Here is a 57,671-nt window from a genome sequence, read left to right as displayed (position 1 = left end):
GATTTACCTTTCGTTTGGACTACCATTTTTCTTTTTGCTTCATCTATTTTCAAACATCATTCTAAACATTTGAATTTTGATAAAATCCCTTTTAATGAAGATGAGTATCTCAATTTGAAAGACTTTATAAAACAATTCAAAATTAGTTCTAAAATACCATTAGAAAACCTCTTTAAAGAAACACTCTTGAATGATATTTTTAATAGAATAGAAAAAAACAGTCACTCTTATAATTTATTCAATCTATTTGCATTAACCAAGCTAAGTTTTTCTCTTTTAACTGCATCAGATTATTACGCTACTTTTGATTACACAAATGGAAATAGTGATGAAAAATTGACTTTGAAAGCCAATGATTTTGGAACAATAGATAAAATAATAAGAGAAAAAATCATTCAAAATTTCAAAACTACTGAGAAATATAATAAAGCTCTTTTTGAAAAAACAGAAGAATTAAAAAATGTTTCTTTTGAGAGTTTGCGAGAACAAAACAATTCTAATCTAAATAAACTACGTCAAAAATTAGCAGCAGAAGCTCTTACAACCATTCGAAATAATCCAGCTGCTAATCTATTTTATTTAGAAGCTCCTACTGGTGGAGGAAAAACAAATATTTCTCTCGCTCTAGCAACAGAACTACTAGAAAAAAATGAGCAACTCAATAAAATATTCTATGTTTTTCCTTTTACTACACTCATCACACAAACTTTTGATGTTATAAAGAAAACATTAGATATTGAAAATAAAGACATAATTCAATTACATTCTAAATCAGGTTTTCATCAGCCAAACGAAGAAGACAATGATGGAAATTATGGTAAAAATAGAATGAATTTTATATCAAATCATTTCATTAATTATCCAATTACACTTCTCACACATATCAATTTTTTTGATATTTTGACAGGAAATGGCAAAGAAAGTAATTATGTTTTTCATCGTTTAGCGAACTCTATTGTCATTATAGATGAATTACAAACCTATAATCCAAAACACTGGGATAAAGTAGTTTTCTTTTTGAGTAATTATGCTCGTCTTTTCAATATGAAAATTATTTTGATGTCGGCTACACTTCCAAAAATTGATGAGCTTTTAGATGAAAATTCAGAAATGCGTGGAAAAGTAACTCACTTGATTAGCTCTGAAAATAAAACACAGTTTTTTCAAAATCCTAATTTTTCTGGTAGGGTAGAGTTTGATTTTAGTATGCTAGATAATTGGAAAAAACCAAAAAGAGGAGATGAGGAAACGAAAGAAACTTATTTGCAAAATTTAGTAGAAAAAATAATCCAAGAAAGTGAAAAATATGCAGAAGCTAATTCTGATTCTGTCAGAACTTTAGTTGAATTTATTACAAAAAAAACGGCTACTAAATTCTTAAAATCTCTTCAAGAGAATGAAAATTTTGAAGATTATACGCTTTACTTAATTTCTGGAGAAATACTAGACCCAAGAAGAAGAGAAATTATAAAGGCAATAAAAGAAAATAAAGATAAAAAAGTCATTTTAATTACGACACAAGTAGTAGAAGCTGGTGTAGATATAGATATGGATTTGGGTTTTAAAGACCGTTCTCTAATTGATAGCGACGAGCAGTTGGCAGGAAGAGTAAACCGAAATGCAAGTAAAAAGAATTGTAAAGTTTTTATGTTTGATTTTGATTCAGAATCCTTTATTTACAAAGAAGACAAACGCTTAGATGTAGAAGCAATGAATAAAAACAATATAGAAGATTATAAAGCTATCTTACAATCCAAAAATTTTGATACTGATTTCTATGACAAAGTAAAATCTGAAATTATTAAAAATAATACGAATGATTCGATACAAAATTTATCAGATTACTTAGATCATTTTAAGCGTTTCAATTTTCATTCTATTAATCATGATTTTCGTCTTATCGAACAAGAAAATGAAAGCATTTTTGTTCCTCTTCCTATTCCAAAAGAGTATTTTTCAGAAGAAGATTTAAAAGTCATTTCTTATTTTGAAATCAATGAAGAAATTAGAAATGAACAAAATTATATAAATGGAGAGGAAGTTTGGAATAAATATGTAGAAATTTTGAGTAAAACAAATCAAGATAAAAAACAACGACAAAACTATATAGAAAATCAAGTGCTTTTTAAGCAAATCTATGGCATTCTATCAAAATTCATGTTTTCTGCTTTTTCAAATCAAATAGAAAAACTAAAATCTCATTTTGATAATGGAGAAGATTTTAAAGATTACAAAGGCTTTGGAATTTATTATTTTTCTAACTGGGAAGAAGTCTATAGTTATGAAAATGGATTAGATATGCAGAAAGTGAATGATGGAGAAGGATTTTTTCTATAGTATGCTATTCTTTTCTTGTCATTCCGAACTTGTGAGGAATCTAAAACACATACGTATTAGATTCTTCACTTCGTTCAGAATGACAATACAACAAAAAAAAACAAAATGCACCCACTCACACCCACCCAACTCAATTACTACAAAATTTGTCATCGAAAGTTGTGGCTTTTTTCTCGGCAGATTACGATGGAACAAACTTCTGATGCTGTCTTTGAAGGAAAACTGACGCACGAATATAGTTATCCACAACGTGCAGCCAAAAATAATGAACTGGATTTGGGTATTGCTAAAATTGATTTTTACGATTCCAAAAATAAGATAGTTCATGAAACCAAACAGTCCGACAAAATGGAAGAAGCACATCTGTTACAGGTTCGGTATTATCTCTATTTATTGGAACAAAATGGAATAGAAAATCCTACAGGAATTTTGGAATACCCAAAGCTACGTAAACGTGTGAAAATCGAAGCTTTGACCGATGAAAATAGACAGGAATTAGAATCTATTTTTTTGAAAGCTAGAGAAATTATAAATCAAAAAAGCTGCCCAGATACAATAAAAAAGCCTTTTTGTAAAAAATGTGCTTATTACGAACTCTGTTATATTGAAGAAGAAGAATAAACAATTACGAATTACGAATTAAAAATTACGGAATAAAATACAGAAAAACTACTCCTTTTTTAATTCAATAAAAACAACAATTACAAATTAACTACACCACTTATGAGCAAACAAGAAACCTATATTATGACCTCTGGAAGATTGGCACGTCAAGACCAAACTATCGTCTTTACGCCTATTGATGAAGAGGGAAATGAAGGCAAGAAAAAATTTTTGCCTATTACAAATCTATCTTCTATCTATGTTTTTTCTAATAATTTGGAGGCAAACAACAATTTGTATATGTTTTTGAATAGACATGGCATAAGTGTTCACTTCTTCGATTATTATTCTAATTATGCAGGTTCATTTTATCCAAAAGAAAAATATCAATCTGGGTTTGTACACGTTCAACAAGCCAAATTTTATTTAGACAATGAAAAACGAATGACGATTGCAAAACAGTTTGTTTTGGGAGCAATTCATAATATGCGTGTTGTTTTGAAGTATTATGAAAATAGAAAAAACAACTTTGATTCCTCAATTATAGAAAAACTGGAACATTATTTAGAAGAAGTTCCCAAGGCTACGACTATTCAGATGTTGATGGGTTTGGAAGGTAATGCACGAATCAATTATTATTCTGCTTTTGATTATATTATCAATGATTTCAAATTTGAAAAGCGCAGCAAACAACCTCCTCATAATGAAGTAAATGCGCTCATTTCTTATGGAAATATGTTGCTTTATACAACGTGTATGAATGCTATTTATGAAAGCACACTCAACAATACAGTTAGTTATTTGCATTCTCCTAGTGCTAGACGCAATTCTTTGGCGTTAGATTTATCAGAAATTTTCAAACCTTTTTTGGTAGATAGATTAATTTTTGAGCTTTTCAATAAAAAAATGATTCAGTCAAAACATTTCAGAAAAGAAGGAACTATGTGTATGCTCAACGAAAAAGGAAATGAAGTTTTTTTGAGAGCATATAGAGATATGATGAAGGAAACTTTGAAGCATCGTTCACTAAAACAGAAGGTAAGTAAGCGCACTTTACTTGTTTTGGAAGCAAGAAAGTTGATGAAGTATGTTACAGGAATTGACTCGGAATACAAACCATTCAAATCACAGTGGTAGGAACAGTTATCAGTTATCAGTTATCAGTTATCAGTTATCAGTTATCAGGCAAAACTTGTTTTGTAAAAAAATTATTGTGCTTTACTATTTTTAAAGTGACTACTTATGTATGTAATTTTGATTTATGATATGGATTCAAAAAGGGTGGGCAAAATGCTCAAACTTTGTCGGCAGTATTTGAATTGGATTCAGAACTCTGTTTTTGAGGGCGAAATAAGTCCACCTAGACTGAGGGAACTTTCTGCAAAAATGAAAACGATTATGGACGAGGATTACGATAGTGTAATTATCTTCAAACATCGCATGAAAATTGAGATGAATAGGGAGGTAATTGGAGTAGAACGCAATCCTTTAGATGATTTTTTATAGATTTTCGAAAAGTGCCTTCTTGGGTTCTGTGAGCTGGTGAAGTCGTCTAAGTACGAAAAAAATGTTCTTTGAAATAGTAAAAAGCCTTATAAAAATCATAAGTAGTTGATTTTTAGAGCTTTAAGTATGTCGTCGTACTCTAGGGGTTTTCGTACTACTGGAGAGCGACGACAAAATCGTTATTTTTTCAAAATAAAAAGTTTGTTTCTATTGTAGAAACCGATTTTTTTTCTGAAATTGTAACGGAATTAATCGTACCCATTTTGGAATTGAAACAAAAGCAGCAAGTACCGTAATACACGCCAAAAGGGAATTAATCGTACCCATTTTGGAATTGAAACGAAAGAATATAAGTTTCCCCTGCAGCAAACTTATCATAATTAATCGTACCCATTTTGGAATTGAAACGAAACACTAAACCCTCGTTTAGCATGGGCTAGGAAAAATTAATCGTACCCATTTTGGAATTGAAACTTACTTGCAGCAGCTCCTTCACTATTTACAGCGCAATAATTAATCGTACCCATTTTGGAATTGAAACTTGTCCTAAAACAAACTCATTCCCTAAATTGGTAGTAATTAATCGTACCCATTTTGGAATTGAAACTTACTTGCAGCAGCTCCTTCACTATTTACAGCGCAATAATTAATCGTACCCATTTTGGAATTGAAACTTGGCTGAACGTACTAGAGTTGCAAATAATCATCATAATTAATCGTACCCATTTTGGAATTGAAACAAAATTTGAAGAAACAAATGAAGAGGTAAAGAAATTAATTAATCGTACCCATTTTGGAATTGAAACTCTGTTTTTTTTGTCTGCTCTTATGGTGCATTCTTTAATTAATCGTACCCATTTTGGAATTGAAACATTTTAGGTTTTCTCTCAAAAGAGAATTGATTTACCCAATTAATCGTACCCATTTTGGAATTGAAACCAAACGATTAAGCCAACCAGTTAAATTTTTTGCTTTAATTAATCGTACCCATTTTGGAATTGAAACTTCTGATTCAAAGGAAGAACCAAAACAAGAAACAGAAATTAATCGTACCCATTTTGGAATTGAAACTCTGTTTTTTTTGTCTGCTCTTATGGTGCATTCTTTAATTAATCGTACCCATTTTGGAATTGAAACAAATAAAACTAAAGCTATATTTTGATGATTTGATATTAATTAATCGTACCCATTTTGGAATTGAAACATTGACTTGCTTAATAAGTGTAATGAAATATTGTTGTAAATTAATCGTACCCATTTTGGAATTGAAACTTCTGATTCAAAGGAAGAACCAAAACAAGAAACAGAAATTAATCGTACCCATTTTGGAATTGAAACTCTGTTTTTTTTGTCTGCTCTTATGGTGCATTCTTTAATTAATCGTACCCATTTTGGAATTGAAACAAACGTGATTCGTCTTTGGATAGACAAAGAAAAAAGAATTAATCGTACCCATTTTGGAATTGAAACAAGTCTATATCTTCAGAAACAAGAACTTCATCAGAAAATTAATCGTACCCATTTTGGAATTGAAACTTCTAAAATAGAAGTTTCAATTTAAAACAAAAACTTGCCTTATAAACAAATTATAAGACAAGTTTTTGATTTTTTAAACGATAGATTGGAAAATGTCAGTTACATTTTTTTACTCATTCCAACCACCACCAAGTGCACGATATACATTCACAACAGCATTCATTTGTTGCATTTTGGTTTCGATAAGTTCTACTCGTGCTTCCAAAACATCACGCTGTGTAAGAAGAACCTCCATATAATCGGCTCTAGTAGCTTGAAAAAGGTCATTTGAAATAATAGTTGCTTGATTTAATGCTGCCACTTGTTCTACTTCTAAATCATATTTTTGTTGTAAATTATTGATATACGACAACTGATTAGTAACTTCCAAATAACCATTCAGAATTGTTCTTTCATACTCATAAATAGCTTGAATTTGCTTTGAGTTGGCTGTCAAATAATTTGCTTTAATAGCATTTCTATTGATAAGAGGGGCTGCCAAATCTCCAGCCAATGAATATAAAATAGATTCAGGGGCTTTTACCAAAAAAGTAGGATTGAAAGCACGCAATCCCAAACCAGCCGTAAGACGTAAAGAAGGATAAAAATTAGCTTTTGCAACAGCAATATCTAGTTTTGTAGCTGCTAATCTCAATTCTGCTTGTTTTATATCTGGACGGTTTCCTAAAAGTTGTGAAGGAATACCTGCCGAAACTTCTTGTGGAATAAAGGTCATAAAACTATCCGAATTTCTTTGAATAGGTTGAGGATAACGACCTAATAAAAAGTTAATTTTATTTTCTGTAACAGTAATATCTTGAAGAATATCAAACTGCAAACTTTTTGTATTTAATAATTGTGCTTCAAAACGCTTGACTGCTAGTTCGGTAACTCTACCAGATTGTTTTTGAATACGGACAATTCGTAGGGCATTACTTTGAATTTCAATGTTTTGATTGATAATGGCTAATTGATTATCAAAAGCTAAAAGCTCATAATAAGAATTAGCTATTTCAGCAATGATATTTGTTATTAAAAAATTACGTCCTTCGATAGAAGATAAATAGTTGAAATAGGCTGATTTTTTGGCATTTCGTAGCTTTTTCCAAATATCAACTTCCCAACTTGCATACGCTCCTATCATATAATCTTGCAAAGGGTCAGGTGTTTTTCTTCCGTCCTCAATTTCTGTAATGGCATCACTTGCACCTTTACTCGTAAAACGACTAGGTTTTTCGACTCCTGCACCTGCTGCAATATCCATAAAAGGTAAATACTCTCCTTTTCTAATTCGGACTTCATTATTTGCAATCTGAATTTCTTGAAGTGTAATATTTAATTCTTGATTATTTTTGAGTGCTGTATCAATGAGCGCAATCAAATTTTGGTCATTAAAATACTGCTTCCAATTCATTTTGGCAGAATTAGTAGAGTCAATTTGATTTGTATAATTAGTGGGCGTTTTCGAATTTGCGTTTCTATTTACCAAAGTCGGAATAGAACAAGCCGTAAAAAACGAGCAAATACAAAGTAGTGCTAGATAATTATAGAGTTTATATTTTTTTATCTTGAACATGATTTTTGATATTTTTATTTTTTGGATAAAATATGTTATATTTTTTTGGTTCAAGCGTCGACGCTTGAACCAAAAAAAGGGAATAAATTATAAAACGTGAGGATTATCCATTGCATGTTTATCTTCTGTCAAAGGCGTTTCATCTTCATCTTTAATAAGATGTTTTCCTGCCATCGAACCGAAAATATAATACAACCCTGGAACGATAATTACTCCGAAGATAGTACCGAAAAGCATTCCTCCAAGCGCAGAAGCTCCAATGGTTTTGTTACCAATCGCACCTGCACCATGTGCCAAAACAAGAGGAATAAGACCAGCAATAAAGGCAAAAGAAGTCATCAAAATAGGTCTGAAACGAACCTTTGCTCCTTCAATGGCAGCTTCCAAGACTGTAAAACCTTGTTGTTGTTTTTGTACGGCAAATTCTACAATCAAAACAGCATTCTTTCCTAAAAGACCGACGAGCATCACCAGTCCTACTTGTGCATAAATATCATTAGCAAGCCCCATTGATTTGACAAGTAAAAACGAACCAAAAACACCAGCAGGTAACGAGAAAATAACAGCTAATGGGATAATAAAACTCTCATATTGCGCTGCCAAAACAAAATAAACAAAAACCAAAACAACAATAAAAACATAAATAGCTTCATTTCCACGTCGTGCTTCGTCATAAGAAAGAGCAGCCCAATCAATATCAAAACCATTTGGTAATGATTTGGCTTCTTCTCGTATGGCATCAATCGCTTCTCCACTACTGTATCCTTTTGCAGGAACACCACTAAAACCAGCCGAAGTGTACATATTATAACGGTTGATTTCGTTTGCTCCCTGCGTTTTATGAATTTTCATAAAGGCAGACATTGGCACCATTTCTCCGACATCATTTTTGACCCATAGATTCAAAACATCTTCTGGTAATTTTCTAAATTCTGGGGAAGCCTGTACAAATACTTTAAAAAAACGTTGGTATTTGATAAAGCCTTGCTCATACGTACTACCTACAAAAACCGAAAGTGTATTCATAGCATTTCCAATCGTAACACCTTTTTGCATGGCTAATTGATTATCAATTTCAATTTCGTATTGTGGATAATTGGCACTATAAAACGTAAATACACCTGATAATTCTTTGCGTTTTTCTAGTTTTTCCATAAAATCATTTGTTACTCTTTCAAGTAATTCGTAATCTCCTGTATTTGCTTTATCCAAAAGTTGGAGCGCAAAACCACCTGCTGCACCATATCCCGGAACGGCTGGAGGGTCAAAAAATTCAATCGTTGCCCCTGGAATAGCTGTTGATAGTTCTTCTAATTCATGAATAACCTCATTAACTGTATGATGTCTTTCTGACCACGGTTTTAAGTTAATTAGACAGGTTGCAGCATTCGAACCACGTCCTTCTGTCAAGACTTCATAGCCTGTAATCGTAGAAACTGACTGAATGGCATCTACTTCTTTCATGAGTTCTTGCAACTGACGTGCAATATCATTAGTACGCTCCAACGTAGAACCAGGGGGAGTTTGGATAATGGCATAAATCATTCCTTGGTCTTCACTAGGAATAAATCCAGAAGGTAGGTTGGTAGCAATTCCATAAATACCACCAGCAAAAGCAATCCATAAAATAACAGTAACTAATCTTCTGTGGGCAATTCTTTTTAATAAACCTACATAAACATTTGTCATTCTTTCAAAACCTCTGTTAAAGGCATCTAAACCTCTATTTAGCCATGTTTTTTTGCGTTTTTTGCCATGATTATTTTTCAAAATCATAGCACACAAAACAGGCGTAAGTGTAAGAGCTACAAGTCCAGAAAGTACGATTGAACTTGCCATAGTAATAGAAAACTGTCTATAAAATACTCCCACAGGTCCTGTCATGAACGCAATAGGAACAAATACAGCCGTCATGAGCAAGGTAATGGCGATAACTGCTCCACTAATTTCTTTTAGTACTTTATGAACAGCTACATAAGGAGAGCAATTTTCCTCTTCCATTTTGGCATGAACAGCTTCCACCACGACAATGGCATCATCGACAACAATACCAATAGCCAAAACAAGTGCAAAAAGCGTAATCATGTTGATGGTAAGTCCGAAGAGTTGCATAAAAATAAATGCACCAATAAGTGAAATTGGAACAGCCAAAGTAGGAATAAGCGTCGAACGCCAATCGCCCAAAAATATAAATACCACCAATGCCACCAAAATAAAAGCATCTCTAAGCGTATGCACAACATTTTCGGTAGAAGCATCTAAAAAACTAGAAACATCGTAACTAATTTCATATTCCATCCCAGGTGGAAATGTTTTTTTGAGTTCTTCTAATTGAATTTTCACATCTTCAATAACTGCGCTTGCATTACTACCGTAGGTTTGTTTCAAAACAATCGCAGCCGAAGGATAACCATTAATATTAGAATAAATATCGTAATATTCACTTCCTAAAGCTACCGTAGCAATATCTTTTAATCGCAAAATTTCGCCTTCAGAATTGGCTTTTATGATTACATCGCCATATTCTTTTTCATCATTTAACCTATCTGAATACGCCAAAACATATTCAAGAGCTTCTGCACGTTGTCCATCTCCACGACCGATACGGCCAGCTTTACCAATTACACTTTGTTCTTCAAGTGCTTCCATTACTTCATCAGGCGAAATTTTATAGGCTCTCATCCGTTCTGGATTGAGCCAGATACGCATTGCATACTGACGACTACCCAATATCCTTGCCTGTCCAATCCCCTCAATACGCTGCAATTCGGGTAACATATTTACACCTGCATAATTAAAAAGAAATTTCATGTTTGCATTTTTGTCGGTACTGTAAAGATTTACGTACATCAACATACTCGGCATCATGGGTGTAATAATTACACCTTCACGCTGAACAAGCTCAGGAAGTCGATTTCGGACTTGTTCTACACGGTTTGAAATCTGAACTAAGGCTTGATTGGGATCGCTTCCAGGTTCGAAAACGATTTGAATATTTGCTTCTCCTGCGCTAGTTGCATCAGATTTCATGTAGCGCATTCCCCAAGCTCCGTTAATGGCTTGCTCTAAGGGAATAATAACTGATTCAGTCAGCGTTTTGGCACTTGCCCCTGGGTAAGAAGCCGAAACCATTACCATAGGAGGTGCAATAGATGGAAATTGAGAAGTTGGGAGGGTATAAATGGACATTACACCCAAGAATATGATGACAAGTGAAAGCACAATAGCAAGCACAGGTCTTTTTAAGAATTGTTCGAACATTTTATTTGTAGTTTGAAAAATGAATGATTTAAGAAGCAATTACGAATTAAAAATTACGAACATAATATATTCATAATGAACAGTTTAGGATTTAAAACTACTTCCTTTATTTAATTCTATTCCTAATGCGATATTTTTTGATAAGAGTTTGTAAAATCGTTTAAATTATAAATCACTTATTACAAGATTACATTCGTAATTCTTAATTCGTAATTTATAATTGTTTATTTTACTCTACATAGACTTCCAAAGTATCTAGTACTTCTTTAGGGTCTTTGTATTCAAATTCTATCTTATCATTATTTTTCACCTTTCGAATTCCTTCAAGTAGTATTTTTTCGTCTTCTTTGAGTCCTGCTTGAATAACATACAAATCTGGGAGTTCTCCAGCTACTACTATTTCTCTCTGATGAACTACATTTTCTTTATCCACAACAAAGACATATTTTTTCTCCAAAATCTCAAACGTCGCTTTTTGTGGGATAATAATCGCATTTTTGAAAGGTACTGTCATTTGGATATTTCCTGTTTCTCCATGTCTTAATAATCCATTTGGATTTGGGAAAGTAGCTCTAAAAGCAATATTACCTGTTTCATTGTTGAAATCAGCTTCAATAGCCTTTACATATCCTATTTCATTAAATAGTTTATTATTTGCCATTAACAAATTCACTTTCATCAAACTGTCCTTTTTTTCGTGTTCTTTATATTCCAAGTATTCATATTCAGGAACATTAAAATAAATCCACATCGTGCTATTATCTGAAAGGGTTGTTAATAGCTCTCCTTCTTCTAAAAGACTTCCTTGTCTTACTTGTAACCTATCCATAATCCCTTCAAATGGCGCAGTAATTTTGGTAAAACCTAAGTGAACCTGTGCAAGGGATAATTCTGCAAGTGCTTTATCTAGTTTAGCTTTTGCTAAAGCAAGTTCGTTAGGTGCAACAATAGAACTATCGGCTAGTCTTTTGGTATTTTTATATTCAATTAATGCAAAATCAGCCTCTGCTTGTGCCTTTCTAGTTTCTGCTTCATAAAGCATAGGCATAATTTGAAACATTGCTTGTCCTTCTTTAATTTTCTGACCTTCATCTACATACGTATTTTGTAGATAGCCTCTTTCTAAGGCTCTAAGTTCGATATGACGTATGGCGTGGATTTGACAAACATAATTTTTGATGACCGAAGTATCCATTTTAATAGGATTCGTAACCAAAAAAGTTATTTCTTCTTCGTGTTTAGTTTCTTGATGGGATTCACAGCTTGTATAAAATAAAAGTACACACAAGCTCATAAGTCCAAGTAATATCTTGTTCATGATTATTTCTTTAAATAAATAGTAATATAAAATGCCTAAAAAAATAGTATAAACAGCAAAATCCATATACAATCACCTAACAATCAAACCTGTACAGAAAAAGGCGTAGATTTTAGTAAATGCAAAAAATTATAAAAAAGCTGATATTATACAGAGATAGGTTTATTTGAAAAAACCTAAAATGAGGGAGAGAAGGCATTATAATCTGAACACTTGGAACAGAATATAGCATTTATGAAATAAGAAATAATTGAGACTTTCACTTACATAAAGATAGTTTCTATCATAATCATAGAATCTAGCAAATAATGGAATATTAAATATAGAAGCAAAAGCAAAACTACCTTGCGAAGACTTTTCTAAAGAATCTTGTTTGTCTTCTTTTTCTTTCTCTTCTTTTTCGAAAAAGCGAAATTTAAAGCGTTTACTTTTCTTTTTTCCACTAGGAAATGAATCTGCTTCTAATGTAGGAATGACAAATTGATTGTCAAAAGTAGCATCTAACGATTCTGTATTCTCAATATTGGAAAAAAACTTTTCTAAAGATGTAGTTTCGTTTGCTTGATTTGTATGGGCATACAAAAAACCGTTTCCATTTAGAAGGAAAAGGTAGAGTAAGACAAACGATATTTGAAAAAGTTTTTTCATTGTGTCGCAAATGTATATAGAATTATTTATTCTATCAAACAAATGGAAATTATTTTCTTGAGTAAAGTAAGGAATTATTTCCATTAAATCAAGCTCCAGACGTAAAAATCACCTTTTTGTTTGAAAAAATTATTTTTTTGAATTCCTTGTATTTATTTTAAACAAGCTAAAGAGTAAAAATATGCTCTTAAATAAAAAATTCTACGTATAATTTTTATAAGATAAAATAAAAACTTTGTAAGTTTTTAGATAAAATTAAGAAAAAAGGCAACGTTTATTCAAACTTTATCGTATTAATTTCAAAACAAACCTATTCTAACTTTATTATTCTATTATGTCTAATCTACTGACTGTCAGACTTTTTTTTGTGCTGTTTGCGTATGCAACAGTTACTTCTGTGCAGGCTCGTGTTTCTCAAATGAATTTTGATGAAACCAACCAAAACTCTACTGAATTTAAACAAAATACACAAGAAAATGCACCTTCTCTCATTGAATCTGTTGATACAGTTGCATTGATTGATGAGCTTATTTCGCCAAGTTGGGTTTTTCACCAACGTAGTGCTGATGAATGGCTAACCTATTATCCAAATGCAAAAATAAATCGCACTCCCATCAAAAATGTTCATAATACTTCAAAAACTGATACTGTAATTGAAGTTACGACAGAAAAAACACATTTACGTTTTTATCGTGCCAATGAAAAAGACCTTTTATTAGAAGCAAAAGTTAGTTTCGAACCTTTATCTATTGGAAAAGGTCTTTCTATGGGAATGAATAAAAGCGATTTTATGCGTTGTTTTTCAGAAACCGAAGAAGGAATGCAACAAAATGTTGTGGTAGTGGTAATGGATGAGGAAGAAACTAATTATTACTTCTTTACTTTTGAGCAAAATGTTTTGGTAGCTGTTCATTATGAAGGAATCATTGACTAGCCGAAAAATCGGACTGCTTTTAGACTTTTTCGCCAAAAGATAAATCTCCTGCATCTCCCAACCCTGGTATGATGTAGGATTTTTTGTCTAGTTTTTCATCAATATCTCCAATCCATAAATTTGCTTTTGGCAATGCTTCTTGTACATTTTTTATTCCTTCCTCACTTGCAATAACAGAAGCAATATGCAATTCTTTCGGCATTCCTTTTTGTTTTGAAAGCTCTTGGTAAGTTTTGATAAGTGATTTTCCTGTCGCAAGCATAGGGTCAATCAAAATAACCGTTTTGTTTTCCAAATTTGGACAAGCTGTATAAAGCAAGTCTATATCAAAATCATATTGATTGAGTTTGTTTTGTAAATCTTGCTTATACTCTCCTCTATATGCCCCCACAAAACCACTGTCCGACTGCTCAAAAAATTCTGTAAAACCATCATAAAGAGGAAGACCTGCACGCAAAATCGGAATCAAGACAGGAAACTCACTTAGTTTTTTAGTTTTCTTTTCTCCTAATCCTGTTTTCAAAACATACTCTTGGTAGTCAAGTTGTTTTGAAATTTCATACGCTAGTAAATAACCTATTTTTTTTAGATTTTGACGAAAATTTCCTCTGTGAGCTTGTAAATTGGTATCTCTCAAATTATTCATAAAATAATGAGCAATAGAAGACTGCTGAGTAAGACTAAAAACTGTATTCATTGTTTTTGGATAAAATTATCTTTATTTTGAATCTTGAAAATTATTTAAAAACCTAAATTACTTGATTTATTCTGTTTTTCTAAACAAAACAATTTAGAAGTGTTCTAAAAAACAAAATTTGTTAATTTACTCTTATAACTTTAAGAAAAAATAAAATAGCTCTGCTTAGAAGAAATTACAGATTCAAAATACTTATTTTCAGTGCATTATTTTTTTTAAAACAGCAATTTATTTGATTTCTATTCCTTAGAAAGGAGAAATAAGTAACGTAAAATAAGAATTCTATTAAATAAACTGATAACAAACTATTTGTATTTGTTTGTCATTTCTCTAGCTAGTATGCCTAAAACTTATAAAATAATGAAAAAACTACTTTATTTCTTTGAAAAAAATGCCTTTGGAGTATGTGCTAAAATAGGTGAACGTTTGGGTATTTCTTCTGAAAGCATTCGTCTTTCTTTCATATATGTTTCTTTTATCACTTTTGGCTCTCCTATTTTTCTTTATTTAGTCCTTGCTTTTTGGATGAAAATGAAAGCACACCTAAGAAGATATAGACAGATTATTAGAGGCTTATAAACAAAATTGGATAGATTAAATCTAAAAAAATAGTTTGAGTACAGAAATTACTCTTGTCAAGACATTTTTAACAAAATTGAACAAAACAAAGAAAAATAGGATTATTCAAACCTAAAAAACAGTCTATAAATCATGTTTTGTGTATTGTATAACCTCATTAAAAAATAGGAATAGGCTCTAAGAAGCTCTAAGCCTATTTTTTTTACTTAAAAATCAAAATAGTTAATTAACTTAACTAAAAAAGTGTTTCATTTTTCTAATTTAGAAGCCTCAAGAAAAATATTTTTAAAAATTTACAAAAAAAATAACACATCTAAATCTATTTTGAATTTATCACAAAAATCAGCTTAAAATTTTGATTTTTATTAAAAAATCAAAACAAAAACAATATTTATCAAAAAAAATCAAAATATAACAACACAGCAACACCTTAATATTCTTCTATTATACCTTGATAAAATGATGTAATAGTTGGCAAAATATCATGTACTATTTGGATTTCTGACACAAAATTATCTACTTGCAAATGTTTTAGACGCAAAATATAACACAAGTCTAATCCCCTTTACAACTAATATTATTATGTCAAAATTCAATTTTTCAAACAGATTTATCCTCGGCTTAAGCCTTGCAGGTTCGCTAACATTTTTTGGATGTCAAGATGCACTCCAAAATGAAGCAATTACAGAGTTAGAACAGACTACTCTTGACAATGAAAAGAAAGGCTCAGAAGAGTTTATCAAAAACCAATTTATTGTTGTACTTAAAGATGGTACTTTTGGACAAAAGTTAGGTAAAGTAGCTGTTGCACCTGTTGCAGATAGAGCTACCAACCTAAAAAACTTTGAAGTCAAACAAACAGTACTTACAGAAGCTGTAAACAAAATGGTCTCAGAATTTGGTGTAGAGCCAAAAGCTATTGATTTTGTTTATGGTGATGCGCTTTTAGGTTTTGCTGGAACATTTACAGATGAACAAATTAAAGCTATCGGAAATGACCCTCGTGTAGAGTATGTAGAACAAGATCAAGTGATGCGTATTTCTGATGGCTTTGCAGACGATGGAAAAGGTGAAACAAATACTGTTTCAAGAACAGAAGCACAATCTACTCCTTGGGGAATCTCTCGTGTAGGGTATGGAAACTATGCAGGTGGAGCTCGTTGGGCTTGGGTTATTGATTCTGGAATTGATGGTTCACACCCAGACTTAAAAGTTAATATTCAATTTAGTCGTTCTTTTGTAAGTGGATATTCTGGAACTCAAGATGGAAATGGACACGGAACACACGTAGGAGGTACTATTGCAGCTAAAAACAACTCTATTGGTGTTGTTGGTGTAGCAGCAGGAGCAACTCTTGTTTCTTGTCGTGTATTTGCAGGAAGTACTGGTTCAAATTCGGCTGTGATTTCAGCAGTAAACTATGTAAAAGCAAATGCTTATGTTGATGATGTAGCAAATATGAGTCTTGGTGGAGGACGCTCTACTACTTTGGATAATGCTGTAAAAAGTGCAGCTAATGCAGGTGTTTATTTTGCTTTAGCAGCAGGAAACGAAGCTCAAAATGCGAATAATGTTTCTCCTGGACGTGCAAATGGTAGTCGTATCTTAACAGTTTCTGCAATGGATGTTAATAGTCGTTATGCGAGTTTCTCAAACTATGCCAATCCTCCAATTGATGTTTGTGCGCCTGGTGTAAGCATTACTTCAACTTGGACTGGTGGTGGATACCGTACAATCAGTGGTACTTCAATGGCAACACCTCACGTAGCTGGTATTTTACTTATCAATGGTGGTACAGTTAATACACAAGGAAATGTTCAGAATGACCCAGATGGAAATGCTGACCCAATTGCTAAAAAATAGTGAAGATTAAAATCAAGTAAGTCAATCTTGATTGAATAGATAGATAGAAGTGAAAAAACCTATTTCTTAATTGGAATAGGTTTTTTTAGTCATCGTACCTTTTTCTTTCTCTTTCTAAATTTTGAGTCTGAATATGTCTAACTTCTCCTTTTTAGTAGTATCCATTGTAGAGTTCTAACTATAACATTATTCTACCTTATTTTTCATTTGGTAATAATTTCCATCCTTTAAACTTAGGAATAGAAATTAAATAAATCACTATTTCTGAATCAATAACCAACTGAAAATCAATGAATTAATTTTACAATTCATTATTACTCCTTGAGCTACGTTAAAAGCCCTCATTTATAGAGTGTTAATTATTTAAATTAGTTTTTGCAAAAAACAGTCTTCTCACAATGAAAAGACTGTTTTATTATAGTAATTATCAGAAAAAGAGTTTTTTATTGAATAATCAACTGTTTTGTATAGACTTTTCCTTCCGAAACAATCAGTACTACATAAACACCTGCACTTATTTTTGGAAGATTGATAGAAGTTATTTTTTCATTCATAGCAATTTCTTGACTATGAATAATTCTACCTAATCCATCTACCAACACAAGGTTAGTTTTTTGGTTTGTCGTTCTTGCAAATTCTACTTTGAAAGAACCATTATTTGGATTTGGATAAATTGTGAAGATTTTTGTAGACTCTTCTTCGATTCCTGTTATACCATCAACTGTAAATGTTTTTTCTTCGGTTTCAAAACTACAACCTGTTTCATAAACTACTTGTGCTTTGTAATTTCCTGTTTCTGTTGGTGTAACCAGAATTTGATTTGCAAAAGAAGGAATTGCAACACCATCTTTAAACCACATTACAGAATCAATCGCATCTTGAGAAGATACATCAATCGTTTTATCTTTGCCATTTTCTGTATTGATTCTGATGATAGCTGGATTGACTTGCAAACGAGTAATTTCTACTTCGCTCGTTTCTACTTTACAACCCTCTGCTGTCGTTATTTCTACTTTATATGTTCCAATTTCAGAAGTAGAAAAACTTGCAGAAGTATTTGAAATAACAGTATCATTTCTAAACCATTTGTAAGTAAAACTTGTACCAGTTGTTGCTGAAAGCAGAGTTTCTTCGCTTGTACAAATCGCTGTTTTATCTGCTGTAAGCTCAATATTTGTAGGTGCATTTGTGATTGTAACAGAGATTGTTGTACTATCTGCACAAGATGGCTGACTAGCTTTCAAAGTATAAGTTCCTGATTCTGAAACTGAAATACTTGTGCCATTTCCAATAGTAGCACCATTTAAAATCCATTCGTAGGTTACATTTGCGCTTGTATCTTGAGCATTTAATATTCCACTTCCACAGAAAGAAACAGAATTTCCTTGCTCAATGCTTGCTGTTGGAGCATCGACAAAACGAGTAGTCGTAAATTCAGATTCATCAGAGCAATCATTTTTAATTACTCTAACTTTATAACGAGCTTCGAAAGTTGTGGTTAATGTTCTTTCTGTACCTACTTGAACATTTTCTCTAAACCATGTGTAAGTTGCTCCCTCTACTTCTTGAGCTGATAATACAAATTCAGTTGCACAGCTTTCAAGTAAAGTTCCTTGTTCGATGGTTGCTTCAAAAACTTCTTTGATTGGAACAACTGCTTCTAAACGCTGACTTTCTTGTCCATTAATCACAACAGAAATATAAAAAGTTGTACTGTCATTCAAAACAGGCGTTTCGATACTTGCATTATTAGTTTCAAAAAGTGGTGTAGATGCTGTTTCAGAATCATAAACTCTATAAGTTGCACCTGCACTTTGTACATTGATTGTTCCTCGTTCTCCTTTACAAGCTGCAATAACAGAAAGCAAAGTTGGAGTAGCAGGAAGAGTACGAACTTGAACCGAATTTGAAGTCGCTGTATTATTTCCACAAATAGCTTTTATAGAATAATTATACTGTGTATTTGCTGTCAATGTTGAATCAACATAAGACAAATTCGAAGCTGGAATAGTGGCAAGTCGCTGTCCATTTCTCAACACTTCATAATTAACTGCATTTGTATTTGAAGGTGTTGTCCACGATAATTTTACTCTAGTAGAAGTCAGAATTTCTGTACTCAAATTAGTTGGTAATGTACAATCTGCAATCGGAGGATTTGGAGTTGTAGGATTACATTGAGGCAACACATCAACAATCGTATTCTTGACTGTATTTGTGATAATTGGAGCATTGGTATCAAAATAAATATACGATTTATTTTCAATTCTTGACGTATCTGTATGTGCTGCAATTTCATCAAGCTCAAAAATAACATATCCTTGACTTAGCTCTGGACTGGTTGTGCTATCAGGCAAATTGATATTATCGAATACAAAATTAATAACATTATTATTTGCTGTTGTATCGACAACCATTGGATGGCTACTTCCCACAACTCGCAAAGAACGACGATTTAATAAACTACTCAATGAATCTGCAATGCGTACATTCAAAGCAGGTGCATTTCCTGTATTTTGAAAACGAATGGTATAAGTAAGTGGCAAATCTGAACGCTTCGTAAATTTCTCATCACAAATTCCTTGTGGATAAACTTGTTTGTCGTTCGGGTCGTAGGAGTTTACGATTGGAAAACAGTATTGTTTTAGATTATTTGCACGATAATAATCAGTCGTTTCAGGTGTGATATGTCCTGCAAAACAAACTTCGTCGCCAATATTTAAGCTAATATCTGGAGTTACAGAAACTCTAACTACAAAGTTTCTATCATAATTCAAATCAGTAACATTCCAAAACAAATCATTTCCTACAATTCTATTTGGAGTTATGGAAGCTGAATTATAAGTTACATTACTAGGCAGAGTAACTTTTAGCTCACCAGATTTGGGAGCGCAAGAATAATTATTTGCCAACACTGTAATCGTAGTAGGAATAGCAGGACGGAAAACTCCTCCAACAATATTTACATTAAAATCATAAATAGAAGAAGTAAGACGAATCTCCACAGGTTGAATAACCACATTTCCTACCCTATCAGTAACTCTTAATTGGAGGTTTCTAATTGCACTACTACCACAGTAGAGTGTTACGCTATCTCTTCCATTGCGATTAAAGACAACAGAAATATCTGTAGAATCTGTACAGTTATCACTCAAAGCTGTGATAAAATAATTAGCTGGAACAACAGCTTGATTACTAGCTCCAAAATGAACAGGTACAACTCGTGTAGTGAAAGTCGGTGGAATAGTGTCTTTTACGTGAACAACTGTAGATGAAGTATCTGTATTTCCATTATTATCTGTTACTCGCAAAACTACGTTCTGAATAGAATCTATACAAGAAAAAGAGCGAGTAGCTAGTCCTGTATCATCATAAAGATAAGAAGCAACCGTATTACCACAACCTGCTGAACTAATACTATCTAATAAAATTGCATCTATTTCCACTTGTCCACTAGCATCTAAATAAGTCGTATAATTTGTTTTGCTAACTGCATTTAATGATTGCAAAGCAGTTACTAAAAGTTCTAACCTCTCATTATTACAACCTACAATAGAATCAAAAGCATAGAAATACGTAGAATCTGCTGTCAGAACTGGTGTTGTAAAGCTATTTCCTATTTGAAGAGGTGTACTACTTGTAGGAGAATCGTACCAATAGACTATTCCGTTTCCACTAACTTCTAAAACGGTAGTATCATTCAGACACACTCCAAACTGATTTTGAGGTGGAGTAATATTTTCCATGGATGAAGTAGTAACCAATATGGCTAATCTATTGCTAACCCCACAGCCAGCAACTGAATCTTGAACATAAAAATAAGTAGAATCTCGTGTCAGAATAGAAGTTGTAAAACTACTTCCTGTATGAATAGAAACAGGATTCGTAGGAGAATCGTACCAAGTTACTACTCCATTTGCATCTATTTCAAGAGTAGTAGGTGTATTTGGACATAAATCAAATTGATTTTGTGGTAATGTAATATTATTTACTGAAGCTCCAACTGTTGAATCACCTGTAATCGTCCAGTTATGAGATGAAATGAGCATATTACGTGCTGATTCACCATTACAGTAAGTAAGTCCAGTAGCACCTAGTCTTACATCTATTTGTACATTTTGAGAAGCCCAGCCTATAAGTGTAGAATCATAGTTAAGTGCATTTAGTCCAGAGTTATTTAGCATTGCTCCCATCGTGGTAACATTACTAATATTCCAGTTCCCAATAGGCTGGTTGAAAGAAGTAGCTCTAATAAACATCATAAGCATATCAGTTACCCTTTGAGTGTTCCAGTTTCCAATGTCTTGATTGAAAGCTGTGGCTTCGTAAAACATACCACTCATGTCTCTTACATTACCCGTATTCCAATTTCCAATAGGTTGATTAAAAGAACCAGCTCTACTAAACATCCTAAGCATATCTCTTACATTACCTGTATTCCAATTTCCAATAGGCTGGTTAAAAACAGAGGCACGCAAAAACATATTACTCATATTTCTTACGTTACCTGTATTCCAATTTCCAATAGGCTGATTGAAAGAACTGGCATCCCAGAACATATATCGCATATTGGTTACATTAGCTGTATTCCAACTTCCAATAGGTTGATTAAAGGAAGTAGCTCCAAAAAACATATAACTCATATCAGTTACCCTTTGAGTATTCCAGTTATCAATAGGTTGATTAAAAGAACTAGCCTGCTCAAATACACCAAACATATCTATGATATTACTCGTATTCCAGTTTCCAATATCGGCATTAAATACAGAACATCCACTAAACATTCGTCCTATGTCACTTACTCTAGAAAGATTTGGAACATCAGTAGCATTGTAAATAAGGTTAGAACAACCGAAAAAAGCATCTCTCATACTCCTCCAAGCTATATTCCCCCATGCTTCTATGGTTTGCAGTTTTTCTTTATGATTATTATCATTGTTCATGTGAAAATGAGGAAAACTTCCTGTAATAGCTACTTCATAAACATCTCCATTTCTAAGTCCTACAATAGTATATTGACCTCTTCTTCCAGTAGCAGAGCCATTTCCTACTCCTGTATTACTTAAATTTGTCCAAGTGATACTGTAATTGTATATACCACTAGAACTATTTGTAGGAATTTTTATTGTACCATCATTAGTAACCCAAGTAGTACGAAAGGCTTGAGCATGTGCTACATGCGAATTAAAAAAGAACAGAGTAAAGAGCAAAGAAAAACCAAATAGTATAGTTTTGATTTGGTTTCTAAAAGTAGAATATAATTTTTTCATCAAAGAAAATAAATTGCGAATTATGAAACTATAAAGTACAGTTTTTGAGGGGATAGGTAAAAAGTGTACTTTATAATCAGAGATAATTCTGTTTGGAAATAGAAATTAGTAATAGAGGGGATTTGCTGCTGCAAAGGTATGTATTTATTTTGAATAAAAGTTTATTTAATCCTACTTTTAATACATAATTTTTATTCAATTAATCAATATTTTCTTTATCAGAAGAAGAAGAAACAACAGCACTTTTATCAAAAAGAAGTTTTCGCAGTTCTGGATTTTTACCAAACTTCCATATTAACCCATCGATATAGTAATGATAAATTACAACCATTGTAAAGGGAACAAAAAGCCATTTTGCCCATCCATTAGTCATTAAGCCTATTACTTCTATTGTTCCGACTACCAAACCATAAATCATAGCAACGCCAAACCACTTCAAAACGACATTTTTGATATGAGCAAAACGCTTTCTTTGGTAGTGCATCACAAAGCCTTGATACTGAATGTTATGATAGACAGTTTCTAGTGATTCTGCAACTAAAAAAGGCAAAGCAGTAAGAAAAAACACAAAATAATGCGTAGAAAGTGCAGCGACTAAAAATAGTATTTTAGGAATATTTATTGGTTTTCGTTTGTACAATCTCCACACTTGACGCAATGAAAAAGCAACCAAAAAGAAAATAAAAATACTCCAAACGATTTCTGTAATCTGTGGGGGAAGATAAGGGAAGTTAGCAGTTAGTTCTTTATAAATCACGACAGGGCTTTTTATATCCGAATAATCTCTAAAAAAACAAGCAAACATACCCGAATAAAAAAGACCTGTATCCAAATAGTCATCAATTTTATCAAAATCTTGATTGATTCCTTTATACGCCTTCAAAAAACCAGAATGCTGACGGATAATATGCCAACTTCCAAAAAATGCAGCAAAAACAATCAGTTCTTTTTCAAATCCCATTCCTGTCAGAACCAACCCAGCGACAATAAAAGCAGCTAATCCCCACGTATGCATATTTTTTCGTTCTTCAAATTCTTCTTTATCAGCGTGTGTTCTTGAGAAGGTTTGAAAAATATGAGGGTGGTCAAAAATAGCCGTAAAAACAAAATAAGTAAGAATAATAGAATCACCTTGAGGAGCTAGATCTAATGTTTCTGCATACATAAAAATCCCTAAAAAAAAGAGTGTAAAAACACAACTTCCTATAAAAAAGAAACCGTCATAACGACGGCTTACAATCCAATTCATAGAAAAACGGTTGGGCAAGACTGCCTGATTTTTTGTTTTTTCTTGTTCCTTTTTTAGGTTTAGATTCGGTTTGTTTTTTACAGATGCTTCCATTTTTTGTTTTTTATACTCAAACCCTAAGGGTCACTGAAGCCCCTTAGGGTTAATAATTACCTATACAGGTTGTTGTTTTTCTTTTAAATTTAAAGCTAATTCTTGTACATAACGACGAAATTGGTCGCCTCTATCTTCGTAGTTTTTGAATAAATCAAAACTCGCACATGCAGGAGAAAGCAAAACAATGTCTTCATTTTCTGCCAAGCTAAAAGCAGTTTCGATTGCTTTTTTCATACTGTTTGTTTCTCTAATTTCGCTTACTTTTTCCTTAAAAAAAGTAATTAGTTTTTCATTATCTTTTCCCAGACAAACGATTGCACGAACATTCTTTTTGACAGACTCTTCAATAAGTTCATATTCATTTCCTTTATCCACTCCTCCCACAATCCAAATCAAAGGCTTATCAAAACTCTCTAGGGCATACGAAACAGCATCAACATTGGTCGCCTTTGAGTCATTTATAAATGTAATTCCTTTTATAGTCTTGATTTTTTCTAATCGGTGAGGTGCATTTTTGAATGACTTTAAACCTTTTATGATTTGTTCATCTGAAAGTCCTATAATCTGTGCTACCATTCCTGCTGCTGCAATATTCAGAAAATTATGCGCTCCTTTGAGTGGCAAATCAGAAATAGGAATATCCAACATTTGAGCAGGCGTAGCCGAAATTCTTAGCTTATTTTGAAGTGATAAATATTCTTTTTGTTTTGAAATATTAATAGGAAGCATTCTCCCAGCAAGGCGATGAAAACGAATATATTTGAGTGATTCTATATCTTCCTCATTATAAATAAAAAAGTCTTTATTGCTCTGATTTTCATTGATTTTGAACTTTGCATTTACATAATTTTCCATTTGATAATCATATCTATCCAAATGGTCAGGCGTAATATTCAAAAGAACAGCCACATGAGGACGAAACTCATCAATGTCATCTAACTGAAAACTACTTACTTCAATCACATAATAATCATAATCATCTTCAATCGCTTCACGAGCAAAACTTTTTCCTATATTTCCAGCTAGGCAAACACTCAAACCTGCACTTTTGAGTAAATAATAAGCCAAAAGTGTCGTTGTTGTTTTTCCATTTGTTCCTGTAATAGCTATTATTTTTCCAGAAACAAAACGAGAAGCAAATTCAATTTCAGAAACTACATCGATATGTTCTAATCGAATAGCTTCCATAATAGGCGTAGTTTCAGGAATCCCTGGACTTTTGATAATCAAATCTGCTCCCAAAATAATTGATTCGGTATGCAATCCTTCCTCATAAAAAATCTTGTGATGCTCTAGTTCATAGCGATTTTCATCAGAAAGTTTATTTTTTTCGGATAGAAAAACATTATATCCTTTTTCGGCTGCTAGGCGAGCTGCCCCTACACCACTTTCTCCACCACCAAGAATAACTACATTTTTTTGTTTCATAATCGTAAAAGCTAGAAGTAAGGAACAATTACGAATTAAAAATTACGATAACTAATGTAATTTATTTGTAATAAGTAATTTAATCTAAAAGTCTTGAATTTTACAAAACTCTATTCCCAAACAAGTAAAAATATAAAAAATAAGATAGTAGAACATGCAAATTTGAGTTACAAATTCGAATATTCATAATTTTCACTTAAAATTTACATAAAAATTCATTCTAAAACAAAATTTACTCTAGTCTTTCAAGTATTAAAACTATTTCAATGATAAAATTAATCAAAGTCATAAAATACACGAATAAATCTTACAGCATTTGCAACACTTTATAAATCAAGATACGTATAGATTACAAATTTTTTAACAAAAAATAAATGGTTATCTGACAATTTTTGTGGAACGTGTAACATGGGTAGTTAACAGCTACCATTAATACACTTATTTGCCTTGATGTTCCGTAGGAACTTGATATTGGTAACAAAGTTAAGAATGTAGAAACTGTATTCTGTTCCGTTAGGAACTACACATTGGTAGCATTTAGAATAGGTAGTAAAAAATGCTATGCAACTCCTACGGAGTAGATGAGTTTTAACGTTTCTATTTTTCTACCAATATAAAACTCCTAACGGAGTAAAAATCAAAACTTCACAAAAATTGTCAGATAACCAAATAAATTTACATTCTATTATGAAACTTTCAAAACTAACTTTTCTCAACTTATTTTTTCTCTCTTTCTGTTTATTATTTTTCTTTAGTTGTGCAGAAGATTATGACGATGGTTCATATAGAGATAGCAGTGAAGATATTTCTACAGGTGGTTCAGATGGTTCAGATTCTGATGATTCTTCTAGTACTCCTGATGATGGAGGTGGAGGAAATGGTGCAGATTCTTCAGGAGTAATGACAGCAGGAGAATGGAATGACTTGGATAATTGGGATTTTTGGAAAAACTTATCTTCTTCTACTCAATTTGCAAATTATTCAGATTATTGGAATTTTTTTCCTACTCAAAGAATTGCTATAAAAATTGAAAATGACTTAGGCAATGCTTTAGGAAATATAGAAGTATCATTAATGAATAATTCAAACAAAATATGGACTTCAAAAACAGACAATTTAGGTAGAGCTGAATTATGGCTAAATCTTTATGAAAAAAATTCAAATGTAAAGCTAGAAGATTGTCGAATTGTGATTCATTCAACGAATCAAGTAATTAATCCTGTTCAGTTATATCAAACTATAGAAGATACTCACACCATTATAATAAATAATACTTCTTCTATTCCTTCTACTTCACCTCAAATAGATATTTCTTTTGTTGTAGATGCAACAGGTTCTATGGGCGATGAAATTCATTTTCTAAAGAATGAACTTCAAGATGTAATACAAAGAATTTCTACAAACAATCCCAACAAAACAATACGTACTTCTTCTGTTTTCTATAGAGATGAGTTTGATGAATATGTAACTAAAGTTTCTCCTTTTACTCAAAGCACTTCTCAAACTATTGATTTTATCAAATCACAAGATGCAGTTGGAGGTGGAGATTATCCTGAAGCTGTTCATAGTGGTTTGGATAAAGCTATTTTTCAACTAGAATGGAATCCAAATGCGAAGACAAAAATTATCTTTTTAATTTTAGATGCGCCTGCTCATTCAGAAGCACAAGTAATCCAAAATTTACAAGCAAGTATAAAAGAAGCAGCAAAATTAGGAATTAAAGTGATTCCTATCACTGCAAGTGGAATTAATAAAAATACAGAAGCATTGATGCGTTCTTTTAGTTTAGCTACTAACTCCACCTATGTTTTTATCACAAATCATAGTGGAATAGGAAATGACCATATAGAAGCTACAGTAGGGGAATATGAAGTAGAATACCTCAACAACCTAATGGTAAGATTAGTAAATAAATATGCTGAATAAAATTATAATTATTGAGGTAACACATAGAAAAGCTGAGAAAATAATTCTCTCAACTTTTCTATGTTTATTAAACTCTATTTGAGAGCAAAACCAATTTTACTTCTTTTTAAGCCATTGCTCAAAATAAAGTCGTTTTACTTTTTCTTGTAAATTTTTCTCTACCATTTCTTTAGCAACAGAGTCAGTTTGTAAATCTATTTTATACCAAATCTGTTCATCTTCTTTAATCCTAAACAAAGAATCATTATTTGTATCTCTAAGCGTTCGGATAATGATTTGGTCATTTTTAGGAACTAATGTATAAGATTGTAAGGCTTCTTTTTGAGGAGAAAGTAATTTTAAGTTTTTGCCATCATTAGTAGAAATATAAAGGTTTTGAGGGTCTTTATAATCCAATTCTCCATCATAATTATTATCTAAAGAAATAATATTGTATAAAATACTTTTTGAGAGAACAGCTCCTGTTTCTTTTATGTTGGTTGTAAAATCTGTGATATTATATTTTTGGTCAGTCAATAAGTGAGTATTTCCTGTCGCCTTATTATAAAACAACATATTCCAAGTAGTTGTAAATCTATTTTTTTCTTCATAAGAATCATAAGAGTCGTAAGAGTAACCAGAATATTTCCTACTACTTTTTCCATTTCCTACAAGTGAGGTTTTTATAGGTAATAAAATTTCATCACTATTTTCTATAAAAACAGGGTTTTCATATTCAAATTCAAATTGATTCAAGACTGAATCAATCTGACTTTCAGAAAGATTTTCTGTAATCAAATTGGTTGGTTGTTGTTCTTGTTCTGAAGTACAAGCAACAATACAGAGCATAAAAATTGTGATTAGAAAAGCAGAGATATATTTTTTCATAAAATTAATAGTATCTTTGTAGTTACATTCCGAAATGAGGTTTAACAAAAATACTGTTTTTATTCTAAAACTTTATTGTTTGTGATTTACAAGATATAAAAAGGCTCATTTCACAATCCATTTATATGTCAGACAATAGTACAAAAAATAATACGACCAAATCATTTGCTGATTTAGGTCTTTCAGATGAGCTTCTTCAAGCTGTAAAAAAAGTAGGTTATACTTTGCCTTCACCTATTCAAGAAAAAGTAATTCCCTTTGTTTTAGATAGAAAAGATGTTTTGGCATCAGCACAAACTGGAACTGGAAAAACAGCAGGGTTTACGCTTCCTATGCTCCAACTTCTTACTCAAGATGTAAAGCAGCGTTCGAAGATTAGAAGACGTAGTTTACGTTGTCTTATCCTTACTCCTACTCGTGAACTTGCAGCACAGGTTTTCGAAAATGTAAAGGAATATAGCGAATTTTTAGATATTCGAAGTGCTGTTATTTTTGGCGGTGTCAATCAAAATCCACAAATCAGAACGCTAAAAAATGGTGTTGATGTCTTGGTAGCAACTCCCGGTCGTTTGTTGGATTTGGAAGGACAAAAAGCTCTTTCGCTTGCCGATGTAGAGATTTTGGTATTGGATGAAGCTGATAGAATGCTAGATATGGGATTTTTGCACGATATAAAACGAGTAATTAAACTTGTTCCTACCAAAAGGCAAAATCTTCTTTTTTCGGCTACTTTCTCTAAAGAAATAAAATCTTTAGCAGGAAAAATATTAAATAATCACGTAACCGTAGAAGCAACTCCAGAAAATACCACCGTAGAAAAAATCAATCAAACTGTTTATAGTGTAAATAAAACACGAAAATCAGATTTGATTATAAAATTGATTGATGAGGGAGAATGGGAACAGGTTTTGGTTTTCACTCGTACAAAACATGGTGCAAACCGTTTGAGTGATAGAATGACTAAAAGAGGAATTCAAGCAGCAGCCATCCATGGAAACAAAACTCAAAATGCACGTACAAAAGCTCTACAAGGCTTTAAAGATGGTTCTATTCGTGTTTTGGTAGCGACAGATATTGCAGCAAGAGGTTTAGACATTCCACTTTTGCCGTATGTGATTAATTACGAATTACCAAATGTTCCAGAAGATTATGTACATAGAATTGGTCGTACAGGTCGTGCAGGTGCAGGAGGAGATGCTATTTCGTTAGTTTCTCATGACGAAATTGAATTTGTAGAAAACATTGAAAAACTTCTCAACGAAAAAATTGAGAAAAAAGTAGTAGAAGGTTTTGAACCTACTGCACCTTCAAAAGAAGACATCGAAGAAGCTGAATTGGCAGCACGCCAACGAAGTGGAAGAGGTGGTTTTAATAGAAACAGAGAAAGAAATCGTACTTCTGATTCTCAAGGAGGAAGTAAAGGGAAATCTAATTCTGTAAATTTGGGTAAAGCAAAATCAAATACGAAAGGACGTAGGAGTAATAATCCAAAATTTAGTGGTAAAGGAAGAGGCAAGTAAAAACAGTAATTAGTGGAATAAAATACCTAGGGCAAACGCACGAAATTTTTCTGTGTATATTTAAAACAAATCAAGCTAGTTTTTGACTTTGTATTTTAATATTACTCTGATAAATAAAGCCTGTTTTTGAGCTATTACAACCATATTAAAAATTTCGTGCGTTTGCCTATAAAATATCTTTTAAAGGGAGAAAATTTGTGACTCTTACCTAGTTTGGACTGATAATATTATATCTTCATATTTTCTTCTATCAGGTTGTAAAAGGAGGCAAAAAGTTTGGTGTAGAGCTTTTGTTATTACAGAATTAGACTCTGATTCTATAAAAAATCTATCTGTTAGGATGGAGACTCGTTGGGACGATTTAGAAAAAGACATCATAGATACAAACGTGAAATACAAGCTGTATGAACTTCCTCGTTTCGTAAAACTGCTCAATAAAAAAAGAAGTGAAACTAAATTTCAAACACTCAAAAAAGGACTTTACTTTATTCACTTTTATGGTAAGAATCAAAAGCATCATTGTGGTTCTTCTGCTTTATTTATTAGAAAAATGTCGAAAAAAGAAGTTGAAGAAGCTAAAAACAAACTAGACCCAAACTTAGAAATAATGATATTCCAAGAGAAAAAATAAAATCAATAAACTTTAGTTAAGGAATTGAAATAACACACTCACTTTGAATTAATAAGTCACTGGTATTCAATATATTACACTCACAATTAGTAATCGTTCCTAAAGTAAATCATTCGCACAAAAAAATCCATTTGTATAAATGGATTTTTAAAATACCTAGAAAGTATTAAGATTATTGCTTTGCTCTCTTCAAGGTATATTTAGTGAAATAAACTTGGTTGCCACCACTTGTAGTACCAACAACCTCCCAGCCTTCTTTACCTAACAAATTAAGTAAAACAACTATTTTTTCTTCATTTTCGGCAATATTACCAAAGTTAATACCTATTGCACTATAATAATTTTCCATATCAACAGGCTTGTCTGCTTTTCCATTTGCACGAGTTATAATCAATCTTGAACGTCCTAGACCTCCAGAAACAACTGACTCTAATGTATTGATTTGCATGTATTCATATTGTACAATCTCATCTACATGATTAGTAGATTTGTTAGTCGTTGTAAATGCAAAAAAGATAACTGCCAAAGATAAAGTTAGGCAAATAGAAAGAATATAATTCTTTTTCATAATAAAATATTGTAGTAGTAATTAATAAAAACATTATTTTTTAAACACAACCAAATATAGCAATAAAAATCTGAATATCCCTTAAAAATACACCTAACTTACATAAGTTTTTCAACTCTCACTTTTTTTTGGGTTAAAAAAACTATCTCTCATAAATTGAATCTATATTTTCTTTGAAAAAACTAACTTCGTGACTACTTTTGCCTAACATTATGGTTTGTCAAAAGATTAGATTCTTTTGTGCAAAAATTATTTATTCAATCTATTCAGAGAAATAGCATTTACTTTTCCAATGAAAATATACAATCAACCTGCTCGCAACGAATGGGAATCTATCTGTACTCGTCCTACTTTTTCTTTAAAACAAATTGAATCTCAAGTTCAGAGTGTTTTGCATTCTATAAAAGAAAACGGAGATAAAGCTATTCAAAAATTCACAAAAGAGTTTGATAAAATAGAATTAGAAGACTTTAGAGTAAACGCAGAAGAAATTAAAGAAGCTGAAAACCTAGTTTCTGAACCTCTAAAAACGGCTATAAATCAAGCCTATAAAAATATTTTGGTTTTTCACCAGAGTCAACAAGAAGAAGTAAAAAAAGTAGAAATTACCAAAGGAATTACATGTTGGAGAAAAAGTGTGGGTATCGAAAAAGTAGGTTTGTATATCCCTGGAGGAACTGCTCCTCTTTTTTCCACTGTTTTGATGCTTGGTATTCCTGCCAAAATTGCTGGCTGCAAAAAGATAATTTTGTGTTCTCCTCCTAATAAAGAGGGAAAAATTCACCCTGCTATTTTGTATGCTGCTCATCTTGTAGGAGCGACAGATATTTTCAAAATTGGAGGAATACAAGCGATTGGTGCAATGGCGTATGGAACGGATTCTGTGCCAAAGGTTTATAAAATTTTCGGTCCTGGAAATCAGTATGTAACCGTAGCCAAACAACTTATTCAAAATGAAGGAATTGCAATAGATATGCCTGCTGGTCCTTCAGAAGTGGCTGTTTTAGCTGATAAAACGTGTGTTCCTAGCTTTGTAGCTGCTGATTTGCTCTCTCAAGCCGAACATGGAAAAGACAGTCAAGTTATTTTGATGACAGATAATGAAGAAACTGCAAATCAAATCAAAAACGAAGTAGAGAAACAACTAGAATCACTTCCAAGAAAAGATTTTGCTCAAAAGTCTTTAGAAAATAGTCGTTTTGTTGTATTACAAAACAGACAGGAAATTTTGGAGATGAGTAATTTTTATGCTCCCGAACATTTGATTATTGCTTTAAAAAATCCAGAAGAAGCAGCCGAACATATCATCAATGCAGGTTCTGTATTTTTGGGAAATTATACACCTGAATCTGTTGGAGATTATGCTTCTGGAACAAATCATACATTGCCAACAGACGGACATGCGAGGGCATATAGTGGTGTTTCTTTAGATAGTTTTGTCAAAAAAATTACGTTTCAAGTTCTTACAAAAGAAGGTTTGAATCAAATTGGACAAACTGTAATTGAAATGGCAGAAGCCGAAGAACTAAAAGCACATGCAAATGCTGTTCGTGTGAGATTATAAAAATAAAATAACTGTCAAGAGTACTCTATTCTCTTGGCAGTTTAATTAATAATCATTTTTTTCAATTATTTCTACTTTTTTCGACAAAATAGCCTTATATTTGGATAGAGGGCATTTTAACACCTAATCAATTCCATTTTTTTTATTTTGTTTCATTATTGTAATAATGCGAAATTATTTATTATTTATACTTTTTTATCTATTTTTTGTATCTTCTCTAAAAGCACAGTTTGTAACTGCATCAGGTGAAAAACTGACTGTTGAAGCTTGTTTGGAGAAATCAGAGGAGCGCAAAAATCAAGGAGATTATAGAGGAGCAAGTGATTTTTTGAATAAAGCGGCCCTTATTCATTGGGATAAAAAAGAATTACGTCCAGCTATTACCTACTTTCAAAAGTCATTAGTTTTTAATCAAAAAGTAGATAATCAAAGTGGAATGTATGGTATTTATAGCAATCTAGCTACTATTTATGCTGATTTAGAAAAATTTGATTCTGCACTTATTTTTTTTCAAAGAACCTTGGAAGGACGAAAAAAACAAGGAATAAAAGAACCTATTATTTCTGCTCAAATCAATACGGCTGTTGTTCTAAACAACCTCAAAAGACACGACGAAGCAGCCAAACAACTTTTAGATGGTTTAGATTTGGCAAAAGAATCATTGGATTTAGAGCAAATGCGAAGTATTTATGGAATGCTTGCCGAAACCTACGAAAAAGCAGGAAATTCTGAAAAAACAAAAGAATATTTTGATTTGTATCGAAATTTTCATGAAATGTCGCAACAGAGAAAAATAGCCATTGTAAGTGCAGAAGCAGATAAAGCCAGATTACAAGCAGCTTTATCAGAAGTCGAAAAACAAAAAGCAGAGCTAGAAATAGCCTTGAAAAACACAAAATTAAAAGAACAAGAAAAAAATATAGAAAATAAAAATGAAGAACTAAATAAACTAGAATCTAATTTTACAAAACAAGAATTAGCCTATAAAGTCCTCCAACAAGAAACAGATTTACAAGAAGCAAAATTTGCACAAGAACAAGCTGAAAATGAACAAAAAATAGCAAGACAACGTCTTTATATTGGAGGAATTGCAGCTATTTTATTGCTTGCCTTAGTAGGAATATTTTTTATTTATAGAAGCCAGCAACAGAAAAAGAAAGCTAATTTGATACTTCAAGAAAAAAATGAAGAAATTAGTTTTCAACAAATGCACATCATGGAACAGAACCATGAGTTAGAAACTGCTATAAATGACATTGAAGACAAAAACAGACAAATTACCTCCAGTATTACATACGCAAAACGCATTCAAGAAGCCATGCTTCCAAATATTGTCAATATCCAAAAAGCTCTACCCGAATCATTTGTCTTTTTTCGACCTCGTGATATTGTAAGTGGAGATTTTTATTTTTTCCATCATTTTCCAGAAGAACAGAAAACCATTCTTGCTGCCGTCGATTGTACAGGTCATGGAGTTCCAGGAGCATTTATGTCTATGATAGGAAATGAAAATCTAAGTAAGATTGTAGGCGAAAATCATGTTACTTCACCTGCCAAAATTTTGAATCAATTAAATAAAGGTATCACAACAGCATTACATAAAGACGAAACCAATATCCACGACGGAATGGATTTGGCAATCGTTTGTATAGACAAAAAAGCCAAAACGCTTACTTTTGCAGGAGCTAAAAACCCTATTTTCTATATTCAAAATAATAATTTAGAAGTCATTAAAGGCGATAAAATGCCTATCGGTGGTTCGGAAAGAGAACATAAAAACGATTTTACAGAACACGTAATTGATATTTCTATTCCAACAACGTTTTATATTTTTTCTGACGGTTTTCAAGACCAATTTGGAGGAGAACGAGGACGCAAGTTTATGGTCAAAAACTTTAGAGAACTACTTTTTGAGATTCATACAGAAGATACAGCCGAACAAAAACAAATTCTTTATCAAACCTTCAAAAATTGGATTGGAATTGAACATAATCCTGTTGATGATGTACTTGTAATTGGTGGGAAAATTTAGGATTATATTGTTGGCAAGACACCAAGAATAGCAAAACACTTTATTATACAAATGGCAATTTCTAAAAAAGGTTTACGGACAATTATAGTAAACAATAAAAAATATTACTGGAAATTCAACGAGAAAGTATTTATCACATCAGAAGAAAACAATAATTGTTTACTAATTATTGACTTTGGATGGTATGATATCTGGCTATTTATACATGATATTAAAAATATGCCTCCTAATTTTTACCCCCAAGCCATTACACCAAAATTCATAAAAGAATCCATCTTATTTGCTTTAGAAAATGACTGGAAAAAAGGCACGATGAAACTAAATTATAAAGATAAAAAGTATAGTTTGATAGAAGCATAATACCAAAATAAAAACTATTTTTCCCTTTACTACTTTCGGTCTGCTCTACGAAACTGACCTAATTTAGCAAGCAGGTCAAGTACCAATATAATAGACTTTATTACGATAATTTTTGATAGGTTATTCTTGTCTTTACCCTTAAATTATGAATACCACACGCAATTTCCATGACTTGGTCTCTTACCTCTTCTCCCCACAATCGGATTTCATCTAAGACAATTCTAAGTCTTTTTACTCCTGCTATGCTGTGTTCTGCACGTACTCTACGACTAGACTTTTTACTATTTTCAGCCTTGTCCTGCTCCGATAATTCTTTTCCTCTAGGCTTTTTTTTGGGTTGCTCAATAAGGACACCTTTAGGTCTATGACCTTGATAACCAGTATCTTGATGAAGAATAGTTCCCTCAGGAAAGGTAATATCATCTTCTTCTAATAAACGTTTATCGTGTACTTTTCCTGTTTCTGTATCTCCTAAAAAAACTACCTCTTGATGTTTATCTGTAACTAAAGTATTTTTTATAGTGTGCTTTTTTTTTTCCACTATATACTTCTTTTTGAGCTTTGTAATCGGAGGGACGAGGAATTTCACGTTCGCTTCCATCTACCCATAACTCTAAGGCTTTACCTGCTTCTTCAACACGATCTGCAAGTTTTATTGTCCATTCCGATTCATTTCTTGCAGGCAATACATTAATTTTTCTTAAACTTTCTTTTAAAATGGGAAGAAGGCTGTTAATCCATTGATTAACTTTTCCTTGAGAAACATCAAAAGTAAGAGCTAAAGATTCCTGTAAAGGGTTGTTTTTCAAGTAGTAAAGGATAAAAAAAAGTTTCATTTCACTACCTTTTAGTTGTATTTTTGCGTGTTCTCGGAAGGTGGGCTTATTTCTAGCCTTTCCTTTGAGGTCATAATACATATAATGTTTTTCCCAAAGTGGAGAAAAAGTAGCTAATAACTCATCAAACTCTTTGATAGTCAAGCTAGTAAGAGCCATAAAAGGCTTTTCTTTTTTACGTAAGTTAGGTAAATCAATCATAAAGTAAGGATAAAATGACCGCTAATATAATAAAATTTACGTTTTAAAGTCTAATTTTTTAGGTGTAATTTTTATTTTGGTATAATAATCACTTTTTTTGAATTCTTAAGACCATTTAATTGTATAAAGCTCTGAAAAATTAATTGGATTAGTTTCTTCATCTCCACGCAATTTAGTTTCAGACTTTCCGACTATATCAAATACAATTATAGGAGTAGCACCTACTTCAACTGATACATTTCTTGTATCAAACTTTAATTCGTGTGTATGAGCCAAAAAATGTTCTTGTTCTTGTGTACCAACTTTATCTCCTAATACTGTATCAGAGCCAATCTGAGTTCGTTTAGTTGCTGTTTTATCAATATTGCTTTTATTATTCCAAGCACGACTAAAATACCCTCTAATATCTGGAAGTAATGAATAACCATCTGTACTTTTACCAAACCTGCCATTTAAAACTGAGTTCAAACGAGTATAGTTATCATTAAGAGACTTAGATTCATTACAAATAGATAATTCGCAGGCTGGTGGATTTTGTGTAGCTATATATTGTTTTCTTTCTCCAATAACCCCAAGAACCATAGGTGTGAGATTTTCAAGTGCAACTTTTCCAATATTAGCATAAATTTTATTTATAGTAATAACTGCATTATTTTGTTTGCTTTCCAAAGAAATAGTAAGGTTTTTTGCAGATGCACTTACTTCAATCGCAAGCTCTATTTCATAATCAGTTTCTTTTGTGATTTCATTTGTAACCTTATTTTCAATTACTCCATCACTTAAACTAAAACTAATTACTGTATTTTGTGGAACACTAATATGTATTTTTGCTGTAACAGTTTTTCCTTTGAGATAATCTTCCCATCTAGGAAATTCATTCACTTGTTGTTTGAAAATCATATAGTTTTCAGACACAGAATTCACAGTAATTACACAAGAATTATTTTGTAATTCGATATTAGCTCCTTTTCCTTCATTCTGATATATCCAGCCATCAGGATGATTATATGCTTTAATTTTATTATCTTCTATTTGTTTATTACTAAAGAGTAAAAAATCTCCATTATAAACAAGATTTTTCTGCTGTAAAGCAAAAATAATATCACGTAAATTATTCATAGTTATAAAAATTTAAAATAAATGAGCAGTATTGAGATGTTCAATACTGCCCATTTTTTTAGTTAGTGAAGATTTGATTGGTTATTTTAGCTCCAAAACTCGTGTCTCAATTTTGCCATTCTCAGTGTCTAGAATAACATCATCTTCTAAATCACAAGTTTGTGCCTTAACAACACAACTATCTGTATCTATAATAATGTCACTTTTGTCGTGAACAAGATGTGCGTCGCCTCCAGGATAATTTTTATTAATGACAGCCTGTATGGCTTTACAAGCCTCAGCACAAGCTAATGCAGATGTTCCTATTACACTAAAGGATTTTGAAGCAGCATCAAAAGTACCAAAGTAAGTACTTACTAAACCACTCAATTGTCCAATAATTAGAGCTTGATTATCACGAACCCATGCTAACATTACCAAGCTTGTACAAACTCCTAAGCCTGTGAATGCGTAAGTATAATCCAGTTCTACATTGGATGTTCCGTTTGATTGAACCTTAAAGTTTGGATAAGGGCCTTCTACAAACTTGCCAACATTATTATCGTAATGACAAATAATTTCTGTTTTTCCATCTCTATATACAGCATCAAATGTTTCTGTTCCAATCTTACTAATAATAGTTTCAGAACCAATAGTTTTTGAAGCAAATAGGGTAACTTTTTCAATGGGTTCACTTTGATAATTTTGACCACGAGGTACTGTTAGTGCATTAATAGGGTTCATAACTTTTGTGCCATTTACATCAGCTTGTTGCATGACTCCCATTGTCAAGAACTCTAAATCAGAATATGAGTTTTTTGACCCATAGTTATTATTAGGTAAAGATAATGCTCCCTCAACAAAAATAGCATCGTCTGTAAAATTGTAGAGCATTTTGTTTTTTGCATCACCAGAATCACCTATTCCAGGTTTAGAAGACAAACGATTTATTGTAGCTCCTTCTTTGATTTCAGTAGTACTTGCATAAACTCCATATTTTTGTTCCCAGCTAATTGTAGTAACACCAAATGGTCTTGTTGCTACCCAACTTGTATTTCCAGAACCATCTTGAGATGCTTTAGTCAAAATTAGTTTTTGTCCTTTTAAAGCTCCTTCTCTATCTTGTGGAGAAACTTGAACGATCAATTTGAATATTGCCATGATATTATTTTGTTTTGCATACTTTTAAGTACACATTTTTTTCCTACTCTAAAGACTTTTCGGATTCCGTCTGTGTAAGCAAAAACAACTTATAGTAGCTACTAAAGAGTATATTTCTTTTTTTCTTACATTACAAATTTACCTCAAGTATATAGTTTTATTTATAGGGTTATTTCTTAATTTTAATAATTAGGGGTTTTTACTTGACTTTAAATGATTTTTATACTTCAATTCATCTTTTCACAAATGTTAAATTTATTACAAATTAAGTCATAACTAAATATTTAATCACACAAAAATGAATTATATAATTTAAGATTGTTTTTTATGCAAAAAAAAACCTTAAAACACAACAAAAAAAGAGTCTAAATAAGTCTGGCTTATTTAAACTCTTTGTATAATAATTCTGAAAATTTAATTTATCAATCAATTAAAAAAATTTCACTTGGATCAATAATTTGATTTTTTACAGCATATACAATCAGCCCTGCTGTATTTCTGACTCCTGTTTTGAGTAAAAGGTTGGATTTATGTGCTTCTACAGTTTTAGTAGATATACATAATTTGTCTCCAATTTCTTTGGCAGTATATTGCTGACAAATAAGTTGCAAAACATCTAATTCTCTCTCAGATAAAGCATCTTTAGACTCAATATTTAATACAGGGGCTTTATTAGATACTTGTTGTCTAACAACCTCAACTTGATCAGATGTAAAAAAATGTCCCTTTTCATGTACATCAAGAATGATTTTTAGTAGTTCAAATTTATCTGTTTCTTTAGGAACGAATGCATGAACTCCAATTTTGAGCATGTATCCAAGAAAAGAAGCTTTATAATACGAAGAAAGAACAATAATTTTTAATTTAGGATAATTTTTGGTTACATGTTCGATAACTTCTATTCCATCGCCATCCTTCATTTTTAAATCTAAAATTACAATATGAGGTATTGAAGTCGCTTTTTGTAATTTTTCTACAAATTCTATTCCCCCAAAAGCAGTTATAAAAACTGAAATATTATTTTGATTGTCCAAAAATTCTTTCAATAAATCGACTACCAACTTATCATCATCTACTAAACTCACAGATATAATATTACTCATTAGAATTGGATTGATTATTTTTTAATAAAAGCATAAATGTAGTTCCTGTGGGTTTATTAGGCTTCAAACGATAAGAGCCTTTTAATACCTGAACACGTAATTCTATATTTTTCATGCCTAATCCTCCAACATTAGTAGTTATTGTTATTCCTTTTCCATTATCTTGTAATAGCAAAGCAAAATATTTTTCACTTCCTCTTAAAGTAATATTAATACTATTAGCTTGAGAATGCTTAATAATATTATTAATTAGTTCTTGAAAAATTCTAAATATATGTAGTTTTTGCTGTTTAGTTAAGTCTAATTTTAAAGACATAAAGCAAGTTAAGGTAACTATATATTTTTTTTTGTAAGGTGCAATAAAATCTGTAATCAATTCAATAAGTGAAGATTCTTCTATGAGAGGAGGGGTCAAATCATGAGAAATATTCCTAGCTGTAGAAATACTTTCGGCAAGCAATTTATTTAATTTTCCATCTTCATTCATTAATTTGATACGATATAATTGTCCAATTAAGTCGTCATGTAAATCAGATGAAATACGTTCTCTTTCTCGTTCAAGAATTTGAATACTACTATTGATTAATGTTTTTTGATGAGAAATAACAAGAAAGTTTTTTTCTTGAATTTCTTTTCTAATACGATTTATATACGTTTTAGTAAGTAAAATTATGAAACCAACTAAAACAGATAATAAACAAATGCTAGTTGCTATCCATATAAAAGTGTGAATCGGTTTTTCCATCTTTTTGTAAGTAGTAAATAAGTGAAATATAATATACTTGCAATGCTAAAGCTCTCAAAAACCAAAACCATGCAACCAACTCTATATTTTCACTTACCAAATAATTATTTGAAACAGCTAGTAATGTGTCAAGAGCAAAGAAAACTAATACTGTATTATTTAATAACATTCTTGACTTACTAAATTTTATTTTTCCACCAACCATAAAATAAATATCTACCATGCTTAATAACATAACAGCAAAACTATATATAGCTCTATCATAAGAATTGAAGTTTATAGTATCTAGTTCAAAGATAAACTGCAAAAACATAGGAAAAAGTGAGAAAAATAAAATAACAACAATATTTCTTACAGAAGAAGAGTAAAAATATTTAAAATACAGAAAAAGTAAAAATGCAAAATTTAGAAAAGAGGATACTGAAAATAAAAATAAATTAGAATCATTTGTAAAAACAGGATATAATTGAGATACTAACTCCGTTATAAGTAAAAAAGAAAAATAAATTATACCCCATTTGAATAACAATCGCTTAGTATAAATAATCTGTAATATTAAGCCTAAAATAAGCAATAGTATAGATGTATATGAAAAATAGTTTATGAGTTGTTCTAGTATTTTCACATTATGTATTTTATTTTCTGATAAATCATAATAAATTATATCCAGAAGGAGAGAAAGGAGGCACTGGTTTGGTTACATCCATAAAAAACTTAGGTGTTACTAATTTACCATCTACAGGAGTAGGGTTATCACATAAAATTAATTCTATGATATTTCCATATTCTTGATCCTCTTGAATACCAAAAAAGGAGTATAAATGCTCTGCCTTTGTATTATCAAATATATGGCTTAAATCTATAAATGGCACTGTCATAGCTCTCAATATACCATGTGGAACAGGTGTATCAGTTACTACAAATTCAGTTTGGTTATTTTTGAACCAATATTTAGAGTATAATTGCCATCTAAGTGAACGTTTCATAGCTTCATCTTCAGGCAATTCAATAGATGGAATAGCAACTATATCATTTACTGGAGAGCTTATATCTAAATTAGGCACAAAACTTTTAATAAATAAATTTTCATCTATCTTATAATTTTCATTTTCATCAGAAATAGAATCAACTAAAATAAAAACAAATTGCATTCCCCATATTCCTAAATAGACATGAATGGAATCAATCGGTTTTTGATTATATTTTTGAACCTGTAACCATTTATTATACTCTTCTCTACTGATTTCAAAGCCTGTACCAGAGGTCAGGTAATCTAGCCCTAATGCAGTATTATTAATTTGTCCCCACTTGGCAATAGCTAATTTCACTTGTAAAACATTCATGATTGTGATGTTTTGATAATAGTATTATAATCAGATTAAAAAACAAAGATTTATGCAAGTAACAAATTTATAAAGTCCTAAGCAAGCAATAAAAAAGAATATTAGGACGATTTTTCAAAGCAAATATATATACTAAAAATTATGGTGGTGTTGTAAAAAGTATAATACGTGTTTTTGTCGTTGGTGGGGACACCATAGCCGTAAGGTTAATAATAAAAACAGGGTTTTAACCCTATTTTATTATTAACCTCGGTATGTCAGATAGTTCATTTTATTAACTGTACTAACACTTATGAACGGCTTTAGCCCTCAACGAAATTAAAGTGTCTGACAGGTTTACCTTTTAGAAAACCAAAAACGTATGAGTATAACACACAGAGTATCATTTTGTGTCACATCAATAAACTAAACCTTCGCCATCAAAAAAGTAATATCATCTCTTTGGTTTTGGTTTCCTTGATGATTATCTAAAAACTGTTCTAGTCTTTGTTTTTGAGTGGATAGATTTTCTTCTTTTACAGAATCTATAAAACTAAATAGGTTTTGGCTTCCTATTCTTTCTAAATTTTGGTTGTGTTGGTCAGCTATTCCATCTGTAAAAAGATAAATAGTTTCATTTTTTTCTACTTCAACAACTTCTTGCTCAAAGGTACGTTCTTCTTCTTTTTGTCTTCCTCCTATTGATTTTCGTGTTCCTTTTACTGTATTCAGTTCTCCATTTTTGGTATAATACATGGGACGTTTTGCACCTGCATAAACTATTTTGAAGATATTATTTTCCTCTTCATTATTCTGTTTTTCATTATTTCCCTCATTTTTGATAATCAAACAAACCGAAACATCCATTCCATCTTGATTCGCTTGTTCTATTTGTCCGACTTTCTCCTTTTTATTTTGGCGTAAAAGCTGACGAATTCCTTCATGTAATTCTTTCAAAATCAACTTAGGTTCTACTATTTTTCTTTGTAATATAATTTCATTCAAAAGCCCATTTCCAATCAAAGACATAAACGCCCCTGGAACGCCATGACCAGTACAGTCAGCAACAGTCAAAACTCTAGCTGTTACTTTGCCTTTCAAATTATCATCTAAAAAATTATTTTTTTCTAACTGTTTTTCTGTGAGTGTAATTTTAGAAAACCAATAAAAATCTCCTGAAACGCCACTAGAAGGACGATAAAGCACTTCGCATTCTGTAAAACTACGATACATTTTATTATGAACCGACAAAATAGACTCTTGTATTGTTTGGGCATAACGAATACTATCGGTAAGTTTTTGATTTACTTGATGTGTTTTTTCATTTGCTTTATCTAATTCAGTATAAGTTTCTGCATTTTTGAGAGCGATAGAAATATAAGTAGCCAAGGATTCTAAAATACTAATATGCCTTTCTGTATAAGCATTTTTCTGAAAACTCTGTACCGTCAAAACACCAATTTGCAAAATTTTATCTTGATTTGAAATCGATAAAGGAACATATACAATCGACTGAGGTTCTTCGCCTTCAATCAATTCTCCTAACTCTGAAATATAATTTTGATATTCATTTTTTAAGTCATTTATAAAAACAACTTTTTGATTATTCAGTGACCAATTCCCTATACTTTCTTTATTTATATTTTCACTATGGTCTGGCAAAACCTCATTTTTTTCGATATATCCTGTATAAAAAATTTCCTGTTCTTCTTCTCTATACAATCCAATTCCAAATCCTTCGACAGGCATAATGGTTTGAATACGCTCATAAACCTGTTTAATTACTTCTCTAAGCTCTAAATTAGATGTGATTTCTTGTCCTATTTTAGTAAGTGTATTTAAGTTTTGATACGATTGTTCTAAATTTTCATTGAGGTCTTTCAATGAATTATTTTGTCCTTCAATGGCATCACGTTGCGCCAAAATCTCTTCTCTTTGCTGTTCTAACTCTTCATTCTGAACCAATACTTCCTGATTTTTTTCATTCAAATCTTCATTGGTAGATTTTAGCTCTTCATTTTTTACATTTATTTCTGCTGTTCGTTCTTTTACAGTTTGCTCTAATTTTTGATTTCGTTTTTCTATTTGCGCCACTCTATTTTTATAAAATAAATAACCTAAAATGAATAGCAATAAAGGCGCAAAAACCCTAAACCACCAAGTTTGATAAAAAGGAGGTGTTACTTTTATCGAAATAGCTTTTTCTTCACTCCAAATTCCATCTGCATTAGCTGCCTTTATCTTAAAAAGATATTTTCCTGCTGGTAGGCTTGTATAAGTAGCAAATTTTCGTCCTGCATCTGTGTAATTCCACTCTTTATCAAAACCTTCCATTATGTAGGCAAAACGACTTTTTTGAGGCAAATAATAACTCAAAGCCGTAAAATCAAACTCAATAACTCTATCTTGATGTGATAAAATAATTTCATTTACTTGATTGATAGGTTTTTCTAAAGGAGAGTTTTGATGAGCAGAATCTCTAATAAAAACTTCTTTACCAAAAAGTTTGAATCCTGTAAAAGCCATTTTTGGTGCAAAATTATTTTTTTTCAAATAATCTGGATGAAAAGCATTAAAACCTTCTTTTCCCCCCATAAAGATAACTCCATTGGGAAGACGAACAAGCGCACCTCGTTTGAAATCATTGGCTTGAAGTCCATCTAATTTATCATAATTAATAAATTGAGTTTTATTTTCTTTATTTTTATTTTTTTGGGATTTGTTATAATGAGATAACCCTTTATTTGTGGTAAGCCACAGATTGCCATTTGTATCTTCTACAATAGCTTGAATTACATTTGAAGGAAGTCCATTTTTTTCTGTAAAAGCCTCAAAAGTAAAATCAAGGTTATTTTCTGTAAGTTTATTTAGTCCTCCATTTGTTCCTATCCAGACTATTCCGTTTTTATCTTCAAAAATAGAATTAATTTGATTATGACTAATCGATTTTGGATTTTTTACATCATTCAAAACTCTCTGAAAAGCATTTTTTTCAGCATTATAAAGATGCAAACCATTTCTTGTTCCTATCCAAAGTCTATTTTTTGAATCTTGTAAAATTGCTGTAACATAGCCTTCATTCAAAGAGGTAGAGTCAGAAGGTTTTGGAAAAAAATGTTCGAATTTTTGATTTTGAATATCATATTTTGCCAATCCATAAAGCATTCCTACCCAAATATTTCCTTGATTATCTTCTCCTAAAGCTGTTATTTTATCACCTTTTAGTGCATCAGGATTGCTCCTATCAGATTCAAAAACGGTTAGTTGAGTTTTTTTAGTTGGATTGTCTGTTTCTAATTTAGCCAACCCTTGCCACGTTCCGACCCATAATGATTTATCTTTCGCTTTGAAAAGTGTCGTAATTAGTCCATCCAAAACTGGTGGAGTTTTGTCTGTTTGTAAATAATCGACGGAAGTCAATTTTTGATATTGATTTTCAAATTCTAACTTTTCTAGTCCTTCTTGTGTTGCCAGCCAAATAGTATTCTCATCTTCATATTCAATATCCCACGTATTTGTATTTTTTATTCCTTTTATTTCTCCTGTCCAAAGTCTAAATTGCTGATTTTGAGGAGAAAAATATTCTATTCCTTCTGAATATAACCCTACCCAAATTCCTCCCATATTATCTGCATAAATATCCCAAGCAATAGCTTCTTTGAGTCCAAATTGATAATTCTCTACGCCATATTTTGCCTTAAAATTTCCATTTACATCATAATTAAAAACACCTGCACCAAAAGTAGAAAACCACATATCGCCTTGCATATCTTGTGCTGCTGCCGTAAGAGGAGGAGTAGGTATTTTTTTTATAAACTCTTCTTTTTCTGTATCAAAAATATAAACACCTTCACTCCACGTAAGAATCCAAAGTTTGTTTTGGTCATCTAAAAACAGTTTTGAAATGCTTGCTGTGCCATCTTCATTTGGAAAATAAAAATTTTTGAATACTCCATTTTTATTATTATAAAGTTGTAGAATAGTAGTCGTAACCCAAACCTTGTTTTGTTTATCAATTTGAATAGCTGTTACACTATTATCATTTAGCGAAGTAGAGTCTTTTTCATCACTCAAAAGTGTAGTAAATATTTTTTTCTCTACATCAAGAATCTGCAAACCTCCCCGTTTTGTTCCTATCCAAACAAATTCTTTTTCTGATTTATTTTGTACGGAAATAGATTGAATAGTAACATCTGAAAGTGTATTTGCTTTTCTTTCTGTCTGTTTTGTGATAGCAGCAGGATAATGAAAAAAGGTTTTACTTTGATAATCAAAATAATTTAAACCCCCATTATTTGTTCCTATCCAAATTCTTTCTGTTTCATTATTTTGGTTTTTACTTTGTGCCAAACAGAGAATATATGTATCTGATAAACCTTCCGAAATACCTCCTTCATGTGTAGGCGCACTTCTATAATTCTGAAAGGAATAGGCATCAAAACGGCTCAATCCATCTCTAGTACCAAACCACATAAAGCCTTTTGTATCCTGCAAAACACATTTTACGCTATTATTTGCAAGTCCATTGTCAGTAGAATATTGAGTAAAAAGTACAGAAGGCTCAACAGGAGAAACATTCTTTTGTTGTGCTAAAGCTACATTTTTATCAAGAAAACCAAGAAAAAAAATTATTAGTAAGGGGAATACCAATAAAAAAGGAAAACGCATATATTTTTGATAAATAAGCAAGAATAAAATAGAATTAAAGTCAAATTACTTTATGAAAATAAGGAAATGCAAATTTAGCAAAAGTTAATTCAATTAACTATTTAAAGATAGTTTTAAAATGACTACTTTTCTAAATATACAAAAGTTCACATAAAAAAACTATTCTCATTTCATAAAAATTAGATGAAATAAAGAATAGTTTAGACTAAAATAATAAGTTGATTTTGTCAATTTAATTATGTTTTCTTTTTGCCTAGTGTGATTTTGAAGCCAAAAAGTGTTGTTTCTTCATTTTTGAGTTTATCTCTTACTTTTTTGAGGTCTTCTTCCATTGGCAAATCTTCAGGTTTTATTCCTGTTTCTTTCTCAAAGGCTTCTCTAATTGTTTGGTTAGAACTTGTATGTGTTTCTTTTATAGATTCTTCTCCTCTAATTTTTGGGTCTGTACTGACTTTAAATTTTGTAAAAAGAGTAGCCAAATTTTTCGAACCAATCGTAACGGCTGGCATAAAATCAGATACATTTCTTTCTTGTGGAATTTCGTTTTGTTCTTTGATTTCTTTAGAAGAAGTACCTCCAAAAAGAGTTTTGTCGCCTTCGTTTCTGATACGTTGAAAACCTGCTTTACTTACTCCTCTCTCATCTGCAATCTGAAAAAGTTCGAATTCATTTTTTGCCAAAATTCTGCGCTGGCGCAAACGTTCTCTGCTCTGAATTTCATCTTCAAGTAGCTCTGCTTTTCGTGTTTGAAGTGCAAAATAAGTTTGAGCAAAGGCTACTTCTTGTTTGCGAGAATCTCCATTTTGAGCAATCAAATAACAGGCATAACGAGAAAGTAAATAATCCATTTTCATACGAGAACTAACTCCTGTTTTGACTTTTTTATCCTTTCTCAAAAAATGAAAATCTACATCTTGTTCACTATTTATACAAGCTGTTTGTGCTTTAGCGATAGCTCTTTCAAAATTTTCCCATTTTGAGTATTTTAGCAACCCTTGTAACGTTCGGGCAGACCAAACCTCATTGTCATTTCCATCTTTGAGTGCTGCATTCTCAAAAGCTGATTTGAGTACAGCTATGTTTTGATTGTCCATAATTGAAAAATAAAAGTGAAAGAGAAATTTATGTTTTAGTGATTTTTTGGCATCATCTAACACCTAACTTTTAGGTTGATTTTGCTAATTAGAGTAACTAATATACAAAATTTTGAGCTAAAATCATAACATTTTTTTTAAAAAAAGAGTCATTATCATAGTTTATTTTATCGATATTTGTATTGTAAAAATCACTTGTCTGTCTAACACCTTTGAAAGTGTACTGACAATAAAAATCATAATTTTAAAACGATGAAAAACAACTTTATATTTTGGGGCGCAATTTTGGGAGCTTTAGCAGTAGGAATTGGAGCTTTTGGAGCGCATGCTTTGAAAGATTGGCTCATTTCGATTGAACAAGTAGAAACATTCCAAACAGCTTCTAAGTATCATTTTTATCATTCTTTTTCTCTTATTTTGATAGGAATCTTGATACAGATAAGTTTAAAAAATTCAGAAAAATCATCTAAATTCTTAACTTGGTCAGGAAATTTACACCTCTTCGGAACACTTATTTTTTCTGGAACACTTTATTTACTTTGTCTTACAAATATAAAATGGTTAGGTGCAATTACACCCATTGGAGGTGTTTTATTAATTGTTGGATGGGGCTTTTTGGCTCTTTCTTTTTTGAAGAAAAACATATTTTCACAACCATAAACAAAAGTTAAAACTGTTGTTTAAAAATTCAAAAAAAATAAAACCCACGAATAAATTCGTGGGCAAATTCTAATAACATTTAAGCATGAATTTCCCTCAAAGCATCTTCATTTGCTTCAATAATTCTAGTTACATCTTCATCAGAAAGGGCATTTGATAAAAACCAACTTTCAAACTGTGCAGGCGCAATATAAACACCACGATTGAGCATAGCATGAAAATATTTACCAAAAAGAGCTGTATCACAAGTAAGTGCATCCTCAAAGTTCTCTACCTTTTTATCAGTAAAGAAAATATTTGTCATTGAGCCGATTTGATTTACTGTATAATTCAACCCCTGTTCTTTTATAGTTTTACGCATTGTTTCGGCTATTTTTGAAGTCTTTTGTTCTAAATTTTGATAAATTTGAGGGTTATTATTCAAAATATTCAAAAGTGCCAAACCTGCTGCCATCGCTACAGGATTTCCAGAAAGTGTTCCTGCTTGATAAACTTTTCCAAGAGGAGAAACACAGTCCATAATTTCTTTTTTACCTCCATACGCTCCTACTGGCATTCCACCTCCAATAATTTTTCCTAAAGTTGTCATATCAGGCGTAACTCCATAAACTTCTTGCGCTCCCCCTTTTGCTAGTCTAAAACCTGTCATTACCTCATCAAAAATGAGTACAATTCCATTTTTATCACAGATTTTTCGTAGTCCTTCCAAATAACCTTCTTTTGGTAAAACACATCCCATATTTCCAGCCACAGGTTCAATAATAATGGCTGCAATTTCGTTTGGATTGGCATCGACTAAATACTGAATCGCATCCAAATCATTATGAGGAGCTAATAAAGTGTCTTTTGCAGTTCCTTTCGTTACCCCTGGGCTATTTGGTGTTCCCATAGTTGCTGCTCCACTTCCTGCTGCAATTAAAAATGAATCTCCATGACCGTGATAACAACCAATTGTTTTGATAAATTTTTCTCTTCCTGTATAACCACGAGCCACACGAACGGCTGACATAGTTGCTTCCGTTCCTGAGTTTACCATTCTTACTTTTTCTATCGATGGCACCATTTCACAAATCAGCTCTGCAATCGTTACTTCTCTGCGTGTTGGTGCGCCAAAAGAAGACGAGCCATGAACAGCTTCAATGATGGCTTGTGTAACCTCTTCATGTCCGTGTCCTAAAATCATAGGTCCCCAAGAGCCTATTAAATCAATATATTTATTGTTATCTTCATCAAAAAGATATGCTCCTTTTGCTGATTTCATAAAAACAGGTGTTCCTCCAACAGCTTGAAAAGCACGAACAGGAGAATTTACGCCTCCTGGAATATGATGTTGAGCTTCTGAAAAAAGAGATTGACTATTTGTGAGTGTTACTGCTTGCATTTATTTTTGTAATTTTCTGTGTGAAATGACTTCTTATTAGAAGTACAATTATACAAAAATAGGAATTTAATTGTTTGAATTAAATGATTGATATAGATTTTTGTCATTGATAGGGACATCAACAATGGTAAATAGTTCTGTTGCTAAAAATTCTTTTTTAGCTCACACGTCTTTTTCATTTATATAAAAATCAATTTATCAAGGCTTTATCTTTATCAGAGTCAAACCTTTCGTATTTTTGAGGATTCTTAATATTGAATAATTATTTCTTCATTCATATTCATTTCAAATTTTCTTTCTTAATTTTGAATCATTCAAAAAAATTATATTTACCCCCTCTATAAAAAAAGAAAGTTTATATGTTTGTTATAAAAGACACTACACTCAAAGAATTTGTAATTGATGTTTTTCTTCAAATGGGTTGTCCAAAAGAGGATGCTTCATTAGCTGCTGACGTTTTATTAGCTGCCGATTTGCGTGGCGTAGATTCTCATGGTGTTGCTCGTCTGACGGGTTATGTGCGTTTGTGGGAAGCTGGTCGTATCAATCCTACTCCAAACTGGAAAATTACCTATCAAACTCCAAGTACAGCTACCATTGATGCAGATGCAGGTTTGGGTTTGGTTGTTGCTCCAAAAGCAATGCAAGTGGCCATTGAAAAAGCTGAAAATGTAGGTTCAGGTTGGATTTCTGTCAAAAATTCAAATCATTTTGGAATTGCAGGCTATCACTCTATGTTGGCAGCAGAAAAGGATATGATTGGTTGGGCAATGACAAATGCAAGTCCACTTGTTGCACCCACATACTCAAAAGAACGCATGTTAGGAACAAATCCAATTGCGATTGCTGTACCAGCAGGAGAAGAAAATGATTTTGTAGCAGATTTGGCTACTACAACAGTTGCCAATGGAAAATTAGAAATTTTACAACGAAAAAATGAAGATGCACCTAATGGATGGGTACAAGATAAAAACGGAAACACAACCAATAATGCAGCAGCTTTAAAAGACGGTGGCGCACTTTTGCCTTTGGGTTCTGACCCAATACGAAGTAATCATAAAGGATATTGTTTGGGTTCTGCTGTTGATATTCTTTCGGCTGTACTTTCAGGTGCAGGTTATGGTCCTTGGGCACCTCCTTTTGTTAGTTTTTTACCTTTGCCATCTGACCCTGTTGGACAAGGTTTGGGACATTTTTTGGGTGCAATGCGAGTTGATGGGTTTCGTCCCAAAGAAGAATTCAAATCTCACATGGATAATTGGATTCGTCGCTTCAAAAATGCGACACCTATTGATGAATCTCAACGAGTGCTTATTCCAGGTGAACCCGAATTGGAAAGTACAGTGTATCGTCTTAAAAATGGAATTCCACTTTTAGAACCTGTGGTAAAAGATTTGGAAGAAGTAGCCAAAAAATTAAAATTAGAGAAATTGAAGTTTTAATTAATCATATTTGTATATTCGGTTGTTCACAAACGTTTTATCTTTTATGAATGAACCTTGCTAATGTAAAAGTAACTTTTTATGGAACGAATTTTAGATAAACCAAATCAAAATAAAGTAAATTATTCTTGGGTAATTGTACTTATAGGAAATTTAATAGTATTGTTTTTACTTTCAGCATTTTATGTAGATGTAAAATACAGAGGAGGGCGTATAAACTTTTTTCAAGCTATTAATTTAATGACATTTCTAATGGCATTTTGTAATATCTTATTGGCAATTCTTTCTTTTGTAAGTGTCAAAAAGTATTATAAAAGTTTCATAACAGCTTTGTTTATATGTATAATTATTTGGATTATCAATCTTGCTATTACTTTGTTTTCCAAAAATATGCTAGACTTTTTCTTCTAATTTCTCAAAATTCAATCTAAAATCACAATGACCGATAGATACATCAACCTTTTTACAGATTTTGGCTTCAAAAAAATATTTGGAGAAGAACCCAATAAAGATTTATTGATTAGTTTTTTGAATGAATTATTGCGTGATAGAGAAAAAATAATTGATTTGACTTATCTCAATAATGAACATTTGGGCAAAGGTCAAAGAGATAGAAAAGCCGTTTTTGATTTGTATTGTACGAATGAAGAAGGTGAAAAGTTTATTGTCGAAGTCCAGCGAGTAAAGCAGCAATATTTCAAAGATAGAAGTCTGTATTATTCTACTTTTGCAATTCAAGAGCAAGCAAGAAAAGGAAAAGATTGGAATTACGAACTTCGTAATGTTTATACCATCGGAATTTTGGATTTTGAATTTGATGATTCAATGCCAAATCAGTTTCATCATAATGTAAAACTTATCGAAACTAATTCAAATAAAGTTTTTTACGATAAACTGACTTTTGTTTTTTTAGAAATTCCTAAATTTAACAAGCAATTAGAGGAGTTAGAAAATGATTATGAGCGTTGGTTATTTGCCTTCAAAAACTTACATAAACTAGCTGATAAGCCAAATAATTTGCAAGAAGGAGTTTTTAGAAGACTTTTAGAAATAGCCGAAGTAGCAAAATATAACAAAAAAGAGCAATTTGTCTATCAAGAAAGTTTAAAAGATTATTGGGATTTGCAAAGTGTAGCACATACTTATTTTTCGGAAGGAAAAGAAGAAGGGGACGAAGAACGAGCTATTAAAACAGCTTTAGTAGGAATACAAGAAGGACTGAGCAATGAATTATTAATAAAAATGACAGATTTATCCGAAGAAAAAATAAATGAATTAAGAGAAAAGAAACAATAGTTAATTTTATAACAATTCACACAAAATACAAAAAACATGTTTTCATTAAAAGACAAAGTTGCTCTCATTACAGGAGGTGCAAAAGGAATCGGAAAAGCAGTTGCAGAAACGTTTCATAAAGCAGGCGCAAAAATCGTTATTTGGGATTTGGATGACGAAGGACAAAAAACGGCTGATTCTTTAAACGGAAAATTCTATAAAGTCAATACTTCTAATAGAGAAGGGTTAGAAAAAGTTACTCAAGAAGTAATTTCTGATTTTGGAAAGATAGATATTTTGGTAAATAATGCAGGGATACTTAGAGATTCGTCATTCTTGAAAATGACTGACAACCTTTGGGATGATGTGATTAATGTCAATCTTACAGGAGTTTATAACTGTGCAAAAGCCGTAGTTCCATACATGAAGAACCAAAAATATGGAAGAATCATAAATGCCTCTTCTATTGCTGGAGTATATGGAAATTTTGGACAAACAAATTATTCGGCTGCAAAAGCTGGTGTAATTGGTTTTACAAAAGCTCTTGCTAGAGAAGTAGGAAAAGATGGAATTACAGTCAATGCTATTGCCCCTGGTTATATCCAAACTGAAATGACTGCTTCTATTCCACAAGAATTTCAAGAAAAAATCATTGCTTCAATTCCTGTTCGTCGTGCTGGAAAGCCTGAAGATGTGGCAAATGCGTATTTGTATTTAGCATCAGAAGAAGCTAGTTTTGTTAATGGTTCTGTTCTTCATGTGGATGGAGGAGGAATCCTTTAATCAGTAATCAGTTAATTTCAATTATACTTCTCCTTCAACGAGGTTAAAACCGTTGTTGAGGGTTTCAGTTTATTTCTTTATAAACCAAAGACCTTCCAACTAAAAAAATAAAAATCATGAAACCTATTTTCAGTTATTTTATTCCTATTTGTGCTTCTTCTATTTTACTTTTTTCTTCTTGTAATGATAACCAAAGTAAAAAAACAGATTCTGACATTTCAACTTTAGATTCTCTTAAAAATGTTGATACTACAACAATATTGATTGATGAAAATAATAACGCAGAAGTACAAATGCCTTTTGTACAAAAAAGTCATTCAAAATCTGTAGATGAAGTTTATAATTCTATCAAGTCAGCGATTGAAGCAAATGAGAACCTCAAAATTATTGCAGAAGTAAACCATTCGGAAGCTGCAAAAGGTATAGAAATGGAAATCTCTGAAAATCGTTTGATTATTTTTGGAAATCCAAAGGCAGGAACACAACTTATGCAGCAAAATCAAGCCGTTGCAATTGATTTGCCTATGAAAATACTCGTTTATGATGATAATGGAACAACAAAAGTAATTTATAATAATGCTTCAATTTTGATGAATCGTTATGAAATTACACTTCCAGAATTAGAAGAAAAAATGAACGGACTTTTAGATAAAATCAGTGTATCAGATATAGAAGAACCTCAATTACACAAATTACAATTAGAAAGTATTTTAGCTGATTTACAGACCAAAGAAAGTTCTTTATCAGTAGATAAAGCAAGTGAGCAACTAGAGAAATTGCTCAAAGAAAAAGAGTTTAAACTTATTGCAAAAGTAGAACACGATAAAGCAGCCAAAAATACAGGTTTAGAGCTTCGTTCTACTCGTTTATTTATTTTTGGTAAACCAAAAGTAGGAAGTCAGCTCATGAAACTCAATTCTACAATCGGATTAGATTTGCCTATGAAAATACTTATTTGGGAAGATGAAAATGGAAAAACACAAGTAAGTTATTTTAAAGGTTCATTTTTAGCAAATCGTCATTCTATTGAAAATGAAGAACTTACTACCAAAATTGATGGTGTTTTGGATATGCTTAGTGATAAAATTTTGAAATAAATTATACTCTAAAAGTATAATCTATATTTTTGTCGTTGGTATACTCAATCAAAAATGGTTTTCGAAAAAATAAAACTGTCAGACACTTTAACTTCGTTGAGAGCTAAAACCGTTCATAAGTGTCAGTACAGTTCAAAAAACAAATTATCTGACACCTTTGAGGTGTACTGATAAATTTTATTTTCGAAAAGCAAAAACGTATGAGTATAAAAACACTAACAATGGCTATTTTTTGCCATTGTCGGTGTCTAATCTAATACAATCACTTCCCAAAAAACTCTTCAATAATAATTGGAACAACTCTCAAAAAAGCAACAATAAAAGGAGCTGCAATCAAAAGTCCATCAAAACGGTCTAAAAAACCACCATGCCCTGGTAAGACAGAACCAGAATCCTTTATACTCATACTTCTTTTAAATAAAGATTCGACAAGGTCGCCATACGTTCCTGCTACGATAATAATGAGTGAAATTCCTATCCATTGCCATAAAAACAAGGTTTCTTGAAAAAAATATCCCCACGTAGTTCCGACAATTAAAGCCAAAATCCCTCCTCCTATACTTCCTTCCCATGTCTTTTTAGGAGAAATACGAACAAAAAGTTTACGTTTTCCAAAGTTTTTTCCAGAAAAATAAGCTCCTGTATCATTTGCCCAAAGAATAAAAAGAGAACCTAAAATAATTTCATAATAATATTTTTGCTCTTTAAAAACAGCAATATTTAGAAGAGCAAAAGGTAGTGCAACATAAATAATTCCTAGAAAAGTAAAGGCAATATTATGAAAAGGTTTGGTTTCGCCTTTTTTGTAGAGTTTGATAAAATATGCCCCAGAAAGACTGACTAATAAAAGGATATAATAATTTGGATTGAGTGCAAAGCGTTCTATCAAAAAGGATAAAGTAAACAGAAAAAGACCATTAAACGTACCGAAAGTACGCAAAGGAGAGTTTCCGTCTAAGCCCAAAAGTTTGTAAAACTCCCAAAGCGCAAACATACTAATGAAGAAAAAAAGCGAAAAATAAGTCCATTCGCTCCACATAATCGCTGTCAGAATTGTGATTGCTCCCAAAATTCCTGTGATGATGCGTTGTTGGAGTTCTGAAAACTTGTCTAAGTTTAGGCGCATTCTTTATGGATAAGTCGTATTAAATCGGTAGTACATTCTCTGTATTGGATACAAGAAAAATAATAAACACTAAAACTACACAAAATTCAGAAAGCAAAAAAATGATATTCTACTTTTTAGCCTTTTGAAGGATAGGTTACAGAAAAAAATAGATTTTTAGCTTGCAATTTTGAAAATACTGCCGTAATTTTGATTTGTTATTTGAAATTAGTCTAAATAAAACTAACATAAATAATTTTAATAAAAATTCCTAAAACAAAAATAATACGTTATGAAATTCAATTGGAAAAACTCATTTTTCTTCTTAGCTCTTTCTGTTTCTCTTTTTGCTTGTGATGATGATACAACAGATGTAACTTTCCCTACTTTGGAAGTTCCGACAACTTATGAAAGTTCTAATTATGAAAGTAATGCAAGTGCAGAATTGGCAGTTCGTTCGAATCTTTCAGGTTTATCTTCGATAATGAAAGAAGGTAGAGAAGGAGCAACAGTCAGCGAATCAGAACTTTTAGCTGCTTTTAATGAAGGTAATCCATCTTTAAAATCTGTTACTACTACTTATTATGCTGAAAAAATGCCAAGTTGGTTAGCTGAATTAGCAAAGGCAAGTGGTGGAGCTTTTGACCCAACAACTGCACCTGCTGGAAATGGTGGTGTTTATGGTGGTTATTTGTTTGATGAAAATGGTTTAGAAATAGAGCAAGTAGTAGAAAAAGGTCTTTTTGGTGCTGCTCTTTACAATCATGCACTTACAATTATCAAGTCAGATAATCTTACAGCTTCTGACATTGATCGTTTGGTAGCTATTTTTGGAGCGCATCCTTCTTTCCAAAATAGTGATGCAGTTGCAGAAAATAAAGATGTTTTTTCTGCAAAATATGCAGCTCGTAGAGATAAAAATGATGGAAATGGTCTTTATACTTCTATCAAAACAAATTTGATTACAGCAAAAGCAGCTATCGAAAAAGGACAAGATTATAATCAAGACCGTGATAAAGCACTTTCAGATTTTCGTTATAATTGGGAAAAATCAAATATGGCTACTGTTATTAATTATCTTTTATCAACAATTTCTAAATTAAATAATAGTAATGCTTCTGATGCTGATAAAGCTGCTGCATTACACTCATATAGTGAAGTTGTTGGTTTTATGCATGGTTGGAAAGGGATTTCTCAAAATGATAAAGCTATTAGTGATGCTCAAATTGACCAAATTTTAGAACTTATTAATGCTCCTGCAAATGGAGAGGTAACTTCTTATACTTTTGTGACAGATTCATTCAATCAATTACCAAAACTTCAAGTAGCTATTGATAATTTAAAGCAAATTTATAAATTTAGCGAGCAAGATATTATTGATTTTGAATATAACTGGGTAAGTGAGCAAGGAAGATAGTTTTTGTTTTTAACATAAAGAATATACTCATACACTTTTGGTTTTCGAAAAAATAAACTTGTCGGACTGAGGGTTAAAGCCATTCATTGTCAGTACAGTTAATAAAACGAACTATCTGACACCTTGAAGGTGTACTGATAGGAAAAAGTTTCGAAATCTAATGATGGAGGAGTATAATACCAATGCTGTTAAGCTAAGGAGTAGTAATTTTTATTTACTCTGTAAGAGTTTCATATTGGTAGAAAAGATATGAATTTAGTTTTCATTTACTCCGTAGGAGTTATATATTGGTAGGTTTTATGCGATTTGCAAACAAAATGCTACCAATATGAAGTTCCTATGGAACAGAACTTCTTAGCTTAATAGTATTGGAGTATAAGACTTCTTTAAAATCCCTTTTTTATATGAAAATATAGAGAAGGGATTTGTTATTTAATTACAAATTTGGTTTTTAAATTGGAACAAATATTCTAAACTGTTTATCTTTACGAACAAAACATAGGGAAAGAATTACATTAATAAATCATTCTTTTAAAAAAATCATTTTACAAATGACAAACAAACCATTGAATTTTTCAAAACTTTTATTTATTCTTTCTTTACTGCTGACGTTCGGATTTTTTTCATGTTCAGATAACAAAAAAGCTCAAGGTGAAGAACAAACAGAAGTTATTTCTGAAAAAGTTATAGTAACTGAAGAAGTAACAGAAACAAAAATGCCCTCTCTCACAGAGCAATTATCAAACAAAGCAAATGCTTTCAAAGAAAAAGCAGACCCCGAAAAAGTAAAAACCTATGAAGCTGCTATCGAAAAAGTGGCTACAAGTGGAATTATAAAACAATCTAAAAAAGAAGGTGATATAGCTCCTAATTTCACACTTCCAAATGCAACTGGACAAGAAGTTTCATTAACTGACAAAACAAAAAATGGCTATACGATTATTACTTGGTATAGAGGTGGTTGGTGTCCATATTGTAACCTTACATTGGCTGCTTGGCAAGATATTTTACCAGAAATAAAAGCTGAAAATATAGAATTTCTTGCCATTTCGCCCGAACTTCCAGACAGTACACTTTCTACAAAAGAAAAAAATGCGCTAGAGTTTGAAGTTTTGAGTGATGTAGGCAATAAGGTAGCAAAAGAGTATGGAATTGTTTTTCCATTGGACGAATCTATCAGAGAAGCCTATAAAAATATGGGTTTAGAAAAGTATAATGGAGATGCGTCTTATACTTTGCCTTTAGCTGCAACTTATATTATAAATTCTGAAAATGAGATTGTGTATGCTTTCTTAGATGCAGATTATAAAAAACGTGCAGAACCTAGAGAGGTTTTGCAGAAAGTAAAGGATATGAAGTAAAATAAGGAATGGTAAGTTATTAATGGTAAATGACAAATAAACACAAATACCTAACTGCCAATAAATTATAAACTCAAAAGCTCATTTATTTACCAAAATAAATGAGCTTTTTTTAAAGTACGGAAATATTGTCGTTGGAGAGGAAACTAACAACGGCAAAAAAGAGTTTTTTAAATAAAACTCTCGCCATTGTCGGTGTCCCCACTGACGATTTAGCACCCATATCTAGTACTATGGCTTTTTTTATAAATAGAAACCAAAAATATAGATTTCATTAATCACTAAATTCTAACGTGTATTCCCTTCTCAAAAAGCTCTTTTTTCAAAACAGGAACAGGAATTTCTCCAAAGTGAAAAATACTTGCAGCAAGAGCAGCATCAGCTTTTCCATTATTAAAGACATCTACAAAATGCTGTGAATTTCCTGCACCACCACTTGCAATAATTGGAATGCTGCAAATCTGACCTAATTTTGAATAGACATCACAAGCAAAACCATTTTTTGTTCCATCATGACTCATTGAAGTAAACAAAATTTCTCCTGCACCTCTTTCTTGTGCTTCTTTTGCCCATTCGA

The 57,671-nt window shown here is 31.7% G+C and carries 44 protein-coding genes and 1 CRISPR repeat array (2 of these 45 cut by a window edge); of the genes, 21 read left to right on the top strand and 23 right to left on the bottom strand.

Going from position 1 to position 57,671, the window contains the following annotated elements; genetic code table 11:
• From cas3 to cas2, 4 genes are all read left to right on the top strand, one after another.
• Positions 1-2,337 carry the 3' portion of a CRISPR-associated helicase Cas3' gene (gene cas3 / locus ACE193_RS24985; RefSeq protein WP_375560912.1) on the top strand. Its footprint begins 342 nt before the window's first position, so only the last 2,337 of its 2,679 coding nucleotides appear in the window; its start codon lies beyond the left edge, outside the window; the stop codon is at positions 2,335-2,337.
• Between the two features lie 105 nt (positions 2,338-2,442).
• The gene (cas4, locus tag ACE193_RS24980; RefSeq protein ID WP_375560911.1) at positions 2,443-2,958 is read left to right on the top strand and encodes a CRISPR-associated protein Cas4; all 516 of its coding nucleotides are present in this window, start codon (positions 2,443-2,445) and stop codon (positions 2,956-2,958) included.
• Positions 2,959-3,060: 102 nt separating this feature from the next.
• Positions 3,061-4,077, top strand: coding sequence for a type I-B CRISPR-associated endonuclease Cas1b (gene cas1b / locus ACE193_RS24975; RefSeq protein WP_375560910.1), 1,017 nt, complete (start codon positions 3,061-3,063; stop codon positions 4,075-4,077).
• Between the two features lie 153 nt (positions 4,078-4,230).
• Positions 4,231-4,446, top strand: coding sequence for a CRISPR-associated endonuclease Cas2 (gene cas2 / locus ACE193_RS24970; RefSeq protein ID WP_375560909.1), 216 nt, complete (start codon positions 4,231-4,233; stop codon positions 4,444-4,446).
• A 246-nt stretch (positions 4,447-4,692) separates the two neighbouring features.
• Positions 4,693-5,982: a CRISPR direct-repeat array (repeat unit 30 nt; unit sequence AATTAATCGTACCCATTTTGGAATTGAAAC).
• 109 nt (positions 5,983-6,091) lie between these two features.
• Here the strand turns inward: cas2 and ACE193_RS24965 are convergent.
• The 4 genes from ACE193_RS24965 to ACE193_RS24950 all read right to left on the bottom strand — a co-directional run bounded on the left by ACE193_RS24965 (position 6,092) and on the right by ACE193_RS24950 (position 12,764).
• Positions 6,092-7,537 (bottom strand): TolC family protein, encoded by a 1,446-nt coding sequence (locus tag ACE193_RS24965; protein WP_375560908.1) that lies wholly within the window; start codon positions 7,535-7,537, stop codon positions 6,092-6,094.
• An 87-nt stretch (positions 7,538-7,624) separates the two neighbouring features.
• Positions 7,625-10,798, bottom strand: coding sequence for an efflux RND transporter permease subunit (locus ACE193_RS24960; RefSeq protein ID WP_375560907.1), 3,174 nt, complete (start codon positions 10,796-10,798; stop codon positions 7,625-7,627).
• Positions 10,799-11,027: 229 nt separating this feature from the next.
• On the bottom strand, positions 11,028-12,116 hold the full coding sequence (locus tag ACE193_RS24955; protein WP_375560906.1) for an efflux RND transporter periplasmic adaptor subunit: 1,089 nt from the start codon (positions 12,114-12,116) through the stop codon (positions 11,028-11,030).
• 198 nt (positions 12,117-12,314) lie between these two features.
• The gene (locus tag ACE193_RS24950) at positions 12,315-12,764 is read right to left on the bottom strand and encodes a hypothetical protein (RefSeq protein WP_375560905.1); all 450 of its coding nucleotides are present in this window, start codon (positions 12,762-12,764) and stop codon (positions 12,315-12,317) included.
• A gap of 334 nt (positions 12,765-13,098) precedes the next feature.
• On the opposite strand from ACE193_RS24950, the gene ACE193_RS24945 reads away from it, so the two are divergent.
• On the top strand, positions 13,099-13,698 hold the full coding sequence (locus ACE193_RS24945; RefSeq protein WP_375560904.1) for a hypothetical protein: 600 nt from the start codon (positions 13,099-13,101) through the stop codon (positions 13,696-13,698).
• A gap of 19 nt (positions 13,699-13,717) precedes the next feature.
• Here the strand turns inward: ACE193_RS24945 and upp are convergent, their stop codons facing one another.
• Positions 13,718-14,395, bottom strand: coding sequence for a uracil phosphoribosyltransferase (gene upp / locus ACE193_RS24940; protein ID WP_375560903.1), 678 nt, complete (start codon positions 14,393-14,395; stop codon positions 13,718-13,720).
• 360 nt (positions 14,396-14,755) lie between these two features.
• Here upp and ACE193_RS24935 point away from each other — a divergent pair, with 360 nt between their 5' ends.
• Together ACE193_RS24935 and ACE193_RS24930 are read left to right on the top strand one after the other, a co-directional pair.
• Positions 14,756-14,974, top strand: coding sequence for a PspC domain-containing protein (locus ACE193_RS24935; protein ID WP_338765347.1), 219 nt, complete (start codon positions 14,756-14,758; stop codon positions 14,972-14,974).
• 582 nt (positions 14,975-15,556) lie between these two features.
• On the top strand, positions 15,557-16,837 hold the full coding sequence (locus ACE193_RS24930; RefSeq protein ID WP_375560902.1) for a S8 family serine peptidase: 1,281 nt from the start codon (positions 15,557-15,559) through the stop codon (positions 16,835-16,837).
• 443 nt (positions 16,838-17,280) lie between these two features.
• On the opposite strand, the gene ACE193_RS24925 is transcribed toward ACE193_RS24930, so the two are convergent.
• The 3 genes from ACE193_RS24925 to murD all read right to left on the bottom strand — a co-directional run bounded on the left by ACE193_RS24925 (position 17,281) and on the right by murD (position 24,877).
• Entirely contained in the window at positions 17,281-22,104 is a 4,824-nt protein-coding gene (locus tag ACE193_RS24925) for a BspA family leucine-rich repeat surface protein (RefSeq protein ID WP_375560901.1), read from the bottom strand.
• 199 nt (positions 22,105-22,303) lie between these two features.
• Positions 22,304-23,446: a hypothetical protein gene (locus tag ACE193_RS24920; RefSeq protein ID WP_375560900.1), complete on the bottom strand. Its 1,143-nt coding sequence runs from the start codon at positions 23,444-23,446 to the stop codon at positions 22,304-22,306.
• Between the two features lie 60 nt (positions 23,447-23,506).
• Complete coding sequence (murD, locus tag ACE193_RS24915) at positions 23,507-24,877, bottom strand: UDP-N-acetylmuramoyl-L-alanine--D-glutamate ligase (protein WP_375560899.1); 1,371 nt, start codon at positions 24,875-24,877, stop codon at positions 23,507-23,509.
• A gap of 687 nt (positions 24,878-25,564) precedes the next feature.
• Here murD and ACE193_RS24910 point away from each other — a divergent pair.
• Positions 25,565-26,803 carry a VWA domain-containing protein gene (locus ACE193_RS24910; protein WP_375560898.1) on the top strand — a complete coding sequence of 413 codons (1,239 nt, stop codon included), beginning with the start codon at positions 25,565-25,567 and terminating at the stop codon, positions 26,801-26,803.
• Positions 26,804-26,899: 96 nt separating this feature from the next.
• Here ACE193_RS24910 and ACE193_RS24905 read toward each other — a convergent pair whose 3' ends face one another.
• Positions 26,900-27,670, bottom strand: coding sequence for a hypothetical protein (locus tag ACE193_RS24905; RefSeq protein WP_375560897.1), 771 nt, complete (start codon positions 27,668-27,670; stop codon positions 26,900-26,902).
• A gap of 125 nt (positions 27,671-27,795) precedes the next feature.
• Here ACE193_RS24905 and ACE193_RS24900 point away from each other — a divergent pair, with 125 nt between their 5' ends.
• On the top strand, positions 27,796-29,190 hold the full coding sequence (locus tag ACE193_RS24900) for a DEAD/DEAH box helicase (protein ID WP_375560896.1): 1,395 nt from the start codon (positions 27,796-27,798) through the stop codon (positions 29,188-29,190).
• A gap of 340 nt (positions 29,191-29,530) precedes the next feature.
• Entirely contained in the window at positions 29,531-29,821 is a 291-nt protein-coding gene (locus ACE193_RS24895) for a hypothetical protein (RefSeq protein WP_375560895.1), read from the top strand.
• 172 nt (positions 29,822-29,993) lie between these two features.
• Here ACE193_RS24895 and ACE193_RS24890 read toward each other — a convergent pair whose 3' ends face one another.
• Entirely contained in the window at positions 29,994-30,389 is a 396-nt protein-coding gene (locus tag ACE193_RS24890) for a hypothetical protein (protein WP_375560894.1), read from the bottom strand.
• A gap of 292 nt (positions 30,390-30,681) precedes the next feature.
• On the opposite strand from ACE193_RS24890, the gene hisD reads away from it, so the two are divergent.
• The 3 genes from hisD (at position 30,682) to ACE193_RS24875 (ending at position 34,345) form a co-directional block, all read left to right on the top strand.
• Positions 30,682-31,953: a histidinol dehydrogenase gene (hisD, locus tag ACE193_RS24885; protein WP_375560893.1), complete on the top strand. Its 1,272-nt coding sequence runs from the start codon at positions 30,682-30,684 to the stop codon at positions 31,951-31,953.
• A gap of 166 nt (positions 31,954-32,119) precedes the next feature.
• Positions 32,120-33,985 (top strand): SpoIIE family protein phosphatase, encoded by a 1,866-nt coding sequence (locus ACE193_RS24880; protein WP_375560892.1) that lies wholly within the window; start codon positions 32,120-32,122, stop codon positions 33,983-33,985.
• A 51-nt stretch (positions 33,986-34,036) separates the two neighbouring features.
• On the top strand, positions 34,037-34,345 hold the full coding sequence (locus ACE193_RS24875; RefSeq protein WP_375560891.1) for a hypothetical protein: 309 nt from the start codon (positions 34,037-34,039) through the stop codon (positions 34,343-34,345).
• 100 nt (positions 34,346-34,445) lie between these two features.
• On the opposite strand, the gene ACE193_RS24870 is transcribed toward ACE193_RS24875, so the two are convergent.
• The 10 genes from ACE193_RS24870 to dinD form a co-directional block, all read right to left on the bottom strand.
• On the bottom strand, positions 34,446-34,886 hold the full coding sequence (locus ACE193_RS24870) for a transposase family protein (protein WP_375558619.1): 441 nt from the start codon (positions 34,884-34,886) through the stop codon (positions 34,446-34,448).
• On the bottom strand, positions 34,840-35,382 hold the full coding sequence (locus ACE193_RS24865) for a transposase family protein (RefSeq protein WP_375558620.1): 543 nt from the start codon (positions 35,380-35,382) through the stop codon (positions 34,840-34,842). The genes ACE193_RS24870 and ACE193_RS24865 overlap by 47 nt, the downstream gene beginning before the upstream one ends.
• Positions 35,383-35,487: 105 nt before the next feature.
• The gene (locus tag ACE193_RS24860; protein WP_375560890.1) at positions 35,488-36,501 is read right to left on the bottom strand and encodes a hypothetical protein; all 1,014 of its coding nucleotides are present in this window, start codon (positions 36,499-36,501) and stop codon (positions 35,488-35,490) included.
• 81 nt (positions 36,502-36,582) lie between these two features.
• Complete coding sequence (locus tag ACE193_RS24855) at positions 36,583-37,641, bottom strand: hypothetical protein (protein ID WP_375560889.1); 1,059 nt, start codon at positions 37,639-37,641, stop codon at positions 36,583-36,585.
• 422 nt (positions 37,642-38,063) lie between these two features.
• Positions 38,064-38,744, bottom strand: a complete 681-nt coding sequence (locus ACE193_RS24850) for a response regulator (RefSeq protein ID WP_375560888.1) — start codon at positions 38,742-38,744, stop codon at positions 38,064-38,066.
• Positions 38,737-39,489 carry a sensor histidine kinase gene (locus tag ACE193_RS24845; RefSeq protein ID WP_375560887.1) on the bottom strand — a complete coding sequence of 251 codons (753 nt, stop codon included), beginning with the start codon at positions 39,487-39,489 and terminating at the stop codon, positions 38,737-38,739. Before ACE193_RS24845 ends, ACE193_RS24850 begins: the two co-directional genes overlap by 8 nt.
• Positions 39,449-39,796 (bottom strand): hypothetical protein, encoded by a 348-nt coding sequence (locus tag ACE193_RS24840; RefSeq protein WP_375560886.1) that lies wholly within the window; start codon positions 39,794-39,796, stop codon positions 39,449-39,451. The genes ACE193_RS24845 and ACE193_RS24840 overlap by 41 nt, the downstream gene beginning before the upstream one ends.
• Positions 39,797-40,139: 343 nt before the next feature.
• Entirely contained in the window at positions 40,140-40,832 is a 693-nt protein-coding gene (locus ACE193_RS24835; RefSeq protein WP_375560885.1) for a hypothetical protein, read from the bottom strand.
• 405 nt (positions 40,833-41,237) lie between these two features.
• Entirely contained in the window at positions 41,238-45,479 is a 4,242-nt protein-coding gene (locus tag ACE193_RS24830) for a two-component regulator propeller domain-containing protein (RefSeq protein WP_375560884.1), read from the bottom strand.
• 236 nt (positions 45,480-45,715) lie between these two features.
• Entirely contained in the window at positions 45,716-46,573 is an 858-nt protein-coding gene (gene dinD / locus ACE193_RS24825) for a DNA damage-inducible protein D (RefSeq protein WP_375560883.1), read from the bottom strand.
• Positions 46,574-46,825: 252 nt separating this feature from the next.
• On the opposite strand from dinD, the gene ACE193_RS24820 reads away from it, so the two are divergent.
• Positions 46,826-47,233, top strand: a complete 408-nt coding sequence (locus tag ACE193_RS24820; RefSeq protein ID WP_375560882.1) for a DUF423 domain-containing protein — start codon at positions 46,826-46,828, stop codon at positions 47,231-47,233.
• 79 nt (positions 47,234-47,312) lie between these two features.
• On the opposite strand, the gene hemL is transcribed toward ACE193_RS24820, so the two are convergent.
• Positions 47,313-48,614, bottom strand: coding sequence for a glutamate-1-semialdehyde 2,1-aminomutase (gene hemL / locus ACE193_RS24815; RefSeq protein ID WP_375560881.1), 1,302 nt, complete (start codon positions 48,612-48,614; stop codon positions 47,313-47,315).
• Between the two features lie 359 nt (positions 48,615-48,973).
• On the opposite strand from hemL, the gene ACE193_RS24810 reads away from it, so the two are divergent.
• The 5 genes from ACE193_RS24810 (at position 48,974) to ACE193_RS24790 (ending at position 53,211) form a co-directional block, all read left to right on the top strand.
• The gene (locus ACE193_RS24810) at positions 48,974-50,056 is read left to right on the top strand and encodes an Ldh family oxidoreductase (RefSeq protein WP_375560880.1); all 1,083 of its coding nucleotides are present in this window, start codon (positions 48,974-48,976) and stop codon (positions 50,054-50,056) included.
• A gap of 81 nt (positions 50,057-50,137) precedes the next feature.
• A complete protein-coding gene (locus ACE193_RS24805) occupies positions 50,138-50,467 on the top strand; it encodes a hypothetical protein (protein ID WP_375560879.1) in 330 nt (109 codons plus the stop codon).
• Positions 50,468-50,494: 27 nt separating this feature from the next.
• Positions 50,495-51,352 carry an Rpn family recombination-promoting nuclease/putative transposase gene (locus ACE193_RS24800; RefSeq protein ID WP_375560878.1) on the top strand — a complete coding sequence of 286 codons (858 nt, stop codon included), beginning with the start codon at positions 50,495-50,497 and terminating at the stop codon, positions 51,350-51,352.
• Between the two features lie 36 nt (positions 51,353-51,388).
• Complete coding sequence (gene fabG / locus ACE193_RS24795) at positions 51,389-52,114, top strand: 3-oxoacyl-[acyl-carrier-protein] reductase (protein WP_375560877.1); 726 nt, start codon at positions 51,389-51,391, stop codon at positions 52,112-52,114.
• A 116-nt stretch (positions 52,115-52,230) separates the two neighbouring features.
• Positions 52,231-53,211: a DUF302 domain-containing protein gene (locus ACE193_RS24790; protein WP_375560876.1), complete on the top strand. Its 981-nt coding sequence runs from the start codon at positions 52,231-52,233 to the stop codon at positions 53,209-53,211.
• A 262-nt stretch (positions 53,212-53,473) separates the two neighbouring features.
• Here ACE193_RS24790 and ACE193_RS24785 read toward each other — a convergent pair whose 3' ends face one another.
• Positions 53,474-54,337: a phosphatidate cytidylyltransferase gene (locus ACE193_RS24785; RefSeq protein ID WP_375560875.1), complete on the bottom strand. Its 864-nt coding sequence runs from the start codon at positions 54,335-54,337 to the stop codon at positions 53,474-53,476.
• 271 nt (positions 54,338-54,608) lie between these two features.
• Here ACE193_RS24785 and ACE193_RS24780 point away from each other — a divergent pair, with 271 nt between their 5' ends.
• Together ACE193_RS24780 and ACE193_RS24775 are read left to right on the top strand one after the other, a co-directional pair.
• Entirely contained in the window at positions 54,609-55,733 is a 1,125-nt protein-coding gene (locus ACE193_RS24780) for a hypothetical protein (protein ID WP_375560874.1), read from the top strand.
• A 551-nt stretch (positions 55,734-56,284) separates the two neighbouring features.
• Positions 56,285-57,094, top strand: a complete 810-nt coding sequence (locus ACE193_RS24775; RefSeq protein WP_375560873.1) for a peroxiredoxin-like family protein — start codon at positions 56,285-56,287, stop codon at positions 57,092-57,094.
• A 281-nt stretch (positions 57,095-57,375) separates the two neighbouring features.
• On the opposite strand, the gene hisF is transcribed toward ACE193_RS24775, so the two are convergent.
• On the bottom strand, positions 57,376-57,671 hold the final stretch of the coding sequence (gene hisF, locus ACE193_RS24770; protein WP_375560872.1) for an imidazole glycerol phosphate synthase subunit HisF. The gene runs 463 nt beyond the window's last position; only the last 296 of its 759 coding nucleotides appear in the window; its start codon lies off the right edge, out of view — the gene reads right to left on this strand; the stop codon is at positions 57,376-57,378.

Source organism: Bernardetia aquimarina, from assembly GCF_042180575.1.
Classification (GTDB): Bacteria; Bacteroidota; Bacteroidia; order Cytophagales; family Bernardetiaceae; genus Bernardetia.
The sequence above is the reverse complement of the archived record's forward strand: the minus strand, read 5'-3'. Positions and strand labels throughout refer to the sequence as shown.

Bases quoted from the DNA above. Each gene is read 5' to 3' on its own strand.
- cas1b (WP_375560910.1), top strand. From the start codon at position 3,061: ATGAGCAAACAAGAAACCTATATTATGACCTCTGGAAGATTGGCACGT.
- ACE193_RS24910 (WP_375560898.1), top strand. From the start codon at position 25,565: ATGAAACTTTCAAAACTAACTTTTCTCAACTTATTTTTTCTCTCTTTC.
- ACE193_RS24845 (WP_375560887.1), bottom strand. From the start codon at position 39,489: ATGGAAAAACCGATTCACACTTTTATATGGATAGCAACTAGCATTTGT.
- ACE193_RS24820 (WP_375560882.1), top strand. From the start codon at position 46,826: ATGAAAAACAACTTTATATTTTGGGGCGCAATTTTGGGAGCTTTAGCA.
- ACE193_RS24875 (WP_375560891.1), top strand. From the start codon at position 34,037: ATGGCAATTTCTAAAAAAGGTTTACGGACAATTATAGTAAACAATAAA.
- ACE193_RS24900 (WP_375560896.1), top strand. From the start codon at position 27,796: ATGTCAGACAATAGTACAAAAAATAATACGACCAAATCATTTGCTGAT.
- fabG (WP_375560877.1), top strand. From the start codon at position 51,389: ATGTTTTCATTAAAAGACAAAGTTGCTCTCATTACAGGAGGTGCAAAA.
- ACE193_RS24785 (WP_375560875.1), bottom strand. From the start codon at position 54,337: ATGCGCCTAAACTTAGACAAGTTTTCAGAACTCCAACAACGCATCATC.
- ACE193_RS24960 (WP_375560907.1), bottom strand. From the start codon at position 10,798: ATGTTCGAACAATTCTTAAAAAGACCTGTGCTTGCTATTGTGCTTTCA.
- ACE193_RS24835 (WP_375560885.1), bottom strand. From the start codon at position 40,832: ATGAATGTTTTACAAGTGAAATTAGCTATTGCCAAGTGGGGACAAATT.
- ACE193_RS24790 (WP_375560876.1), top strand. From the start codon at position 52,231: ATGAAACCTATTTTCAGTTATTTTATTCCTATTTGTGCTTCTTCTATT.
- ACE193_RS24920 (WP_375560900.1), bottom strand. From the start codon at position 23,446: ATGGAAGCATCTGTAAAAAACAAACCGAATCTAAACCTAAAAAAGGAA.
- ACE193_RS24860 (WP_375560890.1), bottom strand. From the start codon at position 36,501: ATGAATAATTTACGTGATATTATTTTTGCTTTACAGCAGAAAAATCTT.
- ACE193_RS24945 (WP_375560904.1), top strand. From the start codon at position 13,099: ATGTCTAATCTACTGACTGTCAGACTTTTTTTTGTGCTGTTTGCGTAT.
- ACE193_RS24805 (WP_375560879.1), top strand. From the start codon at position 50,138: ATGGAACGAATTTTAGATAAACCAAATCAAAATAAAGTAAATTATTCT.
- ACE193_RS24810 (WP_375560880.1), top strand. From the start codon at position 48,974: ATGTTTGTTATAAAAGACACTACACTCAAAGAATTTGTAATTGATGTT.
- cas4 (WP_375560911.1), top strand. From the start codon at position 2,443: ATGCACCCACTCACACCCACCCAACTCAATTACTACAAAATTTGTCAT.
- ACE193_RS24855 (WP_375560889.1), bottom strand. From the start codon at position 37,641: ATGGCAATATTCAAATTGATCGTTCAAGTTTCTCCACAAGATAGAGAA.
- ACE193_RS24950 (WP_375560905.1), bottom strand. From the start codon at position 12,764: ATGAAAAAACTTTTTCAAATATCGTTTGTCTTACTCTACCTTTTCCTT.
- hemL (WP_375560881.1), bottom strand. From the start codon at position 48,614: ATGCAAGCAGTAACACTCACAAATAGTCAATCTCTTTTTTCAGAAGCT.
- ACE193_RS24935 (WP_338765347.1), top strand. From the start codon at position 14,756: ATGAAAAAACTACTTTATTTCTTTGAAAAAAATGCCTTTGGAGTATGT.
- ACE193_RS24800 (WP_375560878.1), top strand. From the start codon at position 50,495: ATGACCGATAGATACATCAACCTTTTTACAGATTTTGGCTTCAAAAAA.
- ACE193_RS24850 (WP_375560888.1), bottom strand. From the start codon at position 38,744: ATGAGTAATATTATATCTGTGAGTTTAGTAGATGATGATAAGTTGGTA.
- dinD (WP_375560883.1), bottom strand. From the start codon at position 46,573: ATGGACAATCAAAACATAGCTGTACTCAAATCAGCTTTTGAGAATGCA.
- hisD (WP_375560893.1), top strand. From the start codon at position 30,682: ATGAAAATATACAATCAACCTGCTCGCAACGAATGGGAATCTATCTGT.
- ACE193_RS24830 (WP_375560884.1), bottom strand. From the start codon at position 45,479: ATGCGTTTTCCTTTTTTATTGGTATTCCCCTTACTAATAATTTTTTTT.
- upp (WP_375560903.1), bottom strand. From the start codon at position 14,395: ATGAATACAGTTTTTAGTCTTACTCAGCAGTCTTCTATTGCTCATTAT.
- ACE193_RS24880 (WP_375560892.1), top strand. From the start codon at position 32,120: ATGCGAAATTATTTATTATTTATACTTTTTTATCTATTTTTTGTATCT.
- ACE193_RS24905 (WP_375560897.1), bottom strand. From the start codon at position 27,670: ATGAAAAAATATATCTCTGCTTTTCTAATCACAATTTTTATGCTCTGT.
- ACE193_RS24775 (WP_375560873.1), top strand. From the start codon at position 56,285: ATGACAAACAAACCATTGAATTTTTCAAAACTTTTATTTATTCTTTCT.
- ACE193_RS24890 (WP_375560894.1), bottom strand. From the start codon at position 30,389: ATGAAAAAGAATTATATTCTTTCTATTTGCCTAACTTTATCTTTGGCA.
- ACE193_RS24895 (WP_375560895.1), top strand. From the start codon at position 29,531: ATGGAGACTCGTTGGGACGATTTAGAAAAAGACATCATAGATACAAAC.
- ACE193_RS24955 (WP_375560906.1), bottom strand. From the start codon at position 12,116: ATGAACAAGATATTACTTGGACTTATGAGCTTGTGTGTACTTTTATTT.
- ACE193_RS24865 (WP_375558620.1), bottom strand. From the start codon at position 35,382: ATGATTGATTTACCTAACTTACGTAAAAAAGAAAAGCCTTTTATGGCT.
- ACE193_RS24780 (WP_375560874.1), top strand. From the start codon at position 54,609: ATGAAATTCAATTGGAAAAACTCATTTTTCTTCTTAGCTCTTTCTGTT.
- murD (WP_375560899.1), bottom strand. From the start codon at position 24,877: ATGAAACAAAAAAATGTAGTTATTCTTGGTGGTGGAGAAAGTGGTGTA.
- ACE193_RS24930 (WP_375560902.1), top strand. From the start codon at position 15,557: ATGTCAAAATTCAATTTTTCAAACAGATTTATCCTCGGCTTAAGCCTT.
- cas2 (WP_375560909.1), top strand. From the start codon at position 4,231: ATGCTCAAACTTTGTCGGCAGTATTTGAATTGGATTCAGAACTCTGTT.
- ACE193_RS24965 (WP_375560908.1), bottom strand. From the start codon at position 7,537: ATGTTCAAGATAAAAAAATATAAACTCTATAATTATCTAGCACTACTT.
- ACE193_RS24925 (WP_375560901.1), bottom strand. From the start codon at position 22,104: ATGAAAAAATTATATTCTACTTTTAGAAACCAAATCAAAACTATACTA.